Annotated in this window: 45 protein-coding genes and 2 pseudogenes (1 of these 47 running past the window's edge); 38 read left to right on the top strand and 9 right to left on the bottom strand. The window is 57.7% G+C overall.

The features are described from left to right. Positions 1 to 556 precede the first annotated feature (556 nt). The 4 genes and pseudogenes from WM94_RS29085 to WM94_RS12550 form a co-directional block, all read left to right on the top strand. Positions 557 to 768 (top strand): annotated as a pseudogene (locus WM94_RS29085) (IS3 family transposase); the annotation flags it as partial. Positions 769 to 791: 23 nt separating this feature from the next. Further along, positions 792 to 1,193: a sensor histidine kinase gene (locus WM94_RS29080; RefSeq protein ID WP_256207015.1), complete on the top strand. Its 402-nt coding sequence runs from the start codon at positions 792 to 794 to the stop codon at positions 1,191 to 1,193. A gap of 245 nt (positions 1,194 to 1,438) precedes the next feature. After that, complete coding sequence (locus WM94_RS12555) at positions 1,439 to 1,669, top strand: hypothetical protein (RefSeq protein WP_061551332.1); 231 nt, start codon at positions 1,439 to 1,441, stop codon at positions 1,667 to 1,669. Positions 1,670 to 1,731: 62 nt separating this feature from the next. Continuing rightward, positions 1,732 to 1,941: a hypothetical protein gene (locus WM94_RS12550; protein ID WP_082810567.1), complete on the top strand. Its 210-nt coding sequence runs from the start codon at positions 1,732 to 1,734 to the stop codon at positions 1,939 to 1,941. A 26-nt stretch (positions 1,942 to 1,967) separates the two neighbouring features. On the opposite strand, the gene WM94_RS12545 is transcribed toward WM94_RS12550, so the two are convergent. Next, entirely contained in the window at positions 1,968 to 2,273 is a 306-nt protein-coding gene (locus WM94_RS12545; protein ID WP_156485966.1) for a GNAT family N-acetyltransferase, read from the bottom strand. A gap of 458 nt (positions 2,274 to 2,731) precedes the next feature. Here WM94_RS12545 and WM94_RS12540 point away from each other — a divergent pair, with 458 nt between their 5' ends. The 6 genes from WM94_RS12540 to WM94_RS30115 all read left to right on the top strand — a co-directional run bounded on the left by WM94_RS12540 (position 2,732) and on the right by WM94_RS30115 (position 8,440). Further along, entirely contained in the window at positions 2,732 to 2,986 is a 255-nt protein-coding gene (locus tag WM94_RS12540) for a hypothetical protein (protein ID WP_023128610.1), read from the top strand. Between the two features lie 180 nt (positions 2,987 to 3,166). Beyond that, a complete protein-coding gene (locus tag WM94_RS29065) occupies positions 3,167 to 3,940 on the top strand; it encodes a hypothetical protein (RefSeq protein ID WP_256207014.1) in 774 nt (257 codons plus the stop codon). Continuing rightward, the gene (locus tag WM94_RS12535; protein ID WP_061551326.1) at positions 3,924 to 5,051 is read left to right on the top strand and encodes a hypothetical protein; all 1,128 of its coding nucleotides are present in this window, start codon (positions 3,924 to 3,926) and stop codon (positions 5,049 to 5,051) included. Before WM94_RS29065 ends, WM94_RS12535 begins: the two co-directional genes overlap by 17 nt. 271 nt (positions 5,052 to 5,322) lie before the next feature. Continuing rightward, positions 5,323 to 5,691: a histone-like nucleoid-structuring protein, MvaT/MvaU family gene (locus WM94_RS12530; protein ID WP_061551325.1), complete on the top strand. Its 369-nt coding sequence runs from the start codon at positions 5,323 to 5,325 to the stop codon at positions 5,689 to 5,691. Positions 5,692 to 6,126: 435 nt separating this feature from the next. Continuing rightward, positions 6,127 to 7,773, top strand: coding sequence for a Na+/H+ antiporter (locus WM94_RS12525; RefSeq protein WP_061551324.1), 1,647 nt, complete (start codon positions 6,127 to 6,129; stop codon positions 7,771 to 7,773). A 196-nt stretch (positions 7,774 to 7,969) separates the two neighbouring features. Beyond that, positions 7,970 to 8,440, top strand: a complete 471-nt coding sequence (locus WM94_RS30115) for a hypothetical protein (RefSeq protein WP_156485965.1) — start codon at positions 7,970 to 7,972, stop codon at positions 8,438 to 8,440. Between the two features lie 119 nt (positions 8,441 to 8,559). Here WM94_RS30115 and WM94_RS12520 read toward each other — a convergent pair whose 3' ends face one another. After that, the gene (locus tag WM94_RS12520; protein WP_061551323.1) at positions 8,560 to 9,567 is read right to left on the bottom strand and encodes a metallophosphoesterase; all 1,008 of its coding nucleotides are present in this window, start codon (positions 9,565 to 9,567) and stop codon (positions 8,560 to 8,562) included. 442 nt (positions 9,568 to 10,009) lie between these two features. Here WM94_RS12520 and WM94_RS12515 point away from each other — a divergent pair, with 442 nt between their 5' ends. Next, on the top strand, positions 10,010 to 11,074 hold the full coding sequence (locus WM94_RS12515; RefSeq protein WP_256207013.1) for a hypothetical protein: 1,065 nt from the start codon (positions 10,010 to 10,012) through the stop codon (positions 11,072 to 11,074). A 236-nt stretch (positions 11,075 to 11,310) separates the two neighbouring features. Here WM94_RS12515 and WM94_RS12510 read toward each other — a convergent pair whose 3' ends face one another. From WM94_RS12510 to WM94_RS12495, 4 genes are all read right to left on the bottom strand, one after another. Further along, positions 11,311 to 12,003 (bottom strand): hypothetical protein, encoded by a 693-nt coding sequence (locus tag WM94_RS12510; protein ID WP_061551322.1) that lies wholly within the window; start codon positions 12,001 to 12,003, stop codon positions 11,311 to 11,313. Positions 12,004 to 12,155: 152 nt separating this feature from the next. Next, complete coding sequence (locus WM94_RS12505) at positions 12,156 to 12,479, bottom strand: hypothetical protein (RefSeq protein WP_061551321.1); 324 nt, start codon at positions 12,477 to 12,479, stop codon at positions 12,156 to 12,158. Positions 12,480 to 12,494: 15 nt separating this feature from the next. Then, a complete protein-coding gene (locus WM94_RS12500; protein ID WP_061551320.1) occupies positions 12,495 to 12,722 on the bottom strand; it encodes a type II toxin-antitoxin system Phd/YefM family antitoxin in 228 nt (75 codons plus the stop codon). Beyond that, positions 12,723 to 13,109: a hypothetical protein gene (locus WM94_RS12495; RefSeq protein WP_061551319.1), complete on the bottom strand. Its 387-nt coding sequence runs from the start codon at positions 13,107 to 13,109 to the stop codon at positions 12,723 to 12,725. 314 nt (positions 13,110 to 13,423) lie between these two features. Here WM94_RS12495 and WM94_RS12490 point away from each other — a divergent pair, with 314 nt between their 5' ends. From WM94_RS12490 to WM94_RS12440, 9 genes and pseudogenes are all read left to right on the top strand, one after another. Beyond that, positions 13,424 to 14,038 (top strand): hypothetical protein, encoded by a 615-nt coding sequence (locus WM94_RS12490; RefSeq protein ID WP_061551318.1) that lies wholly within the window; start codon positions 13,424 to 13,426, stop codon positions 14,036 to 14,038. Between the two features lie 1,445 nt (positions 14,039 to 15,483). Beyond that, the gene (locus WM94_RS12475) at positions 15,484 to 16,902 is read left to right on the top strand and encodes a site-specific integrase (protein ID WP_061551316.1); all 1,419 of its coding nucleotides are present in this window, start codon (positions 15,484 to 15,486) and stop codon (positions 16,900 to 16,902) included. Then, entirely contained in the window at positions 16,899 to 18,494 is a 1,596-nt protein-coding gene (locus WM94_RS30110) for a hypothetical protein (protein ID WP_156485964.1), read from the top strand. The genes WM94_RS12475 and WM94_RS30110 overlap by 4 nt, the downstream gene beginning before the upstream one ends. A gap of 63 nt (positions 18,495 to 18,557) precedes the next feature. Then, positions 18,558 to 18,824 carry a hypothetical protein gene (locus WM94_RS12465; RefSeq protein ID WP_156485963.1) on the top strand — a complete coding sequence of 89 codons (267 nt, stop codon included), beginning with the start codon at positions 18,558 to 18,560 and terminating at the stop codon, positions 18,822 to 18,824. Then, positions 18,825 to 20,789: a tyrosine-type recombinase/integrase gene (locus WM94_RS12460; protein WP_061551313.1), complete on the top strand. Its 1,965-nt coding sequence runs from the start codon at positions 18,825 to 18,827 to the stop codon at positions 20,787 to 20,789. Further along, complete coding sequence (locus WM94_RS12455; protein ID WP_061551312.1) at positions 20,789 to 21,193, top strand: hypothetical protein; 405 nt, start codon at positions 20,789 to 20,791, stop codon at positions 21,191 to 21,193. Before WM94_RS12460 ends, WM94_RS12455 begins: the two co-directional genes overlap by 1 nt. A 97-nt stretch (positions 21,194 to 21,290) precedes the next feature. Continuing rightward, positions 21,291 to 21,851 carry an SLATT domain-containing protein gene (locus WM94_RS12450; RefSeq protein ID WP_061551311.1) on the top strand — a complete coding sequence of 187 codons (561 nt, stop codon included), beginning with the start codon at positions 21,291 to 21,293 and terminating at the stop codon, positions 21,849 to 21,851. Next, on the top strand, positions 21,848 to 23,377 hold the full coding sequence (locus WM94_RS12445; protein WP_061551310.1) for a nucleotidyltransferase: 1,530 nt from the start codon (positions 21,848 to 21,850) through the stop codon (positions 23,375 to 23,377). The genes WM94_RS12450 and WM94_RS12445 overlap by 4 nt, the downstream gene beginning before the upstream one ends. A 199-nt stretch (positions 23,378 to 23,576) precedes the next feature. Continuing rightward, positions 23,577 to 24,779: pseudogene (locus WM94_RS12440) on the top strand (cation:proton antiporter); the annotation flags it as partial. Positions 24,780 to 24,894: 115 nt separating this feature from the next. On the opposite strand, the gene dapC reads toward WM94_RS12440, so the two are convergent. The 3 genes from dapC to map are packed head-to-tail and all read right to left on the bottom strand — an operon-like array spanning position 24,895 to position 29,649. Further along, complete coding sequence (gene dapC / locus WM94_RS12435; RefSeq protein WP_013971248.1) at positions 24,895 to 26,091, bottom strand: succinyldiaminopimelate transaminase; 1,197 nt, start codon at positions 26,089 to 26,091, stop codon at positions 24,895 to 24,897. 30 nt (positions 26,092 to 26,121) lie between these two features. Continuing rightward, the gene (locus WM94_RS12430; RefSeq protein ID WP_061551309.1) at positions 26,122 to 28,824 is read right to left on the bottom strand and encodes a [protein-PII] uridylyltransferase; all 2,703 of its coding nucleotides are present in this window, start codon (positions 28,822 to 28,824) and stop codon (positions 26,122 to 26,124) included. Between the two features lie 42 nt (positions 28,825 to 28,866). Further along, complete coding sequence (gene map, locus WM94_RS12425) at positions 28,867 to 29,649, bottom strand: type I methionyl aminopeptidase (protein WP_004375406.1); 783 nt, start codon at positions 29,647 to 29,649, stop codon at positions 28,867 to 28,869. A gap of 346 nt (positions 29,650 to 29,995) precedes the next feature. On the opposite strand from map, the gene rpsB reads away from it, so the two are divergent. The 18 genes from rpsB to tilS form a co-directional block, all read left to right on the top strand. Continuing rightward, positions 29,996 to 30,733, top strand: a complete 738-nt coding sequence (rpsB, locus tag WM94_RS12420; protein ID WP_003252287.1) for a 30S ribosomal protein S2 — start codon at positions 29,996 to 29,998, stop codon at positions 30,731 to 30,733. A gap of 186 nt (positions 30,734 to 30,919) precedes the next feature. Continuing rightward, positions 30,920 to 31,783, top strand: coding sequence for a translation elongation factor Ts (gene tsf, locus WM94_RS12415; RefSeq protein ID WP_039614797.1), 864 nt, complete (start codon positions 30,920 to 30,922; stop codon positions 31,781 to 31,783). 180 nt (positions 31,784 to 31,963) lie between these two features. Continuing rightward, the gene (gene pyrH / locus WM94_RS12410) at positions 31,964 to 32,707 is read left to right on the top strand and encodes a UMP kinase (protein ID WP_003252294.1); all 744 of its coding nucleotides are present in this window, start codon (positions 31,964 to 31,966) and stop codon (positions 32,705 to 32,707) included. Next, a complete protein-coding gene (gene frr, locus WM94_RS12405; RefSeq protein ID WP_004375414.1) occupies positions 32,704 to 33,261 on the top strand; it encodes a ribosome recycling factor in 558 nt (185 codons plus the stop codon). The genes pyrH and frr overlap by 4 nt, the downstream gene beginning before the upstream one ends. 15 nt (positions 33,262 to 33,276) lie before the next feature. Beyond that, positions 33,277 to 34,032 carry a polyprenyl diphosphate synthase gene (uppS, locus tag WM94_RS12400; protein ID WP_039614796.1) on the top strand — a complete coding sequence of 252 codons (756 nt, stop codon included), beginning with the start codon at positions 33,277 to 33,279 and terminating at the stop codon, positions 34,030 to 34,032. Next, complete coding sequence (locus WM94_RS12395) at positions 34,032 to 34,847, top strand: phosphatidate cytidylyltransferase (RefSeq protein WP_013971253.1); 816 nt, start codon at positions 34,032 to 34,034, stop codon at positions 34,845 to 34,847. The genes uppS and WM94_RS12395 overlap by 1 nt, the downstream gene beginning before the upstream one ends. Continuing rightward, complete coding sequence (gene ispC, locus WM94_RS12390) at positions 34,844 to 36,034, top strand: 1-deoxy-D-xylulose-5-phosphate reductoisomerase (RefSeq protein WP_061551308.1); 1,191 nt, start codon at positions 34,844 to 34,846, stop codon at positions 36,032 to 36,034. Before WM94_RS12395 ends, ispC begins: the two co-directional genes overlap by 4 nt. A 71-nt stretch (positions 36,035 to 36,105) precedes the next feature. Next, positions 36,106 to 37,458: an RIP metalloprotease RseP gene (gene rseP, locus WM94_RS12385; protein WP_061551330.1), complete on the top strand. Its 1,353-nt coding sequence runs from the start codon at positions 36,106 to 36,108 to the stop codon at positions 37,456 to 37,458. Between the two features lie 74 nt (positions 37,459 to 37,532). Continuing rightward, positions 37,533 to 39,893 (top strand): outer membrane protein assembly factor BamA, encoded by a 2,361-nt coding sequence (gene bamA / locus WM94_RS12380; protein ID WP_013971256.1) that lies wholly within the window; start codon positions 37,533 to 37,535, stop codon positions 39,891 to 39,893. 44 nt (positions 39,894 to 39,937) lie between these two features. Then, on the top strand, positions 39,938 to 40,441 hold the full coding sequence (locus WM94_RS12375) for an OmpH family outer membrane protein (RefSeq protein WP_015269197.1): 504 nt from the start codon (positions 39,938 to 39,940) through the stop codon (positions 40,439 to 40,441). 1 nt (position 40,442) lies between these two features. Beyond that, on the top strand, positions 40,443 to 41,498 hold the full coding sequence (gene lpxD, locus WM94_RS12370) for a UDP-3-O-(3-hydroxymyristoyl)glucosamine N-acyltransferase (protein ID WP_013971258.1): 1,056 nt from the start codon (positions 40,443 to 40,445) through the stop codon (positions 41,496 to 41,498). Between the two features lie 114 nt (positions 41,499 to 41,612). Continuing rightward, positions 41,613 to 42,053: a 3-hydroxyacyl-ACP dehydratase FabZ gene (gene fabZ / locus WM94_RS12365; RefSeq protein WP_004375427.1), complete on the top strand. Its 441-nt coding sequence runs from the start codon at positions 41,613 to 41,615 to the stop codon at positions 42,051 to 42,053. Then, entirely contained in the window at positions 42,050 to 42,826 is a 777-nt protein-coding gene (gene lpxA / locus WM94_RS12360; RefSeq protein ID WP_023661474.1) for an acyl-ACP--UDP-N-acetylglucosamine O-acyltransferase, read from the top strand. The genes fabZ and lpxA overlap by 4 nt, the downstream gene beginning before the upstream one ends. Position 42,827: 1 nt before the next feature. Further along, positions 42,828 to 43,955 (top strand): lipid-A-disaccharide synthase, encoded by a 1,128-nt coding sequence (gene lpxB, locus WM94_RS12355; protein ID WP_061551307.1) that lies wholly within the window; start codon positions 42,828 to 42,830, stop codon positions 43,953 to 43,955. A gap of 1 nt (position 43,956) precedes the next feature. Beyond that, positions 43,957 to 44,580 (top strand): ribonuclease HII, encoded by a 624-nt coding sequence (rnhB, locus tag WM94_RS12350; RefSeq protein WP_061551306.1) that lies wholly within the window; start codon positions 43,957 to 43,959, stop codon positions 44,578 to 44,580. Positions 44,581 to 44,768: 188 nt separating this feature from the next. Continuing rightward, positions 44,769 to 48,293 (top strand): DNA polymerase III subunit alpha, encoded by a 3,525-nt coding sequence (gene dnaE, locus WM94_RS12345; RefSeq protein WP_061551305.1) that lies wholly within the window; start codon positions 44,769 to 44,771, stop codon positions 48,291 to 48,293. A gap of 106 nt (positions 48,294 to 48,399) precedes the next feature. Further along, on the top strand, positions 48,400 to 49,347 hold the full coding sequence (gene accA / locus WM94_RS12340) for an acetyl-CoA carboxylase carboxyl transferase subunit alpha (protein WP_013971263.1): 948 nt from the start codon (positions 48,400 to 48,402) through the stop codon (positions 49,345 to 49,347). A gap of 141 nt (positions 49,348 to 49,488) precedes the next feature. After that, on the top strand, positions 49,489 to 50,576 hold the 5' portion of the coding sequence (gene tilS, locus WM94_RS12335; RefSeq protein ID WP_061551304.1) for a tRNA lysidine(34) synthetase TilS. The gene runs 196 nt beyond the window's last position; only the first 1,088 of its 1,284 coding nucleotides appear in the window; it begins with the start codon at positions 49,489 to 49,491; its stop codon lies off the right edge, out of view.

Below are 50,576 nucleotides of genomic sequence, written 5' to 3'. Positions count from 1 at the left end.
TTACCGGCGTACTCGAAATCGGAAAAGCTCATCTGGCTCATGGGATGGCGGGCTTGTAGAGGGCAGTTGGACGGAGGGCTATTTCAGCACAGGTCAGATGGCCTGTGCTGACTTGATCGGAGAATCCCTAGCGATGCTGCGCACATGATTTTGTGGCTAAATTTGATACCTGATTTCATTTTTTGTAGTTCGCAAGCCAGGTGAAGGGGGGCGGAAATGCAACGCTCAGCTGCTTCTACTGCACCTGTCGGTGTTCAGAGGAGAATGGCACCATTACCTCATAGAACTCAGTCGCTCTAAGGAATGGCCTAGCTAAGTGGTAAGTTTATTTACCACTTGCAGAGGCGGTACGCAATGGGTGACGAAAATGACTCTGCTTAGGGCGTGAACCACGGTGCGCCCGCCATTCCACCCGGGATTTTTCACTTGAGGATGATGACCGGAAGCGCTATGAACCTGGCCTAAATGGCCTTGGGTCAAACCGATGCCGTCGATGTTGCCCGGTATTCGAACATCGGTAACCACTGACCTGATGCAGTGGTCGGTGAACCTTCTTTACCTAGTGCAGCGCTTTTGCCACGCCCTCAAGATGCATCCCAGCGGCTACTACGCTTGGCTTGCAAAGCTCCAGTCTGCGCGAGCCTAAGAAGATCAACTTCAAGTCGGGCTGATTGAGCATGCTTGGCTGGAAAGCGGAGCTGTGTACGGCTATAGAAAATTCACGACGACCTACGTGAACTGGAAGAGGCACGCGGGAGAAATCGGGTCTGACGCTTGACCGTATCTCCCAAGTGCTCTCCAACCTGATAGGCAACGCTCTGCGACATGGTGATACAACGGCTCCCATCAAGGTCACAGTAGCCAGTGCGCATGGTGCTCCTCGGGTTAGCGTCCAGAATTCAGGTGAGCCTATTACTGTCGAGGTGATGCCGTATCTGTTCAAGCCGGAGGGGAGATATTCAAGCTGTTCAGCCGGGGGAATGCGGGTCTGCGACAGGGCTTGGCGTGCAAGACAACTCGCGACCGATCAGCGGCCTGGCAGCAGGTGGCATAGACGTCAAAATCAGCACTCTGGTGGTCGCTGGGCACAGATGCCGGCGATCACGCGTTCTTGGGCCGCCCTTCGATCAGGGTATTTGCGGGCAAAAGAAAGCCCCCTGGTAGGCGGGCAAGGGAGCTTCTATCACACGTAGGGATAGCTAACGTTCCCACATTGCATGTGAAAAGGACGTGAATAGTATCGGGTGAGGGCTGTCGCATACCGCTTGCGTGAACCCAAGCTGTGTAATCCGAAACCAGGCTTTGTGGGATGCTCGGCAAGCCCTGCTCAATTTCGGCCAACCTTAACTCTCATCGCAGGCGCGTTTCGTCCGCACTACCTATGCAGCCGTGGATTTTTCGAATACTGTATACCCATACAGCTACAGAGAATGCCGCCATGACAGGCACCAATCTGCCCGTAATGTCGATCCAAGAGTGGCGGCAGCTGCTCAACGATACCGAGGCCCTGCTCCTCGCACCCAAGAAACATCACAGGGAGCTTCTGCACCAAGCATATGCATTACGTGATACGCACGCCGTAGACTCAGGAACCTTGGCCGATATGTTGGAGCTCGCTGACGAAGCATTGATGTACGCCCACTCCGTCCAGGCTGATCAGCAGTGGTAGGCTAAACACACGCCTTGATGGCATCGCGTCGTGTGGGATCGCAATGGCGCAAGGGAGAGATCGTGAAAAGAGATCTGAGCAAAGTGCTCATGCCCGACCACCGCCTGTACACCGAGGCTGTGGAGGCGCTGAAGGTCTACCATAAGGCCGAAGCTGATGGGGTCGTGGGGATGGAGCTGGAGCGTCTGAGGTTGATGGCGGAGCATCGTTTTCAAACCGTCACTGATCATCAGCTTCGAGCCCTTGGCGGGCCGGCAGAGAAAGGCCATTGAGTCTCTGGCCGACCACGTCATACCTATCAGCTATTCAAGGCCTTCTGCACGTCGTCGACCGCACCGATCCAGTGACGGCCATTGTCGCGTGGGCTGAATCCCAGCCTTTCGGCGAACTCTGATGCGTTGGCATTGGCAGACTCGATGGCTAAGTACCGATAGCCGAATTGGGGAGCCAGCTCCATCAAGCGCTGCACCAGCGCTCGCGCATGCCCAACACGTTCCTTCGTGAAGCCGATCCGAGCCAGGACGAGGCACTCTCTTGGCCAGTAGTCATTTGGCTTCACAAACATGCGGATGTAGATGTCGAACTGCAGGCTCAGGGCCGACACGGTCGCGAAAGTTCGCCATATCGCGGGGCTCTGGTAGGGGACAAAACGGGAAAGTATTGCCAAATGTTACGGCTCGACGAGGCTGAAACCCGCATGTTTGAAGGGCTGTGCATCCATACAGCACGATTTTGGGATCCAACTAACAATTTGCGCACAAGTTATCCACAAGGGAGATACCTTGCATTGCCAAAATGACCCCATTATCTTGTATCTCGTTCCGCCAGAAACCCCACATCTTGTGTTTTTGGCGGGCACGCTGCGGATTCAGAAAGGCAGCGGGTATGCGTGCAAAGTTTGGTCGCCGAGCACGCATAACCGCCTTCCCTGAGCCAATGCGGACATTGGTGGGACGCCCATTAGAGAAAAACCGAGTCTGGCTGTCAACCATCCAGCCCGGTTTTCCGCTCAAGGGTTGCTCCTGCCTATTTGATCCAATATCGATACAGGAGCACTTCATCGTGCCGAAAAATACGAAGCAAACCTCCTCCACTGTAGCCACCCTGGCTTCCGAAGTCCTTCGCAGCGGCAGTTCGTCTGCGATCCAGAAAGAGCTGGCGGGCTCGGCTATGTCGCAGGCATCCACTGGTAAGCAAACCAGTGCCGAAATGGAGACCAAAGCCAGCCGAGTTCTGGAAAGCGACAAATACAACGCCACGACTAAAGCCCTCGCAGGATCGGTGCTTTCTCAATCGAACAAAGAGCGAGGCAACTGACATGGCTCAGTATTTCGTGAACCGGAACAAGCAGGCCAACGGTGACCATGAGGTGCACACCAGTTCGTGCATCTACCTACCAGCCCCTCACAACCGCCTCGATCTCGGTTACCACACAACGTGTGTGACCGCTGTGCGCCAGGCTCGTAATACCTACCCGCAGTCGAATGGCTGCCGGACATGCTCCTCAATCTGCCATACGCAGTAGTTGTTGAATGCCTTTTTAATGCCGGGGGCCGCCGTAAGGTAGCCCCTCATTTAGAAGTTAGTGAAACCCCACACGCAAAGCTGATTGGACGGTTGCTTCGAATGATTCACGATCATGAATACAGTCTGCTCGGCGGTGTCAATCGAGCATTAATTGGCCGGTATCTGACGATATTGGCCAGTTCCATTTCAGGTGTTGCAGTGTTTTTGTTGCTGTCTGCCGGAGATTTGGCGAAGAAATATAATCTTCCCGTAAATCTACCGCCTACTGCGCTCTCTTTATTGGGGGCAGGAATGGTTTTTGCGCTTCTTTATGCGGTTTTCAATAAGACCGTGTGGAAATGGCGCTGGGCTGTTAAATATTTGAAGGTTCCGGATCTCTCAGGTGAGTGGCAGTGCACTGGGACGACGCTGGATGCGGAGGGAAAGCCCACGTACAATTGGGATGCACATGTCTACATTTGTCAAACTTGGGACAAGATCCGAGTGCGATTAAAAACAAGCCAGTCTGGCTCTAATAGTATCACCGCAGCTTTGGTATATGACGAGGCCGATGGGTATCGGTTGCTTTATAACTATAGGAATGACCCTGATCCTGGTGAGCCCGAACTCAAAGGGCATGTGGGTAGCGCAAATCTTTTATTCTCTAAATCATTGGATAAAGCTACAGGCGACTATTTCAATGGTCACGGGCGACCCACTTATGGGCGTATGGAACTGAGGAGGAAAAATGAGCAACTCAATTAATGACCGTATTGATCGCCTCCGTTCCCGGCGCTCAGGGATGGATAGAACCTCAGTAATCGCCATGGATGCTAAGGATTTTATCGTTAACCGTAGTCTTGCTCAGGAGACGTGGGAGCGCCGGGCAAAAGACAAACCCAACACCACGTTTGCTTTAGGCGCAATGCAAGAGGTCGACCCTACCTACACACGTATCAGCTTGGAAACCGCAGAAAGAGTGAGCAATCAGCTTGCCAGGCGTTTAACGGGCAACATGGAGTTTGAGCTCCAGGGCTCGGTACCTCTGAACGTCCATATTCGTGGGGTGAGCGACGTCGACCTACTAGCGTTGGAGGGGGATTTTCACACCTACGACAGTCGTGGAGCTATGAGCAGGACAGGGCAATATATTTCGCCTACCAGTCGGACGTCTGTTGGGGTTCTGACCGCCAGAAGGGCGGAAATAATCCGCTCTCTACGTGAGGCGTTTCCCGCTGCTCATGTAGATACTTCAGGCGCTAAAGCAGTGAAGCTGTCAGGAGGATCTTTAGCACGGCCAGTTGATGTAGTACCCTCCCACTGGCATGACACTATAGACTATCAGGCATCGCGGCAGAAACATGATCGTGCGGTTACAATTCTGGATGCGCAAAAAAATTCTACTCTCGAGAACTGGCCTTTCCTACATATTAAAAAGGTACGGGAGCGTTGTGAAAGTACCGCTGGAGGTCTTCGTAAGTCTATTAGGTTGTGTAAAAACCTAAAGGCTGAGCTCGAGGCGGAAGGTCAGAGCGTAAGTATCTCCAGTTTCGATATCGCTTCGATTATGTATCATGCCAATATGGCTAACCTTACGGTCGGCTCATTCTATGAGCTTGCCATTTTGGCTGAGACGCAGAGGTATTTAGATTATCTGTGGGCTAATAAGGATCAAGCAAGGCGGTTGATTGTCCCAGATGGTTCTCGGTTCATCTTTGATGCTGAAGAAAAATTCACTGGGCTGCTGCATCTTTCCGTAGCCATGGATAAGCTCCTTCAAGCGGTAGCTAAAGAGCAAAGCTATTTCCTCCGTCAGTACGAAAGCCCGATGCTGGATGCTAGTAGGGAGGCTGTCATCAAAGCAGCAATTTTTTAAAGGTGCTCTGTGGAGTGAAGTCTGTATGAGAGCCAGGGCGTCGGTCTCTGGCCTTCGTTGAGCTGAGACCGCTTTTACCCTGATGCGCTGTTCTAGCCACTTGAACGTTGTGTTAGGAAAACTCGCTTGCTGCTGGGCTAATTGACATCAGAGGTGCACGCTGACAGTTTGCAGGACAGCTGTTTAGGGGCTATCTACGATGTAACGTACAAATAGCCCTCAATGGTTTAGGATGTCAGCCTATTTCCGATACCCCTAAGAAGGAGCGCCTATGTCACGTCTGGCAGAATTCCGTCAACTTGAGCAGCTGCTCGCGGCTCAACTCGCAGAGCTTGAAGCCCTAAAAGGCAGCTCTGAGCTGCAGAAAGAAATTGAATTTGAGACCAAACTACGTGACTTGCTGGCTGAGTACGGCTACAGCCTGCGCGACATCATCAACATTCTGGATCCGCAGGCGAGCCGCCGTGCAGCTGCTCCAGTTGTAGCTGAGAAGGCCCCGCGCCGTGCTCGCCAAGTCAAACAGTATAAGAACCCGCACAACGGCGAAATCATCGAGACCAAGGGCGGCAATCACAAGCTGCTCAAGGAGTGGAAAGCCCAGTATGGTGGCGACGTGGTGGAAGGCTGGCTCGCCCAGTAACACGCTCCACTGATGGTTTGCTAAAGCCCCCAATTGGGGGCTTTTTCAATTGTGATCCTTCCCTGGTGCTTAGCTGAAGAGTCACCTGCAGGTCACACTCCGTTTTCACTGCGATGACGAGAACATGCTGCCGATGATGCGTGCACCCAATAGGGAATGCTGTGTCGGCGGGGCGCCTTCGTTTAGTGCTTCCAGGGTAATTGCATCTATAGGCGTGAGGCAGGGCAATAGCGTCCGACTACGGGTGATACGGAATGAACGAACTCCGTATCGGATGTACATTCCCAGCAACATCATGATACAGATCCTCTTGCCCGATCCGACTTTGGTGCAGCGGCCAGCCCTCCACTTTCCTACTAACATATTGTTTCAAATGGCAAAGTCCAGGTCGTCGACACTGGTACATCGCTCTCGATTGACGAGGAACTCCGTAGCATGCAGTCAGCCTACACCGTCCTAATCCTGCTGATGCTAGTAAGCGTCTCCAAGCTAATCGGGAGGGTGCTCCCCATACCTTTGCCGCTCGTGCAGATTGGCGCTGGGGCGCTTTTGGCATGGCCGACGTTGGGTTTTCACGTTGCGTTAAATCCCGAGCTGTTCCTCTTCCTGTTCCTCCCGCCACTGTTGTTCGCCGATGGCTGGCGTATCCCTAAACGTGAGTTATGGCGTATTCGTGGCCCGGTGGTGGCCTTGGCCGTGGGCCTAGTGTTATTCACCGTAGTCGTAGCTGGATACTTTATTCATTGGATCCTGCCGAGCATTCCGCTTCCGGTTGCATTCGCCTTAGCGGCTGTACTCTCACCAACGGATGCGGTGGCAGTTTCGGCGATCACCCAAGGCAGGCTGCCAACGCCTCTCATGCGTATGCTGCAAGGGGAGGCCCTTCTCAACGATGCGTCTGGCCTGGTGACGTTCAAATTCGCTTTAGCAGCGGCGATCACAGGTGTGTTCTCTCTTTCCGACGCAAGCGTGTCGTTCGTGATGGTGGCGTTGGGCGGCTTGGCTGTGGGTGTAGCTTTGAGCTGGCTGCTTGGGCGGCTCCGGATGTGGATGATCACCCGAGGTTGGGATGACCCAGCGACTCATGTCGTATTCATGTTGCTGTTGCCGTTTGCAGCCTACGTTCTGGCAGAGCGGCTGGGCGTTTCAGGTATCTTGTCGGCTGTTGCTGCTGGCATGATGCAGAGCTGGCTCGATCTGCTGCCTCGCCAAACCAGCACGCGCTTACTCAACCGCAGTGTTTGGTCGTTGCTGGAGTTTGCCTTCAACGGACTGATCTTCCTGCTGCTGGGCCTGCAGCTGCCCGATATTATCAAGGCTGCGGTAAGTCACGAGGCAACCTTGTGGCCGACGTTGGCGTTCCGCTGTTTGGACGTGCTGGCGATATTCGGTGTGTTGATCCTACTGCGCTTCGTCTGGGTGCAAAGCATCTGGCGAGGCATAGGGGTAGTCCGCCGTTGGAGGGGTAAGGCCGAACTGGTACTTATGCCAACCACGCGCTCCTGCTGGCTTCTGACCTTGGGCGGTGTGCGTGGAGCGGTGACTTTGGCTGGTGTCATGTCCGTGCCTCTGCTCCTCGCTCCTGGCACCGTATTTCCAGAACGCGACCTACTCATCTTCATCGCTGCCGGAGTGATACTGCTTTCGCTGATATCAGCTTGCATCGCACTGCCTTTGCTGCTGCGCGGGGTGAGCATGAGCCCGGATGAAAAATTGCACCAGGAAGTGCAGGAGGTCTGGAAGCGTACCGCTGAAGCAGCCATCCACGCGCTCGAGGCAGAAGACGTGGCCGAGGTAGGTTCAGCCCAGGATGCCGCTCAAGCAGCGATGTCCACTGAGCTAAAGGCGCGGTTGATGGCGGAGTACCGCGAGGAGTTGGAGAGCTACAACGACAGCGATGAAGCGAGAGCCTTGGCGCAGCAGATGGATCAGCTTGAGCGCCGCTTGCGGCTGAAGGCCTTACGTGCTCAGCGCTTAGAATTGTATAACCTGCACCGCCAACACTTGGTTGGCGATGAGGTGGTAAGCATGGTTCTGGGTGAACTCGACATGAGCGAGGCGAATCTAGGGCATGGAAGGTAGGTGCTGTACCTTGAAAGAGTCGATGCTCCAGTTTTGCCCGCTTGCCCTGGATATCCATCTTCTAGCAGAGGATGGTTAAGAGTTGTCGGTAGATGGTAGCATTTGGCCGCTTCATGGGCAGCGCTCGAGTATTTCATGTCAGAGAGCTGGGCTTTGGGCTGTTAATCAACATTGTTGAATTTAAAGGGAGAGTTACGTGTCGGAAACTGGCCAAGACGCATCAAGTAAGGGACTATACTCAGTAATTCATAGCCTTTTGAATATTGTGTGGTTGATAATTTTTGTCCCTGTCATCTCTATGATTAGTTTGGTTGGGTTTTATATCTGGTCGATTTTTGAGCGCTCTGATAAGTCGCTTGAAGCTTCGAGAGATATAAGGTCTATGCTGGCTGGTTTTTGGGAAAATGTTAATCCCGTTGCGGGGAGTGTGTTAAAGGCTATTGTGCCGATTGTAATTTTGTTGGTTGTGGTTGGGTTGTTGAAATGGTTTACACCCGAAAAGCTATTTAATTCAGAGGGGCTTAAGGATAACTTGCCTTCTTTGATAGCATTGGTCGTTATTGTGACGATATGTATAGTGGCAATTTCTGGTAATGTGATACCTCATGAGTTAAGTAGTATCGGGCTCGTGGTTATTGGTTACTATTTTGGTAAAGTAAAAGTTTAGGTGACTTTTAATTGGTTTGGAGTGAGTGGGTCGTAGAATTCGGCGCGGGCGGGCTTCCGAATGAAACACGTCCGATTTTTTCGGATTTCTTTGCGGGTTTAACCCCGCAAAGAAATCAGTTAGTTCTCGGTGCCAAATAGCCGACGGAGCAGTTCGCCTGTGGGTGTGCCAACGTACCGCGCCTGCAGCTCTTCTAGCTTGGCAGACCGACGCACTTCAGGCAGCAGACTCAGCCCGTGTAGGCCGTTGAACAGCTGTTGCATACCAGCGATATCGTCAGCCAGATTGAGCCAGGTAGATGTGATTTGCTGAGCACGGGCCTCAGCCTCCCGGCTCGCGATCTGAGTTTCAATGAGCTTGTTTGCGTGTGCTAGGGTCTTCAGTGAGATGAGCGACTGCTCAAGTTCAGTCAGCTGCTCACCAAGGCGCTCTACCTGATCGATCCCCGAAGCCTCGCCATTCACGTAAACGACGTCGTCCTGTAGTGAGTAGATCGCCAGAGGCCCATCTCCGCCGCCTGTGACATCTAGAGCAAGGACATTGCCGAGACGTAGAGCATGCGGAATCCAAGTGTGGCCGACACAGACACGCCATGCGCCAGGCACACCACCTCGATGATGCTTCTTGATCCGCTCGCGACCCCACAAAGCAACATCCTGGATCTGAGGGTTTTCGAGACTCTGGGTGAAATCATTCCAGGCCAATCCCACAGGCACATCAGCGTGAACCACTCCGACCACGCCCCGAACTGTCTCCACCTCGATAGCCATGGGCAAGCTATCCAGTTTGTCGATAACCATGGGCTTGGACTCGTCATCAATCGTGAGCCACCACCTCGCTCCATGAGCGGAGTAGGGGAGGTGAGGGCTAGCTCGATAGGCGTCGATGAGCATCTGCTCGTGATTGCCCTTCACTGTGAAGAACCACGGTTCGCCTAATAGCTTCAGTCCGTCGAGCATGCCTGGCCCACGGTCGATGAGATCTCCAACTGCTATCAGCCGGTCGACGGATTGGTCGAAGCTGAGCGCCTTGAGGCCTCTATGGAGCTCTCGTGTTTTGAAGTGAATGTCACCGACAATGAAGTCGCGGCCAGCCCGATTTTGAGGGAGTTTTAGCAGATGAGGCATACGCTACAGACGCTCCTGAGCCGGGCTGAAAGACTCGGATATTTTACCTTTTTGTGCCTATCTCGCGGTCTCGAAAGCAGGGCTTTGTGACAGGGCAATACCGCGCATTGTTATCCATCGGCGACTCGCGCCGCAATCTCCAGTTTCGCGGATTTGTCGAATCCCTAGATACCTTGTTGTACCTGGCCTGCGGGCCGGTACATGCCGAAATATTTCGGATTTTATTTCCTATTTGAAGATGGTGAGTTTCTGCCTAGCCAGAGGGCAGAGCTGACCGCACGATGCAGGTGTCAGCGTGCTTCAAGATGTTTCCCAAGCAAAGAGTGTCCTACACGGCTGTCCATAAGATCGGCATATGTCGAAGTGCTATCATTGCGAGCTTTGCCCTCACTGAATTTTGCAAAGATCTTGATGGCCTATTAGGGAAATATGGAGGTACAAGGTGGTGCAGGTAATCACTGCGAATGCCCGACTGCGCAGAGGCATTCGCTCATTCCAACAGGCCCTCATCGACCAAGCAGAATTACTTGGGAAAAGAGAGTGGGCATTTCCGAGCGGAGATCGAACACCTTGCCGCACCTATGCTTTGGAGACCAACCTGGGTGAGATGCTATTTGCTGTTCCACCGCCTTGGGATGGACGGCAAGCGCACCTGTTCAAGCTGCGCTACGAGGGGGGAACCCTCTCTCCGGATGCTGAGATCAACATTCCGGACGGACTAAACCGCAAGGTCTCAGGAGCATTGGTTTCTGCCTCTGAAGGCGAAACCTTAATCTGCCATCGCGGCACCTTCACTGCATTCCGTGGCCGGGTGCCCCGTGCAGACGCGTTTGAGCACTTTCAGGATTGGCTGATGGAGGTTGACGACGACGGGCGATCATCAGATGTGATTGCTGTATCTTCAACAAACTCCCCCAGCATTGCGAATGACATCGCAGAGTTCCTTTTCAAGGTGAAAGAGCTCAAGGATCAGAGAAAGGCGGAACTGGAGGATGAGGCCGAAGACTCAGATGTAGCTCTCGATGGCGATGATGAGTCGGGTGCCAATTGGCGGGGGCAGGAAGAGTTTGAGGGCAGCAAGTCCTATACCCCAAGCGGCGCCCCCTGCGAGTACCAGTATCTCCATGGCCCACTCTGCAATGCCCTCCATCGCAAGTTGGATGAGCTTATTGATGGACATCCTGAGCTACGGGTCGGTAAGCATCGTGTCGACTTGGCGCTAGTAGATAGGGCTACAGACAAGGCCAGGGTGATCTTTGAGGTCAAAACCAGCGCCTCAATGTCGACACAGCTTTACACCGCTGTTGGCCAGCTTGCGTATTACCGGCATTGCTTCGGGAATGCTGATACCAAGCTCATCCTGGTGCTCCCTGCGAGCACTGCATCCGACTTCGCGGCAGCCGAGTTCTTCGACGACGCCAACATCCAGGTACTATTCGGTGAAGCCGGTGTTTTTGAGAACAGCAAGGGCGAGAGCCTGGAGAAGGTTCTGAGCAGTATCCTATAGAAGCTGACGAAGCCGCTGGTCAGTCTACGAATGCCAACTCGGTTTGCAACGAGGTTGGCATTACAGCTCTCCTGGCGGCTCGGGATCTTCGTTGAGCCGCTGGAGCACGGGTGTGCTCTGCGACGCTCACCGAAATTTTCAGGCCTGTTAGACCTCCATCCCGCTGCAGGTCTGCAAGCTCTGCGCTCAGCTTCGAGATCAAGTCTTTGCGGTCTGTCCGGTATCCTCACTCAGCATCACCAGCCTGCGTAATGAGTTACGAGCAGTCCCCACTCCTTTATCGCATTTCCATCAGCTCGCAAAACTCCAAGTGCTTCAGCTGCAGAAATCTTGGTCGGGCAGCCACCTATCAGGTAGAAGTCATCCTTTCCTGGAGAATATAGGTGAAGCAGCGTAAGTACCATCACTCGCTGTAAAACGGTCATTTTTCTGTACGCTTGGCGCATCGCCTTTAACCCCTCAGGATCAGGCTCTGACCGATCATGATCGAAGCCGCAAGGACGCATGCTGTAATGACTACCTTCTTGGATCCCCCACGGCTTACTTTGAGTGAAGCAGGCATTCAACTCGTATTTCCTAACGATGTGCCAAGCGACCTCTCCGAACTTTTTCCCTCGTTCCTCGGGTGACCAGTCTATCGGTGGAGGCACCTGGCAAACCTTCGCTAAGGCGGCATATTCAGTGCCGTCCATGCAGCGCAATTTTTCAACCAGGTCAATTAGCGTGTATCCGGGAAAGCGACCGGCTGCAAACGTTGGGTTGATGGCGGCGTATGCAGCAAGAGCAACCGGCTGCTGAGAGTGGTGCACATGGCCGTGGCTCGCGACGTCCATGCCTGTGAACGCCCAGATCCCCGAAGACACTTCATGGACACCCAGTCGGTGTAGCAACGCCGTCGCTTTTTCCGATGGGTCGTCGAAGATTTCCATCTTGGGAGTGCTCCTGATAAGGGTATGAGATGCTGATTTGCCTTTCCCACGCAGAGAGCTCATTGCTCACCGCGAAGAAGATTGGATATAGATCTGTCAGGGAGGCCGTAGGTGCGGCTATCACCTATTGCCAGAGCAAGGTGTGGCCACTCTCAAAGCGATCTCAGCAGGCTCTGAAGCGTTCCGTGCTCCCAAGTGCTGAGCAGGGCAATCGGATCCGTCCCGTATCGATCACCAGGGTCGAAACACCAAACCCGCCCATCCGGGCTTTCGCAGCGCTCGCAGTAGTCCAGCTCATCACAGTCATTGAAAACGGTGATGCGCCAACCTTCGATGTCGATCACGAAAAGGCCGACGAACATCTCGTCCCATCTCTGGTGCCCGGTCTTTCGCATCTGGCTTCGACCGAACACCGCCTCTCGCAGAACCTGAGAAACCTCACGTGCCGTGAGTGAGTTCACACTGCCCTCGCTCATGTCTCTCGTCCTCGATCACAGCTCTGGGCCGTGGTGCGCCTGGTAAAGTTGTTTTACAGAGGAGTACAAATGTTCTCCTTCCCTGAAATTTTCAGGGTTAGGGTTGTTCCATTGCTCAGGTGCGTCCATCAGCAGGTAGGGTTTTCCATGCCTGGTGATGATGAATGAGTGCCCTTCGATTGCGAGCGCGGCGAGCCGTCGAAAGCGTCTCCGCGCTTGGCTGAGACTGATGATGGTGGGCACTTAGCTTTCTCCTGTGTGGATGCTGCCATTGTGCATGGGGCAGAGCGTACTCACCCACCCGCCGCCGATTTGTTTGCCAGGCGCGCCACACTGCTCGCAGGTCTTCAACGATATCTGTTCGGCAAGGGCAACAGCACCCATGCAGTAGCTATCGCCACCGTCATAGAAGAAATGCAGCTCGCCAAACTTCGACTTCACCTGTGCCACCACCACCTGTGGCACCTCTGGATGCCGATCCAAGTGCTCCTGAAGCGTGTCGCACAGGGAAACCAGAAGGCCATGCCATCCACGGCTGCAGTAGATGTCATCCACAGATGGATCAGCGAACAGCAGGGGATAGCGTTCTCTGAACTCTGCGATGCTGATCTCGGGTGTTTTCGTATTCATAGGGTGCTGGCACTTGGAGGAAAGCGAATGATTTAAGCGGTGGGCAGGTGTAGTTTGAGGTTATCAAGCTGTGGTGAAACTGTCGAGGCAACTAAAGGGTATGTACTTGGCATACCCTTAGTCCGATGAGTCAATCTTGACCTCAGCTCGAAAGCTCTAATCAGGGCTGGAGCCGGCCAAATTATAGGTTGGTGTGTCAATATATAATAAAATATTAAAGTATATATTGACGAGTCTGCAAAAAAGTGCTTGAAGATTTGCCCGTATTGACTAATCATGAGGGGCAAACAGTTTTTCGAAGATGGTTGGTTGGAATGAACATCGTCCTGTATGCACCTCAAGAAATTCCAAAGACTCTTACTGCTCGAGTTGCGATCTCGCGCTTGGGGGAGCACCTGCAAGCGTTCCTTAACGCCAATAATATTTCGAACTGGACTCCGGATGAAGACTATGTCTTGAGGGATGACAAGTTAGCCGACGTGTTGGTCACCCTCGGCACCGCAAAAGGAATGAACATCGCGCAGATTAAATATCAGGCTAGGAGGGTGCGGAAATTGGCGAAAACGGGCGGAGCTATCATGAAGTTGAATCATGCGTACAGCATGGTGGCTAACTGCCTGGGTTATCGAGATTTTAAAACCTCGTTCAAATGCCGTTCCGTTGATCACTATGTAGATAATCTGTGGTTGACGGGTATGCTTCTTCGGGATGGTTTACTTGCTTCTGAGCGCCCCGAAAGCTGGCCATCTTCACGCATTACGGACGAGCTGCGAGCGCGGATGAGGTTTAACAAGATCCGAAGCAACATTATCAATCCGATAAAGAAGCGCGGGCGGAAGGCACGAACCCAGAAGGAACAGGAGTTTCTGGAGGCTAAGCGTCACGAGATATCAAGAGGGGGGAGAGCCCCGTTTGAAACTCGGGAATAGCCTCCCTGGAGGATGTTGGCCCGACACAGATTTCACTAGGAGACACTGTCATGGCCAGTGATGACGATTTGCGCTTACGCGAGACTGCACGGCGGCAAGCGCTTTGGGCGCTCGCGGGTCTCACTCCTGGTGATCCTCGAGCCGCTGACGCTTTGGTCATCCTTGACGTCATCGAACGACAAGAACAACGCAGCCCATTCCCATCGGTACCGGCCACTGAGATACCGGGCGGTATCGTGATTGTGCGTGATGGGGACATCCCCGAGCCTTGGAAGCAGCGCTTTCACTGCGCGAGCCGAGGTTCGACTCGTCTGCTTGAGGGGGCCTATTGGTACGACTGGGAGAAATTCCTTTCAGAGTGGCAAAAGGAAATGGCTCATCTTGAGCAGCATAGATGTGCCCGGCCAAAGTAGCCTGAGTAGCAATCAAGCCCAGTAAAGATCTGAATCTTGATTGAAAACTTCCAGGTGTGTGCCAAGCCAAGCGGAGCGCGGGGGCCTAAGGCCGGTGGCGCGAGGATGGCAGCCCGAAGGGACGAGGCCGGGCTCCACCTGGGCTCGGTTTACGCCAGCCGGCCCAGCGGGTGCGCCCAACTCTAGGCTCAAATGGCCCTGTCATGAGCATCTAGCGCAGCCCCAAGCGTAGGGTGCCATTCCAGTACCAGTTCGCTGGTCACTCCCATCAACCTGCGAGAAACCCGGCGCTCTTCGTCCTGATATGGCGAAACCGGATCTTCAGCCGAGATGTAGCGGGCAGACGCTACGCTGAACCCTCTGCCATCAAGCGCCTGCAGACATACGTATCTGATAGCGGCCTTGTCACTCAAGCGTCGCCAAGAGATTACTTCAACGCACGCGTCGACTACGTAGCTATCAGTGTCGATGCCGCGTTTCTTCCTGTACCTAGGATCAACCAGGTGGCTGAGCTCCTGACGTCGAGCTATGACGTAATCCCTGATCTCATCGGGATCGATTGATAATCTGCCGCTAGGTGATACGGAGAAATTTCGGAGTTTATTAACTGCCTCTATAAACTCTCGTTCTTGTTTGGCCTCCCAATTATTTTGTGGTTTTGCGAACCAAGATATGAGTTTTCTTAATCGGCTAGGGTTCGAATTGCACATAAGATTCCAAGGGTTATACATGAGCTGGATGCTGGAGGCCACGGAATAGAGAGGCTGGTGGGCGAGCATTGCAACGGTGACACTATTTTTATGTGGTTGCAAGTGCGGAGCAGAAGAGGATGGATATATGAGCCTGCAAGCAATAAAACCATATGTCAATTTATAGATAATTATTTGGAAAGTGGCTTAGGGTATGTTTTTCGCATACCCTGAAGTTCTTGAAAAAGTTCTTGTGCAGGCTGTTTTTTGTGGCTAGGCTCTTCCGCCAGTTGAACCATGGTGCCGGCTCTCGTCGGGCAAATTCAGAAGGTGGGAGGTTGTCGTGATTAACTACGGAAGTCCAATCGGCGAACTGTCGATCAAGAAAATTCCTTTTCTCCCACTCCTGCAGCCATTCTCAAAGCTTGATAAGCTTGAGTACGGCGACCATGTGGTTGAATCTTATTTTACAGGTCGCCATTCGTTTGAGGATTTTCAAGAGACTCAAAAATTCGTGCCTATGGATGAGACTCACAATGATCATTGTGATCAGTTCCCGATCTTATTGAATGAGGATGGCTCACCGTGGGTGCTGGGCAACCTTTACCTTGTGAAATTGGCAACGGACTACCCTCAGCCACATCATAACACCCTCTATAAAACAGCCTTGGCGCTACAGGATCACTGGAAGGTTCTACGTGATGAGAGGGTTGGGATGTTTGAATTCCCCCTAAGGCTAAGGAGACGATCTACCTACTGTTATAGCTATCATTGGAAGCGAATTGTAGATGAGCGTCCAGAAGCAGAAGGCGGAGCTAACGAAAAGATTTATAAGGTGACCGAATTCTACAGGTGGGCGAAGTCAGAAAATTATTTCTCCCCAGCTCACACCATGTGGGAGGAGTCTGAGCGGCATATACAATTGAAGAATGAATATGGTAAGTCGTACACCAAGTTAGTCCGTGTAACAGATCTTACTGTGAAAAGCATAGCTCCTGCGCCGTCGCAGAAGCTTAGATCCTATGGCGAGAGCGATCAACTAGCCATAGAGCAGGCGCTTCGAGCTATTGATAATACAGAAATGAGTATTGCATTCGCACTTTCTTTGACAACGTCTGCCCGAAAGCAAACCGTCCTTACTTTAAAGCGTTCGGTTTTTGATGCATATGACGGACAAGAAGAGTTTATGGTGAAGGTGGGCAAAGGGCATAGTGCTGACACAAAGAAGCAGAAGCGTTTTAAAATCTACATCCCTGGTTGGCTGGTTAATCAAATTGTCACATATCTGAAGTCGGAGCGTTATCTCAAGCGCCTGGCGCTGATGCCGGCAGGTTGTGATAATGATTACCTATTCATCACGAAAACAGGCTTGCCATACTACGCTCGAAGAAATGACCCCGGAAATCGTGTCTTTCAAGCGATACCGGTTGGGAAAGCGCTTGATGCTTTTATTCGCCAGCAACTTACCCCTCGTCTCCGTGACATGGGTTACAGCACTTATGTACGCTTCCATAATTTGCGTGCGACGTATGCAACAAACTTTGTTATGGGTAATCTCGAGCTTGTCGATAAAGGGATAATGAAAATGACTAAGCTTATCGATCTGGTTATGGATAAGCTGGGGCAGTCTTCCCGAGAGGTCGCCGAACGATATATCGATGAAATCCAGGCCCAGCAGCTTTCATACATTGCTCAAGATTTTATGGAGATGAAACTCCAGTCGATGCTTGAAGATGGCAAGTTAGAGGTTGATCATCCATGATTAATAACATGGCGTTGTTTGAACCAGTAATCATCGATCTTGATGTGCCTGAAAGTGCTGACGTAGATCTTGATCAAGATTCATCCTGCTTGCTCGAGCTAGAGCTGAGGGTGCGTGACTATACAAGGGTCAGAAGAATGCCTGTGGGCTACTTGGCATATACCCGCAGATATGCCACACGGCCTTTTAGGAAGCGCTGGGTTAATCCTAGCTCTATCCGTACATCTCGAATCAAGCCGTTGAGTCGCTTTGCATCTTCGCTCATAGATAAGAAGATGAAACTGTCACCATCTGCAGTATATGAAAGATTCTCGAGGTTTTCTGGGTTTTTAGAGTTTTGCGACTCAAATGATCTTCAAGATGTGCTTGATGGGCCTAGCAACTACCACTCAGCGCTAATTAAATATTCTTTCAAGCTTGACAAGGGCGTGTCCGAAACTGGAAAAGGGAATGGTGCTAATCGAATCTTGACTGTTGTCGGGTCAATCGCAAGTGATATTTTCCCCGGCGCCGATTATAATTTTGCTGTAGGGGTAAAGTTTCCTGGCTACAGCAAAGATGAACAGAACCATACCCGTGTGCCTGATGAAGAAAAGCTATTCCCTATCTATAGGGTGGCGGATGCAGTGTTCAAAGAGGTTTTGGGTTTCTTGTGCGGTAATGATAAACAGCCAAAGGTTGTTGAGAGGTACGGTGAGAGTTACTGGTTTTTACCAACATACTACCCTTTGATAACTGAAACAGCTATTTTCGAAAACCAGAGAAAGAAATCGCGTGGCGTGATTCTTACAGTCATCAGGGCTCATGCTTTGAAACTGAGTCAAGAGTCTGCAGGAACTATCTCTCCATCTGAGGCTATCAAGATAGTTATGCGGCGCCTGCTGAGTGGTGGGGCTTTGATCAATGAAGGGGTTTCCAGTCGAACAAAGTTTGAGAGGCTTTCTGTGAAGTTTAGGCAGGAGCACATTCATCGTTTGGCTATGTTAGCGCATGATTGCTTTTTGTTTATATTTATATTGAACACTAGCGCTAACGTTTCGGTGGCTGCAAATATTCGATGGAGCGAGGCGCTGGAGATCGAGGCCGAGGTTCAGCGACTACGCTCTATCAAGCGGCGTGCACAAAACAAGTCAGTAGATGTGATTTTCGGTGTCCGTTTTCTCAATCGGCTTCGGGATTATTTTAAATTAAGAGCTTACCTTCCGGGGGTGAATGGTTTTAAATATCTTTTCGGTACTTTCGATTTGAAGAAAGAGCCGCTTCAGGTCGGTGATAACCCGTCAGCAGCTTTGGTTCAAAAGTTAAGAAGGCTAGTAAATCCTCGCTTAGATGCCATTGGTTACAAGGAGCTTCGGGTTTATCACCATAATTCGAAAACTAATCATGATGGGTTGGCTGTTGCCGCTCATTCAGCACAGCATACTGAAACTACGGCTATCAATAGTTATACCTCTGGTAATGAGGATGTGGTCATATCTGAAGGGGTTATGTATTTTTCGGGGCTTGGTCATGCGGTCAGTGAACATCATTCTACACAAGCCGGTGGTTGCGTCGGTAATTTGATCGAGGCTGTTCAAATAGATTTGGATTAAGGTTTTACTGCAGATTGCAAAAACTTAATCGGATGCTTGTTTTGTAAGCACTACATTCTGCACATGAATCTGGAAGATGCTGAAAAGCTGATCAGCATGGAGTATTTGATTACTCAGCTGGAATCTATCCAGAGTGATCCTTCTGAATTTCATCAGACTTATGGTCCGACGCTAGCCAGGATAAGTTGGCTGCTAAAAACTATTGGTTCGTTTAGTGAGGTTTTGCGAGTGCAGGTTCCGCTTATGCGTCAGAAAATATTTCAGAATGAATCGTTGACGGCTTATTGGCAAGCAAAGCTAAATATATTGGACGAGCTTGGAGTTATCTAATTGGCAAAGGTGAGCTTGGTCGAGTATTTCGATGAGTCTTCGTCACCCTGGTTAGCCGATGGTGACGGTTGGTTCATGCCTCATGATGACTATATCATCGGCATTGGGCCAGATGGTGCTGTAGTGCGCTTCAAAGACAATACATGGTTTCTTTATAATCGAGGGGTAGCTGTAAACAAGAAGAACCAGATTACCGTTGTGTACAAAGGAGAGCGCCTGTCGGCGCAAGCATCGATTAACTTGAAGCAATCTAAAAGTATATTGATGGTTTTAGATCGGCATGCCTATCAGTCTCCTGGGAAGCCTCTCGGCGTCGCTTCAATGAACCGTTACAACTTAGCGCTTCAGCACGTAAGGCGATACTCTCTAAAGTCCGGCCTGAATGTGTTTGAAGTTCTGTCGAGCGCTAGGCACCTCGGTGAAGCATATGAGCTGTATAAGAAAAGTGCATCGAGCAGCTGTGATGCTTTGCATGACTTGGTAGTTAAGCTTAGTTTTCTGCCGCTCCGGTATGTAGGCTTTAAACCCGCCTCAATTCCCTTTGCAATGCGGCCATCTCCAGAACGTGATGCCCTTCGTGAATACCACCAGACAGAAATTATCCCTACTGAGATTTATCTCAATATGCTGGTGGACTATAAGGCTGTTGTTGCGGATTTTTTGGCTGTCAAGGATAGGCTTCGTGATTTTGCGTTGTGTATTTCAGCTGATGAGCACTATGCCCGCAATGGAAATTCTCATCGCGGCAAATCTACTAGCTACGAGGGCGCACTTGAAGAAGCGGGGCTTGTTGAGTACGCAAATAAATACAATGTCACTTCTGTGGTAGAGCTGCTTCGTCAATTTGGTGCGATTTATTACGCTTGCATTATGCTTATTTATGCCTTCACTGGTATGCGTAAGTCTGAGGCATATAGTCTTAAGCTCAGTTCGCTTCAGGTGCTTTCAAAAAAAGGCGTAGTTCAAGCTCGCAAGCTTAATGGGTTTACGACCAAATTTCGAGGAGTCAGGAAGCGTGTTGCCTGGTACACATCTGTTGATGTGGAAGCGCCATTTGAGGCTGCATCGTATATTTGTAATCTCATCTTGGAATGTAATGATGTTAAATTGAGTGACCAGTATTTATTCATCTCTGTAGGCTATTTTCCATTCTCTAGTTCTGGCGCAAAACTATCGCCGCTCGACTCTGACTCGCCCACTTGTGGGAATTATGAGCCTTCTAGATATCAAATGCATTTTTCTGCTGCGATTGCTATCTGGGCGCACCATGTCGCGGAGCTCAAAAACCTTAATCCTTTCCGCGTCTGGGAGGCAGAGGAAAAATTTGCAGTTGGAAGTCAATGGCCACTCAAGATTCATCAGTTGCGACGGTCTACGGCTGTCTATGCTATGGCAAGTGGTCTTGTAAGTCTGGCTGCTCTTAAAAATATGTTAAAGCACCTGACGGTGACTATGTCTCGCTATTATGCTAAAGGCTCTGTGTATGCCCATAATATTCTTAAGAGAAGCGAGGGCGACAAGGATGCATGGGTTGTCCGGTATCAAGAGTCTGAGCTATTTGTCCGTTCTTTCCAGTATGTAAAGGAGTTGATAATTCCTGACGAAGTTTTAAAAGGGCCGGCAGGTACTTGGATTGAGCGTAATTCAAAGCCGGCACTTAAATCTCTTGCTTATGCAGATAGCTTGGAAAAAACTCTTGGAAAAATGAAAAAGGGACAAATTTTCTACCGCCCAACGCCCGTCGGCGGATGTACATTGAATGGGCCGTGTGAAAAGCGTATTGCGGTCAGCTTTGTAGGTTGTGACGGCTGTTCGAATGCAGCGATTGTTCAGACCAAACTGATAAAGCTTATCGCAATTCAGGAGAAGTCAGTACGCAGGCTGGAAGGGACGTCAGAATTTCAATTTGAAAACAATACTTTGTTAGAGCTAAATGATCTGGCTCATAAACTTGGAGTCGCGTAATGAGTGTAAAAGGGTTGGTGTTGCTTTGGGCGGCATTGAGGCGAATATTGGATGGCAAGCCGTTAATTGTTGGCGTTAACGATCCTTTATCCTATGATCTTGTGTGTTTGGAGGCAGGATTCAAGCGTGGCTATCTCAAAGCCAATAGAAAGCAGCACGATGAAATTCGCGCCCGCATAGCTGAAGAAATGGCGAAGCAGAATGCTAAGCCAAAAAAGTTCACGAAGACTGCCGCTCGGGAGTCGAATCAGAAGAAAATTGAGGAGATTAAGGCTTGGAAAGCAAAGTACGAACTGGTACTCGCAAGAGAGGTTTTGCTCATAAACTACATCAGTAGGCTTGAAAAGAAATTAGAGATTAGGAACAAACCACGTCTCGCCCATTCCAATCCTAATCCAGTCTGAATACTGTCTGCATTTACCTCATGCCACCGAGACTTGATTGATAGGTGGCACCGTGCTAGTAACCGTCTTCCCGAAATCTGGCTGGAGCCGGTTGTTCATGAATGATCTGAGTCGCCTTGAGGCCCAAGTAAGGGATTGCTTTGGCCGTGCCGTCTACACCCACAAGACCCATGAAAAAATGGCGGATGCCTGCTCAGCAAGGCTCAATGGGTGGAAAATGGCCCAGCTCATTGCCTCGGCTGCGACGGCTACGGTCGCCGTTGCAGCAGGCTTCTGTGACCCGGAGTGGATCAAAATTGCTACCGGGGTATGTTCCGTCATAACCCTGCTTATCACCAGCTACATGAAGGGTTTTGATCCAGGAGGGGTTGCTCAAAAGCATCGAGATGCTGCTGCGAGTATTTGGACTATCCGTGAGTCCTACCTATCGCTGCTCACGGATATCAACGCCGGCCAGATTACCTACGACCAGGCTGCGATACGTCGCGAAGCTTTGCAGGCCCAGCTGGCTGCAGTCTATAAGAGCGCCCCACAGACCAATGGGAAAGCCTACAAAAAGGCTCAGGATGCCCTGAAGCTCAATGAGGAATACACCCTCTCGAACAATGAAGTTGACTGCTTCCTTCCTGAGGCATTCCGAAAGGAGGGCCAGCGATGAATCGCGCAACAGCTGGCGAACACTTCATTGGCGATCTCGCGACTGCATTGGATATTCCGCCTGAACGATACGAAGCTGCGGATCGGAGCTACCGGTCGGTGTGCACCTGGCTGGAGAGAGCCGATTCGCAGTTCAATGGTGTTGATATACAGGCTTATGCCCAAGGCTCATTTCGACTGGGCACCGTCATCCGTCCGTTAAGCGGGGAGGAGGACTACGACCTAGATGTCGTGTTCGAGTTTGACCTGAGTAAGGGGCGCAATACCCAGGAAGACGTTTACGAGGCTCTGGGGGCCGAGCTGATGGCCTATGCAAGACGCTACGGTATGGAGCCGCCGCAGGGTTGGGATCGCTGCTGGACGCTGAATTATTCGGACTCTGCCCAGTTTCACATGGATCTGCTGCCTTCAGTTCCTGATGGACACCGACAGCGGGTTCTTCGTGAACAACGAATGTTGAGCTTGGCACACGTCCAGACCTCAATCTCCATCACTGATCGCACCCACGTAAACTACAGGCTTCGATCAGATGACTGGCCTTCGAGCAATCCCAAGGGGTATGCGGATTGGTTCTACGCCAGGATGAAGCCTGCGTTCGATCAGAGGCGTCGAGCGATGATGCTGGCTGAAGCGAAAGCAGATGTTGAAGACATCCCATCGTTCCGGGTGAAGACACCTCTGCAGGCGGCCATCCAACTGCTGAAGCGCCATCGAGACATGCGGTTTTCTGAGGTGGAAGACGGAAGACCCTCATCGATAATCATCAGTACCTTGGCTGCTCATGCTTACAACCAAGAGGGGGCTGTAACGGGGGCGCTCCTATCTATCCTTGCCTCCATGGATCGATTCATTCATGAGCGGAACGGGGTGACATGGATTGAGAACCCTTCTAACCCTCGTGAGAATTTCGCGGACGGATGGGAGCATGAGCCTGTCCTGAAAGAGGGATTCTATGAGTGGTTGGAAGTGGCTAGGTCAGACTTTGCCCTCGCCGCTCAGCAGGACGACATGGAGTCGGTCATAGACATACTTGCGCCACGCATGGGCCGTCCTCTTGTCGAGAGCGCAGTTCTGCCGACTAGCTTCCAGGCCCTCGCAAGATCGAGGGAGAAGCGCAGGAGCCCGAACCAGCGCCTAGCTGATGCACCGCACCGGAAACCAATGACCTGGCCTAAAGTCCCCGGAGGGAACGTGCACCTTTTAGCTCGCTCGTCACAGAACGGCTTCCGCACCGGTTATGTCAGCAGCGGAGTGCCTGTAAGGAAAGGCTGCTCTCTCAATTTTATGGCAACCACCGACGTAGCACCACCTTTCAAGGTTTATTGGCAGATCGTGAACACAGGAAAGGAGGCTGCCAAGGACAAGGGCCTTCGAGGCGGATTCGAAATGTCGACCTCTGAGCTGGGCAGTCTCTGGAAGGATGAAACGGCCTTGTACATCGGCACCCACACCATTGAGTGCTTCATCATGAAAGACAACTATTGTGCTGCTCGAAGTGGCCAGTTCGTCGTGGACATCAAGGCTTGAGGTGAGTTGAAACTCAGCCTCTACGCCTAACCCTCTCCTGCGACGCACCTAAGCTAAAGCCTGTTCTATTGCCTGCCTTCTCCTCGTGTTAGTAACGGGGAGGGGCGGCTGCACTCCCTTTTGGTCGCATGCCTGCAAGATCTGTCTGTCCATCTGTGTGTATGGCGAGATGTGGATTTGTGTCCACATATGGTGAGTAGCCCTGATGAACGATGCCTCGGGCCTGGTGACCTTCAAGTTCGCCCTGGCGGCGGCGATCACCGGGGTGTTCTCGCTGACGGACGCAAGCTTCAGCTTCGTACTGGTCGCCCTGGGCGGCTTGGCGGTGGGCGTGGCCCTGAGCTGGCTGAACGGCCGCCTGCGTGCCTGGATGATCGCTCGCGGCTGGGACGACCCGGCCACCCATGTGGTGTTCATGTTGCTGCTGCCCTTCGCTGCCTACGTGCTGGCCGAGCGCCTGGGCGTGTCCGGCATCCTTTCGGCGGTGGCCGCCGGCATGATGCAGAGCTGGCTCGACCTGCTGCCACGGCAGACCAGCACGCGCCTGCTCAACCGCAGTGTGTGGTCGCTGCTGGAGTTCGCTTTCAACGGCCTGATCTTCCTGCTGCTGGGCCTGCAGTTGCCGGACATCATCAAGGCCGTGGTCAGCCATGAACCCACCGTCTGGCCGACCCTGGCCTGGCGCTGCCTGGATGTGGTGGCGATCTTTGTGGCGCTGATCTTGCTGCGGTTCATCTGGGTCCAGAGCATCTGGCGCTCGATCGGTGTGGTACGCCGCTGGCGCGGCAAGCCGGCGCTGGTGCTGATGCCCACGGCGCGCTCCTGCTGGTTGCTGACCCTGGGTGGTGTGCGCGGTGCGGTCACCCTGGCCGGTGTAATGTCGATCCCGTTGCTGATGGGAGCAGGCAAGGCCTTCCCGGAGCGTGACTTGCTGATCTTCATTGCGGCCGGTGTGATCCTGTTGTCATTGATCAGCGCCTGTATCGCGCTGCCGCTGTTGCTGCGCGGGGTGACCAAGAGCCCGGACGAGCGCTTGCACCAGGAGGTGCAGGAGGCCTGGCGACGCACGGCCGAGGCGGCGATCCATGCACTGGAGGCAGAGGAAGTGATCGACAGCAATGCGCCGCAGGATGCCGCGCAGGCGACCCTGGCGACCGAGTTGAAGGCGCGCTTGATGGCGGAATACCGCGATGAGCTGGACAGCTACAACGACAGTGCCGAAGCCAAGGCTCTGGCCGAGCAGATGGACCTGCTGGAGCGGCGTTTGCGCCTGCGGGCGCTGCGGGCCCAGCGGCTGGAGCTGTATGAACTGCATCGCCAGCATCTGGTGGGGGATGAAGTGGTGCGGCAGGTGCTGGGTGAGCTGGATATGAGTGAAGCAAACCTGGGGTCAGTCAGGTAGACCGCAGGGGGCCGCTTTGCGGCCCTTCGCGGGCTTGCCCGCTCCCACAGGTACTGCACCGCTTTCTCGGCTTGTGCTGTATGTGTGGGAGCGGGCATGCCCGCGAATTGGGCGGTCAGCGGTTCTGCAGGAATTCGCGAATCCGCTCCGCCGCTTCGATGCACTCGGCCAGCGGTGCAACCAGTGCCATGCGCACACGCCCGGCGCCCGGGTTCACGCCATCCACTTCGCGCGACAGGTACGACCCCGGTACCACCGTCACATGCTGGGCCTCGAACAGGTCGCGGGTGAACTCGGCATCGCTGCCGGGCACCTTGGCCCACAGGTAGAAGCTGCCATCCGGGCGTTGCACATCCAGCACCGGCTGCAGGATATCCAGCACGGCATCGTACTTGGCGCGGTACTGGTCGCGGTTCTCGCGCACATGCGCCTCGTCCTGCCAGGCAGCAATGCTGGCCAGTTGGGTTTGTACCGGCATGGCGCAGCCGTGGTAGGTGCGGTACAGCAGGAACGGCTTGATGATCTCGGCGTCACCGGCGACGAAGCCCGAGCGCAGGCCCGGCAGGTTGGAGCGCTTGGACAGGCTGTGGAATACCACGCAGCGCTTGAAGTCGCTGCGGCCCAGTTCCGCGCAGGCAGTCAGCAGGCCTGGTGGTGGGGCATCCTCGTCGAAGTACAGCTCGCTGTAGCACTCGTCGGCGGCAATCACGAAGTCATGTTCGTCGGCCAGGGCAATCAGCTTCTTCAGGGTGTCCATCGGCACCAGTGCGCCGGTGGGGTTGCCCGGCGAGCACAGGAACAGGATCTGGCAACGCTTCCACACTTCAGCCGGTACGGCGTCGAAGTCGGGGTTGAAACCGTTGCTTTCCAGGCACGGCAGGTAGTGCGGGGTGGCACCGGCCAGCAGCGCTGCGCCTTCGTAGATCTGGTAGAACGGGTTGGGGCTGACCACCAGGCCGTCATCGGCGCGGTTGACCACGGCCTGGGTGAAGGCGAACAGCGCTTCACGGGTGCCGTTGACCGGCAGGATGTGGCGGTCGGCATCCAGCCAGCCGGCCGGTACGCCGAAGCGCCGCTCGCACCACTGGCCAATGGCCTGGCGCAGGGCGGGCAGGCCGATGGTGCTCGGGTACACCGCTAGCTTGTCGAGGTTGTCGGCCATGGCCTGGGCGACGAACGCCGGCGATTCGTGCTTCGGCTCACCGATCGACAGGGCGATGGCGCGCTTGTCCGCCGCAGGTGCAACGCTGCCCAGCAGGGCGCGGAGTTTTTCGAACGGGTAGGGCTGAAGCTGGGTCAAGGCATGGTTCATCGGCGCAAGGTCTCGTCAATCGTCTAATCGTTAAAAGGTCACGCGGGTAGGGCTGGCATCGCTGGCCTGGCCGGCCTGCAGCTGCTGGACGATGGCTTCCTGCAGTCGGCTGCACAGTTGCGGGTCGGACAGCGGCTGGTTGTCGGCATCGGTGATGAAGAACACGTCTTCCACCCGCTCGCCGAGGGTGGCGATCTTGGCGTTCTGCAGCGACAGGTCGAACTCCAGGAAGATCCGCCCCAGCCGGGCCAGCAGGCCAGGGCGGTCAGGTGCGGTGATTTCGAGGATGGTCACCGGCCGCTGGGCATCGTTGAGGATGGTCACCTGTGGCGGGAAGTCAAAATGCTTGAGCTGGCGCGGTACCCGGCGCTGGATGATGGTCGGGTAGTCCTCGGGGTTGCGCAGCGCTTCGGTCAGGCCGTCGCGAATCTGCTTGACCCGCTGCGGGTTGTCGCCGATCGAGCCGCCGTCGTTGTCCAGCACGATGTAGGTATCGAGGGTGAACTGGCTGCTCGAGGTGATGATCCGCGCGTCATGAATGTTCAGGTTCAACTGCGACATCGCCGCCACGGTCACGGCGAAGAAGTCGTGCTGGTCGGGGGCATAGATGAAGATCTGCGTGCCACCTTCGAATTCGCGCTGGGTGGTTTCCTTGATCAGCACCAGCGGCCCGCCATCGGCTGGCTGCTGGAGGATCGCGTCACTGTGCCAGGCCACGTCGGCAGCGGTGTGCTTGAGGAAGTAGTCATCCCCCAGCTGCGACCACAGCTGCTCGACGTCGTCCGGGTCGGTGCCTTCGCGCACCAGGATATCCAGCGCTGCCGATTGGGTCTGGCGAATCTGCTCTTCGCGGTCCAGCGGGTTTTCCAGGCCTCGGCGCAGGGCGCGTTTGGTCTCGGTGTACAGCTGGCGCAGCAGGCTGGCCCGCCACGAGTTCCACAGGCTGGGGTTGGTGGCGTTGATATCGGCCACGGTCAGCACGTACAGGTAGTCCAGGCGTGTCTCGTCGCCCACGTGCAGGGCAAAATCGTTGATTACCTGAGGGTCGGACAGGTCCTTGCGCTGGGCGGTGGTCGACATCACCAGGTGGTTCAGCACCAGCCAGACGATCAGCCGGCTGTCCCAGGCCGGCAACTGGTGGCGCTCGCAGAACTTCTGCGCATCCACCGCGCCCAGCTCGGAATGGTCGCCCTGGCGGCCCTTGCCGATGTCGTGGTACAGGCCGGCCAGGTAGATCAGCTCGGGCTTGGGCAGGCGGCCCATGAGCTTGCTGGCCAGCGGGAATTTCTCGGACACCGGGGTGTATTGCAGCTTGCGCAGGTGCTTGATGAGGTTGAGGGTGTGCGCATCGACCGTATAGATGTGGAACAGGTCGTGCTGCATCTGCCCGACGATCAGGCCGAACTCCGGCAGATAGCGGCCAAGTATGCCGTAGCGGTTCATCCGCCGCAGGTTGCGGTGGATACCGATTTCACACTTGAACAGCTCGATGAACAGGCTGGTGTTGCGGATATCGGTGCGGAAAGTGTCGTCGATCAGGTGCCGGTGTTCGCGCAGCAGCCGCACCGTATCGGCGCGTACGCCCTTGATCTCGGGGTGCTGAGCCATCAGCACGAAGATTTCCAGCATGGCGAACGGTGTGCGCCTGAACACGTTCGGCCTGACTGCCTCTATATAGCCATCATGCAGGCGGAAGCGCGCATTCAGCGGCTGGGTGGTGCCGCTGTCGTCATCGGCAAGGATGACCTCCTCGAAGTGCTGGATGATCAGGTCGCACAGCTGGCTGATGCTCATCACCACCCGATAGTACTGCTGCATGAACTGCTCGATCGCCCGCTTGGGGTTGTCGTCGCTGTAGCCCAGCAGCGCGGCGATGCTGCGCTGGTGGTCGAACAGCAGGCGGTCCTCGGCGCGCCCGGCCAGCATATGCAAGGCGTAGCGCACCTTCCACAGGAAGTCCTGGGACGAGGCCAGCAGCTCGTTCTCGCTTTCCAGCAGGAAACCTTCGCCGGCCAAGGCGTGCAGGTTGAGTGTGCCGTACTGGCGGCGGGCCACCCACAGCACCGTCTGGATGTCGCGCAGCCCACCGGGTGAACCTTTCACATTGGGTTCGAGGTTGTACTCGGTATCGTTGTACTTGTGGTGGCGGGCCTTGAGTTCGGCGCGCTTGGCCAGGAAGAAGTCCTTGCTCGGCCACATGTGCGCAGTGCTGGTGACCTCCAGCATGCGTTGGCGCAGAGCCTCGGGGCCGGCAATGGTGCGGCTTTCCATCAGGTTGGTGATGACCGTCAGGTCGGCGCGGGCCTGCTCGGCGCATTCGTCGACGGTGCGCACGCTCTGGCCCACTTCCAGGCCGATGTCCCACAGCAGGGTGAGAAACCGCTCGATGGCGTCGCGGTACTGCTCGTGTTCGGCTGCACCCAGCAGGATCAGCAGGTCGATGTCCGAATGCGGGTGCAGCTCACCGCGCCCGTAGCCACCCACCGCGACCAGGGCGATGCCGCTCTGGTCACCCCAGTCGAACTGGTTCCAGGCCTGTTGCAAGATGTTGTCGACGAGCCAGGCGCGGGCCTCGATCAGTGGGCGGATTTCGCTGCCACTGCGGAAACGCTTGTCGAGCACCTCGTCGGCCTGGCGGATGGCTTTCTTGAAGGCGGCGATGGGGCTCGCCTTGAGGGCCAGTTCCGCCTGGAACTGGCCGCGGTCGAACAGCTCGGGGTCCACCTGGGGCATCGCGTCACGTTCCTGTCGTGGGGGTGGCCTGTGGGAGTGCGGTCAGGCCGAGGTGCGCGGGATGGTGTCGTCCTTGCGCAGGGTGAAGATCTCGTAGCCGGTCGCGGTCACCACCAGGGTGTGCTCCCACTGGGCCGAGAGCTTGCGGTCCTTGGTGATGGCGGTCCAGCCGTCGCCCAGCACCTTGGTGTCGGCCTTGCCCTGGTTGATCATCGGCTCGATGGTGAAGGTCATGCCTTCCTTCAGCTCCATGCCGGTGCCGGCGCGGCCGTAGTGCAGGATCTGCGGCTCTTCGTGGAACACCTTGCCGATGCCGTGGCCACAGAACTCGCGTACCACCGAGAAGCCGTTCTTTTCAGCGTGCTTCTGGATCACTTCGCCGATGTCGCCCAGTCGGCAGCCCGGCTTGACCAGTTCGATGGCCTTGTACATGCACTCCTGGGTGACCTTGGACAGGCGCTCGGCCCATACCGGCACGGTGCCGACGTGGAACATGCGGCTGGTATCGCCGTGGTAGCCGTCCTTGATCACGGTGACGTCGATGTTCAGCGTGTCACCGTCCTTGAGCGGCTTGTCGTTGGGGATGCCGTGGCAGACCACATGGTTGATCGAGGTGCAGATCGACTTCGGGTAGCCCTTGTAGTTGAGCGGTGCCGGGATGGCCTGCTGGACGTTGACGATGTAGTCGTGACACAGGCGGTCCAGCTCTTCGGTGGTGACACCGGGCTTGACGTGTTCCTCGATCATTTCCAGCACCTCGGCGGCCAGGCGGCCAGCGATGCGCATCTTCTCGATGTCTTCTGCGGTCTTGATGGTGACGGTCATTACAGGCTCTCTACAGCGCCGTGCACGGCGCGAACAAACGGGAAAGGCCGGATTCTAGCAGAGCAGGGCGCCGATCGGTCGGGATAAAGGCGGCAATGCTGCTGTCTACAGCTGGCATTCTGGCGCGAAAGCCGGGGTGCTGCAAAAACCGCTGACGGACGCAACAGTATCCGGGTTCCGTTCGGTCGCGGTCTGTGGTATAAAATGCGCCGCTTTCGGGGACGACCCCGTCAGCACTTAACCCACACACGTGTCGACACGATGACCTGGGTGCCCCGAGTTGCAGAATTCGCGGGTTGGTCATTGGGATACGTGGAGGCCCAACCCGACTTATCAAGGAACTATCATGTCCCAAGTCAACATGCGCGATATGCTGAAGGCCGGTGTGCACTTCGGCCACCAGACCCGTTACTGGAACCCGAAAATGGGCAAGTACATTTTCGGCGCGCGTAACAAGATCCACATCGTCAACCTGGAAAAAACCCTGCCAATGTTCAACGACGCTCTGTCGTTCGTAGAGCGCCTGGCCCAGGGCAAGAACAAGATCCTGTTCGTCGGCACCAAGCGTTCCGCCGGCAAGATCGTCGCCGAGCAAGCTGCTCGTTGCGGTTCGCCGTACGTTGACCACCGTTGGTTGGGTGGCATGCTGACCAACTACAAGACCATCCGCGCTTCGATCAAGCGTCTGCGCGACCTGGAAACCCAGGCCGAAGACGGCACTTTCGCCAAGCTGACCAAGAAAGAAGCCCTGATGCGCTCCCGCGACCTGGAAAAACTGGATCGCAGCCTGGGCGGCATCAAGGACATGGGTGGTCTGCCAGACGCTCTGTTCGTTATCGACGTTGATCACGAGCGCATCGCGATCACCGAAGCCAACAAGCTGGGCATCCCGGTAATCGGCGTTGTCGATACCAACAGCAGCCCGGAAGGTGTTGACTACATCATCCCAGGTAACGATGACGCCATCCGCGCTATCGAGCTGTACATGACTTCGATGGCTGACGCAGTCATCCGCGGCCGCAACAACGTTGCCGGCGGCACCGAAGTTTACGCTGAAGAAGCGGCTGCACCTGCTGCCGAGTAATTAGACGCTAGCGTCGACTTGGCACGCAAAAAGGGGGCTCTGCCCCCTTTTTGCCACCTTGAAATCCTGCTGTCAGCATCGGCCCCGCATCATGGGCCCGCTGAGATAAACACAGTGGATTTGCAGAATTGAACGCCCGTGACGAACGGGTGGAATGGTTGAAAAACTTTCCAAGAGGATTTTGAAATGGCAGCAATTACTGCAGCGCTGGTCAAAGAACTGCGCGAGCGTACCGGCGAAGGCATGATGGATTGCAAGAAGGCCCTGGAAAAGGCCGGCGGCGACATCGAAAAAGCCATTGACGACATGCGTGCCTCGGGCGCCATCAAGGCCGCCAAAAAGGCTGGCAACGTCGCTGCTGAAGGCGCTATCGCCGTCAAGACCGACGGTAAATCCGCCGTCCTGCTGGAAGTGAACTCGCAGACCGACTTCCTGGCCCTGCAAGACGACTTCAAGGCTTTCGTAGCCGACAGCATCGAAGAAGCCTTCGCCCAGAAGCTGACCGACGCTGCTCCGCTGATCGCCTCGCGTGAAGCTGCTCGTGAAGCCCTGGTTGCCAAGTGCGGCGAGAACGTCAACATCCGTCGCCTGGTGCGCGTTGAAGGTGACGTTGTCGGTGCCTACCTGCACGGCAACAAGATCGGCGCTGCCGTTGTCCTGAAAGGCGGCGACGTCGATCTGGCCAAGAACATCGCCATGCACGTTGCAGCTTCGAACCCTGAGTTCCTGCTGCCGTCGGAAGTATCGGCCGAAGCCATCGAGCGCGAGAAGGGCGTCTTCCTGCAGCTGAACGCTGACAAGATCGCCGGCAAGCCGGAAAACATCGTCGAGAACATGATCAAAGGTCGTATCTCGAAGTTCCTGGCCGAAGCCTCGCTGGTCGAGCAAGCCTTCGTCATGAACCCGGAAGTCAAGGTTGGCGAGCTGGCCAAGAAAGCCGGTGCTGAAATCGTTTCCTTCACCTACTTCAAGGTAGGCGAAGGCATCGAGAAGCCAGTCGACGACTTCGCTGCTGAAGTTGCCGCTCAGGTCGCTGCTGCCAAGCAGTAAGACAGCCCCGTCTGTCGCCCCAAAGAGGCTGCCCGCTCACGCGCGCAGCCTCTTTGTCAAAACGGCGAAGGGTTTATAAGGCCCGTCGTCGCTGGCACCGAAGCGGTGCCACGCTACAGTTAGCAGGCTGCAAACAGCCCGCACGAATTTTCTAAAAGTACGCCGCAGGAGAGACTCGCAATGGCTCAGCAGGTGAGTGGTCGCCAACCTCGCTATAAACGCATTTTGCTCAAACTTAGCGGCGAGGCCCTGATGGGCTCGGAAGACTTCGGGATCGACCCGAAAGTGCTGGATCGCATGGCCCTCGAAGTTGGCCAGCTGGTAGGGATCGGTGTCCAGGTCGGCCTGGTGATCGGTGGTGGCAACCTGTTCCGCGGCGCCGCACTCAGCGCAGCCGGCATGGACCGCGTCACCGGTGACCACATGGGCATGCTGGCCACCGTGATGAACGGCCTGGCCATGCGCGACGCGCTGGAGCGCTCGAACATCCCGGCCCTGGTCATGTCGGCCATTTCCATGGTCGGTGTCACCGATCATTACGATCGTCGCAAAGCTATTCGCCACCTCAACTCCGGGGATGTGGTAATTTTCTCCGCCGGTACCGGCAACCCGTTCTTCACCACCGACTCCGCGGCCTGCCTGCGCGCCATCGAAATCGATGCCGACGTGGTGCTGAAGGCGACCAAGGTCGATGGTGTGTACACTGCCGATCCATTCAAGGACCCGCATGCCGAGAAGTTCGATCACCTGACCTACGACGAGGTCCTGGATCGCAAGCTGGGTGTGATGGACCTGACCGCAATCTGCCTGTGCCGTGACCACAAGATGCCATTGCGGGTATTCAACATGAACAAGCCTGGCGCCCTGCTGAACATCGTGGTGGGTGGCGCTGAAGGTACTCTGATCGAGGAAGGCCAAGCATGATCAACGACATCAAGAAAGACGCGCAGGAGCGCATGGGCAAGTCTATCGAAGCCCTGGCTCGCAACCTCGCGGCAATCCGCACCGGTCGCGCCCACCCAAGCATCCTGGACAGCGTCAAGGTCACTGCCTGGGGTAGCGAGATGCCACTGAACCAGGTGGCCGCGATCACCGTCGAAGATGCCCGCACCCTGAAGATCGTCGCCCACGACAAGAACCTCAGTGCTGCCATCGAAAAGGCCATCCTCACCTCCGACCTGGGCCTGAACCCGTCCAGCGCCGGCACCACCATTCGTGTGCCGATGCCGGCCCTGACCGAGGAAACCCGCAAGGGCTACACCAAGCAGGCCAGCGGCGTTGCCGAGGATGCCAAGGTAGCCGTGCGCAACGTGCGCCGTGACGCTCTGGCCGACCTGAAGAAGCTGACCAAGGACAAGGAAATCAGCGAAGACGAAGAACGTCGCGCCGCTGACGAGATCCAGAAGCTGACCGACAAGTACGTTGCTGAAGTCGATGCCGCCTTCAAAGCCAAGGAAAAGGACCTGATGGCCGTCTAAGGCCGGGGTTTTTTAATGGAAAAGACCAAGCCAGCGGCACCGTCCTCGGTGCCGCGTCATGTCGCGATCATCATGGATGGCAACAACCGCTGGGCGAAAAAACGCTTGTTGCCCGGTGTTGCCGGGCACAAGGCGGGTGTCGACGCCGTTCGCGCGGTCATCGAAGTCTGTGCCGAATCCGGGGTCGAGGTGCTGACCCTGTTCGCCTTCTCCAGCGAGAACTGGCAGCGTCCCGCCGAAGAGGTTGGTGCGCTGATGGAGCTGTTCTTCTCGGCCCTGCGCCGCGAGGCCAGGCGCCTCAACGAGAACAACATCAGCCTGCGTATCATCGGTGACCGTTCGCGTTTCCATCCCGAGCTGCAGGCCGCCATGCGCGAGGCCGAGGCGCTGACCGCCGGCAACAACCGCTTCATCCTGCAGATCGCGGCCAACTACGGTGGCCAGTGGGACATCGCCCAGGCCGCCCAGCGGCTGGCGCGGGAAGTGCAAGCCGGGCACCTGCGCCCGGAAGACATCACCCCGGGCCTGCTGCAGACCTGCCTGGCAACCGGCGAGCTGCCGCTGCCGGACCTGTGCATCCGCACCGGTGGCGAGCACCGCATCAGCAACTTCCTGTTGTGGCAGCTGGCCTACGCCGAGCTGTACTTCTCCGACCTGTACTGGCCGGACTTCAAACACGAGGCCATGCGCACCGCCCTGGCCGATTTCGCTTCGCGCCAGCGCCGCTTCGGTAAGACCAGCGAGCAGGTCGAGGCTGGAGCTCGTGCTTAATGCTTAAACAACGCATCATTACCGCGCTGATCCTGCTGCCGATCGCGCTGGGTGGCTTCTTCCTGCTCAACGGTGGGGACTTCGCCCTGTTCATCGGCTTCGTGGTGACCCTCGGCGCCTGGGAGTGGGCGCGCCTGGCCGGGCTCATGGCCCAGCCGCTGCGCATCGCCTATGCCGTGGTCGTCGCCGGAGCGCTGATGCTGCTGTACATCCTTCCGGAGCTGGCGCCCTGGGTGCTGGGCGCTGCGGTGATCTGGTGGGGGTTGGCCACCTGGCTGGTGCTTACCTATCCACGTAGTAGCGAGCTGTGGGCCAGTGCAGCCTGCCGGTTGCTGATCGGCCTGCTGGTTTTGCTGCCGGCCTGGCAGGGTCTGGTGCTGCTCAAGCACTGGCCGCTGGGTAACTGGCTGATCCTGTCGGTCATGGTGCTGGTGTGGGCTGCCGATATTGGCGCGTACTTCTCTGGCCGTGCCTTCGGCAAGCGCAAGCTGGCGCCTCAGGTCAGCCCTGGCAAGAGCTGGGAGGGCGTGTATGGCGGCCTGGCGGTCAGCCTGGTGATTACCCTGGTGGTCGGAATCAGTCGCGACTGGGGCTTCGGCCAGATTCTGCTGGGCCTGCTGAGTGCAGCCCTGGTGGTCATGTCTTCGGTGGTCGGTGATCTGACCGAAAGCATGTTCAAGCGCCGTTCCGGTATCAAGGACAGCAGCAACCTGTTGCCTGGCCATGGTGGGGTGCTCGACCGCATCGACAGCCTGACTGCGGCGATCCCGATTTTCGCCGTGCTGCTGTGGGCTGCCGAATGGGGTGTGATGTGAGCCGTCCGCAGCGTATTACCGTGCTCGGGGCAACCGGCTCCATCGGCCTGAGCACGCTGGATGTCATCGCGCGCCATCCCGACCGCTACCAGGTGTTCGCCCTGAGTGGCTATTCGCGTATCGACGAATTGCTTGCGCTGTGCGTGCGCCATCGGCCGACATTCGCCGTGGTACCGAATGCCGAAGCGGCCGCGCGACTGCGCGAAAGCCTGGTTGCGGCAGGTTGCGCCACCGAGGTGCTGGAAGGCGAGGCCGGGTTGTGCCAGGTGGCTTCTGCGTCGGATGTGGACGCGGTGATGGCCGCCATCGTCGGTGCCGCCGGCCTGCGTCCCACCCTGGCGGCGGTCGAGGCGGGCAAGAAGGTGTTGCTGGCCAACAAGGAGGCGCTGGTGATGTCCGGCGCGCTGTTCATGGAGGCGGTGCGGCGCAGTGGCGCCGTGCTGCTGCCGATCGACAGCGAGCACAATGCGATCTTCCAGTGCATGCCCGGCGACTACGCGCGCGGCCTGAGTGCCGTCGGCGTGCGCCGGATCCTGCTCACTGCCTCCGGTGGCCCGTTCCGTGAGACACCCGTCGAGGCGCTGCTGGACGTCACCCCGGAACAGGCCTGCGCGCACCCCAACTGGTCCATGGGGCGCAAGATTTCCGTGGATTCGGCCAGCATGATGAACAAGGGCCTGGAGCTGATCGAGGCCTGCTGGTTGTTCGATGCCGCACCGGCCAAGGTCGAGGTGGTGGTGCACCCGCAGAGCGTGATCCACTCCCTGGTGGATTATGTCGACGGTTCGGTGCTGGCGCAGCTGGGTAACCCGGACATGCGCACACCCATCGCCAACGCCCTGGCCTGGCCCGAGCGGATCGATTCCGGGGTGGCGCCGCTGGACCTGTTCGCCATCGCCCGTCTGGACTTCCAGGCGCCCGACGAACAGCGCTTCCCTTGCCTGCGCCTGGCGCGGCAGGCTGCCGAGGCCGGCAACAGCGCACCGGCCGTGCTCAATGCGGCAAACGAGGTCGCAGTCGAGGCATTTCTCCAGCGGCGTATCCGCTTCCCGGAGATCGCGGGTATGATCGAACAGGTGCTCGATCAGGAGCCCGTCGTACCGCTGCCGTCGCTGGACGCGGTGTTCGCTGCCGACCAGCGTGCCCGGGAGCTTTCCCGTGAATGGCTGAGGCGTCACGGTCGCTGATGCAGGCCCGCCACGGTTCACGAGGGGGCTGGGCATGATGCCAGCCCGCTGAACATCATTCGGAGATGGATATGACAGCGCTCTACATGATTATCGGCACCCTCGTAGCCTTGGGTGTACTGGTCACTTTCCATGAATTCGGCCACTTCTGGGTGGCACGCCGCTGCGGTGTCAAGGTGCTGCGCTTCTCGGTGGGCTTCGGCACGCCGCTGCTGCGCTGGCATGACCGCCATGGCACCGAGTTCGTGGTCGCTGCGATCCCGCTGGGTGGCTACGTCAAGATGCTCGACGAGCGCGAGGGGGACGTGCCGCCGGCGCTGATCGAGCAGTCGTTCAACCGCAAGTCCGTGCGCCAGCGCATCGCGATCGTCGCGGCGGGCCCGGTTGCCAACTTCCTGCTGGCCATCCTGTTCTTCTGGGTGCTGGCGATGCTGGGTACCCAGCAGATCCGCCCGGTTATCGGTGCGGTCGATGCGGGCAGCCTGGCAGCATCGGCAGGCCTGACCGCAGGTCAGGAAATCGTCTCCATCGACGGCAAGCCGACCAATGGTTGGTCTGCGGTCAACCTGCAACTGGTTCGCCGCCTGGGCGAGAGCGGCACCTTGCAGGTTGGCGTGCGTGAAGAGGGCGCCAGCGCCGAGCGCCAGCTGCAGGTGAAGCTGGACAGCTGGCTCAAGGGCGCCGACGAACCGGACCCGATCCAGTCCCTTGGGCTGCACCCTTGGCGCCCGGCGATCTTGCCGGTGTTGGCCGAGATCGATCCGAAGGGGCCGGCTGCCGCTGCGGGCCTGAAAACCGGTGACAAGCTGCTGGCGCTCGATGGCGTGGCAGTGAGCGAATGGCAGCAGGTGGTCGATGCCGTGCGGGCCCGCCCGCAAACCAAGGTTGTGGTGCGCGTCGAGCGCGATGGTGCTGTGCTGGACATCCCGGTCACCCTGGCGCGCAGGGGCGAGGGCAAGGCGGCCGGCGGCTATCTGGGCGCCGGGGTAAAAGGTGGCGAATGGCCTGCCAACATGCTCCGCGAAGTCAGCTACGGCCCGCTGGATGCGGTGAGTGAGGGCTTGTCACGCACCTGGAACATGAGCGTCCTGACCCTTGAATCGCTGAAGAAAATGCTGTTCGGGGAGCTCTCGGTAAAAAACTTGAGCGGACCGATAACCATTGCTAAAGTGGCGGGCGCTTCAGCCCAGTCCGGCGTGGGGGATTTCCTGAATTTCCTGGCCTACCTGAGCATAAGCCTGGGGGTTCTTAACCTGCTGCCCATCCCGGTTCTGGATGGGGGGCATTTGCTGTTTTACCTGGTCGAGTGGGTGCGCGGTCGTCCGCTGTCGGATCGGGTGCAAGGTTGGGGGGTCCAGATCGGTATCAGTTTGGTCATAGGGGTGATGTTGCTCGCCCTGATCAACGATCTGGGTCGACTATAAAGCTTCGCTCAATTGCGAAACCTGCCGTCTTGTCGCGGCGGGCTGTTTATTGCCAGTTGGAATAAAAGGACTTCATGAAACGTCTGCTGCTAACTGCGGTCATGTCCGCACTGATGATCGCTGAAGTTCACGCCGAGTCCTTCACCATCTCCGATATCCGCGTCAACGGCCTGCAGCGGGTTTCCGCCGGCAGTGTCTTCGGTGCCTTGCCGCTGAACGTCGGCGACCAGGCCGATGACCGCCGACTGGTGGAGTCGACCCGTTCCCTGTTCAAGACCGGCTTCTTCCAGGACATTCAGCTGAACCGCGATGGCAATGTCCTGATCATCAACGTGGTCGAACGCCCGTCGGTGTCGAGCATCGAGATCGAAGGCAACAAGGCCATCAGCACCGAAGACCTGATGAAAGGCCTGAAGCAATCCGGCCTGGCCGAAGGCGAGATCTTCCAGCGTGCCACCCTCGAAGGTGTGCGTAACGAACTGCAGCGCCAATACGTGGCCCAGGGCCGCTATTCGGCCGAGGTCGACGCCGAGGTGGTGCCGCAGCCGCGCAACCGCGTGGCGCTGAAGATCAAGATCAACGAAGGCACCGTCGCCGCCATTCAGCACATCAACATCGTCGGCAACAACGTGTTCGACGACGAGACCCTGGCGCAGCTGTTCGAGCTGAAGACCACCAACTGGCTGTCGTTCTTCAAGAACGACGACAAGTACGCCCGCGAAAAGCTCTCCGGTGACCTGGAGCGCCTGCGTTCCTACTACCTGGACCGCGGCTACATCAACATGGACATCGCCTCCACCCAGGTGTCCATCACGCCGGACAAGAAACACGTCTACATCACCGTCAATATCAACGAAGGCGAGAAGTACACCGTCCGTGACGTGAAGCTGTCCGGTGACCTGAAGGTGCCGGAAGATCAGGTCAAGTCGCTGCTGCTGGTGCAGCCTGGCCAGGTGTTCTCGCGCAAGGTGATGACCAGCACCTCCGAGCTGATCACCCGCCGCCTGGGTAACGAAGGCTACACCTTCGCCAACGTCAACGGTGTGCCGCAGCCGAACGATGAAGACCACACCGTCGACATCATGTTCGTGGTCGACCCGGGCAAGCGTGCCTACGTCAACCGCATCAACTACCGCGGCAACACCAAGACCGAAGACGAAGTGCTGCGTCGCGAAATGCGCCAGATGGAAGGCGGCTGGGCCTCGACCTACCTGATCGACCAGTCCAAGACCCGCCTGGAACGCCTGGGCTTCTTCAAGGAAGTGAACGTCGAGACCCCGCCGGTGCCGGGCACCGACGACCAGGTCGACGTCAACTACAGCGTCGAGGAACAGGCCTCCGGCTCGATCACCGCCAGCGTCGGTTTCGCCCAGAGCGCCGGCCTGATCCTCGGTGGTTCGATCAGCCAGAGCAACTTCCTCGGTACCGGTAACAAGGTATCCATCGGCCTGACCCGTTCGGAATACCAGACCCGCTACAACTTCGGCTTCGTTGACCCCTACTTCACTGCCGATGGCGTGAGCCTGGGCTACAACGCCTTCTACCGCAGCACCGACTACGACGACCTCGACGTCGACGTGGCCAGCTACGCGGTGGACAGCTACGGTGCAGGCGTCAGCCTCGGCTACCCGATCAGCGAGACCTCGCGCCTGACCTATGGCCTGAGCGTGCAGCAGGACAAGATCAAGACCGGCAAGTACACCGTTGACGAGATCTTCGATTTCCTCGAAGAGGAAGGCGACAGCTTCCTGAACTTCAAGGCCTCGATCGGCTGGTCGGAGTCGACCCTGAACAAAGGCGTGCTGGCGACCCGTGGTCACTCGCAAAGCCTGACCCTGGAATCCACCATTCCGGGCAGCGACCTGTCGTTCTTCAAGCTCGACTACCGCGGCCAGCTGTTCAAGCCGATTACCAACGACTACACCCTGCGCCTGCACACCGAGCTGGGCTATGGTGATGGTTACGGCAGCACCTCCGGCCTGCCGTTCTACGAGAACTACTTCGCGGGTGGCTTCAACTCCGTCCGTGGCTTCAAGGACAGCAGCCTGGGCCCACGCAGTACCCCAAGCCGCGGCGAGGCCAACGGTGGCAAGCCAGGCACCATCGCCGACCCGGACCAGGATCCGTTGCCGTTTGGTGGCAACGTGCTGGTACAAGGTGGTGTGGAGCTGCTGTTCCCGCTGCCATTCGTCAAGGATCAGCGTTCGCTGCGCACGTCCGTGTTCTGGGATGTGGGTAACGTGTTCGACACCAATTGCGGCAACCAGCCTGATTGCGAGAAGGTCGGTTTCTCGGGTATGGCCAGCTCGGTCGGCCTGGGCGTGACCTGGATCACCGCACTGGGCCCGCTGAGCTTCAGCCTGGCAATGCCGGTCAAGAAGCCGGACGATGCCGACACCCAGGTGTTCCAATTCTCTCTGGGCCAGACCTTCTGAGGTCGGCCCTCGCTTAATGACAACGGTTTATCCAGGAGTGCATCGTGCGTAAGTTGACCCAACTGGCCGTAGTGGCCGCGGCGCTTGTCGCCACCCCGGCTTTCGCCGAAATGAAGGTTGCCGTCCTGAACTATCAGATGGCCCTGCTGGAGTCGGACGCCGCCAAGAAATACGCGGTGGATGCCGAGAAGAAGTTCGGCCCGCAACTGACCAAGCTGAAAAGCCTGGAAAGCAGCGCCAAGGGCATCCAGGACCGTCTGATCAAGGGCGGCGACAAGATGCAGCAGCAGGAGCGCGAGCGCCTGGAACTCGAGTTCAAGCAGAAGGCCCGTGACTTCCAGTTCCAGTCCAAGGAACTGAACGAAGCCAAGGCCGTTGCTGACCGCGACATGCTCAAGCAACTGAAGCCGAAGCTGGATGGCGCTGTCGAGGAAGTGATCAAGAAAGGTGGTTACGACCTGGTCCTCGAGCGTGGCGCGGTCATCGATGTCAAGCCTCAGTACGACATCACCCGCCAGGTCATCGAGCGCATGAACCAAGCCCGTTGATATGACCGTGACCATGACGCTAGGCCAGTTGGCCGAGGCCCTCGGCGCCACTCTCAAGGGGCCCGAGGCGCTGCAGATTACCGGGCTGGCCACCTTGCAGGAGGCTGGCCCAGGTCAGTTGAGCTTCCTCGCCAACCCGCAGTACCGCAAGTTCCTGGATAGCAGCCAGGCGGCTGCGGTGCTGCTGAAGGCAGCGGACGCCGAAGGCTTTGCCGGCAATGCGCTGATCGTAGCCGACCCGTATCTGGCCTATGCGCGCATCTCCCACCTGTTCGACCCCAAACCCAAGGCTGTGGCGGGTATTCATCCCAGCGCCGTGGTGGCCGAGGACGCGCAGGTGGACGCCAGTGCTAGCATCGGGCCGTTCGCGGTCATCGAAAGCGGTGCGCGCATCGCGGCCAATGTCAGTGTGGGTGCACACTGTGTGGTCGGTGCCCGTTGCGTGATCGGTGAGGGCGGCTGGCTGGCCCCGAGGGTCACCCTGTACCATGATGTGACCATCGGCAAGCGTGTGGTCATCCAGTCAGGTGCCGTGATTGGCGGTGAAGGCTTCGGTTTTGCCAACGAGAAGGGCGTGTGGCGCAAAATTGCCCAGATCGGTGGTGTTACCATCGGCGACGATGTGGAAATCGGTGTCAACACTGCGGTCGATCGCGGGGCACTGTCGGATACGCGCATCGCTGATGGGGTCAAGCTCGACAACCAGATCCAGATCGCCCACAACGTGCAGATCGGTGAGCATACGGCCATGGCTGCATGCGTCGGGATTTCCGGCAGCACGCGCATCGGCAAGCATTGCACCATTGCCGGAGGTGTCGGCATGGTGGGTCATATCGATGTCTGTGATAACGTTTTCGTGTCTGGGATGACCATGGTGACCCGTTCGATCACCGAACCGGGTGCCTATTCTTCCGGCACTGCCATGCAGCCACTGGCTGAATGGCGCAAGAGCGCCGCGCGTATCCGCCACCTGGATGACATGGCCAAGCGTCTCCAGCAGCTGGAAAAACGCGTCGATACCGTGACCTCAGGTGGCCAGCCGACATCAGAAGGCTGATACCATTCCCTGAGCAAGAGTGAACAGTCGCTAGCTGGCTCCTCTTTGGACTGCAAAAGGAGCGTGTGGTCAGCACCTGCGCTCCCTATTCTTATTACAGGCTTCCCCCCCGAAATGATGGACATCAACGAGATTCGCGAATACCTGCCTCACCGTTACCCGTTCCTGTTGGTGGACCGCGTGACGGAGCTGGACTACGAGGCCCAGAGCATTCGTGCCTACAAGAATGTCAGCATCAACGAGCCGTTCTTCAACGGCCATTTCCCGGCGCACCCGATCATGCCGGGCGTCCTGATCATCGAAGCCATGGCACAGGCCGCGGGTATCCTCGGTTTCAAGATGCTCGACGCCAAACCGGCCGATGGCACCCTGTACTACTTCGTCGGCTCCGACAAGCTGCGTTTCCGTCAGCCGGTATTGCCGGGTGACCAGTTGGTGCTGGAAGCCAAGTTCCTCAGCCGCAAGAGCATGATCTGGAAATTCGAGTGCCGCGCCCTGGTCGACGGCAAGCCCGTTTGCTCGGCAGAAATCACCTGTGCGGAACGCTCCCTATGAATTCGATTGATCCTCGGGCCATTATCGACCCGTCGGCCAGGCTGGCCGATGGTGTCGAGGTCGGCCCCTGGTCGATCGTTGGCCCTGATGTGGAGATCGGGGAGGGCACCGTTATCGGCCCGCATGTTGTGCTCAAAGGGCCGACCCGCATCGGCAAGCACAACCGTATCTTTCAGTTTTCCTCGATCGGCGAAGACACCCCGGACCTCAAGTACAAGGGTGAGCCGACGCGCCTGGTGATCGGTGACCACAATGTGATCCGCGAAGGGGTGACCATCCACCGCGGTACCGTCCAGGACCGTTCGGAAACCACCGTCGGTGACCATAACCTGATCATGGCCTATGCCCACATCGGCCACGACAGCGTCATCGGCAACCACTGCATCCTGGTCAACAACACGGCCTTGGCCGGCCATGTGCACGTGGGGGACTGGGCGATCCTGTCCGGTTACACCCTGGTGCACCAGTACTGCCATATCGGTGCCCACGCGTTTTCCGGCATGGGCACGGCGATCGGCAAGGATGTCCCGGCCTTCGTCACCGTGTTCGGCAGCCCGGCCGAAGCCCGCAGCATGAACTTCGAAGGCATGCGCCGCCGGGGTTTCAGCGACGAGGTGATCCATGTGCTGCGCCGTTGCTACAAGATTGTCTATCGCCAGGGCCTGACCGTCGAAGACGCGCTCAAGGAGCTGGACGAACTGGCTGCGAAGCACCCTGAGGTCGATCTGTTCCGCCAGTCGATCGTGAACTCCGCCCGCGGCATCACCCGCTGACATGGCCCAGCTTTGCGTAGCCTTGGTCGCAGGTGAGGCCAGCGGCGATATTCTCGGTTCAGGCTTGATGCGTGCCATCAAGGCACGCCACCCCGATGTACGGTTCATCGGCGTTGGTGGTCCCTTGATGGAAGCCGAAGGCCTGCAATCCTATTTCCCCATGGAGCGCCTGGCCGTGATGGGCCTGGTCGAAGTGCTGGGGCGCCTGCGCGAGCTGCTCAAGCGGCGCAAGCTGCTGATCGAGACCCTGATCGGCGAAAAGCCCGATGTGTTCATCGGCATCGATGCCCCCGACTTCACCCTCAACATCGAACTGAAACTGCGTCAGGCCGGGATCAAGACCGTGCACTACGTCAGCCCGTCGGTATGGGCCTGGCGGCAGAAGCGTGTGCTGAAGATTCGCGAAGGCTGCGACCTGATGCTGACGCTGTTGCCATTCGAGGCGCGGTTCTATGAAGAGCAGGGCGTGCCAGTGCGCTTCGTTGGCCACCCGTTGGCCGATACCATCCCGCTAGAAGCCGACCGTCCTGCGGCGCGTGCCGCGCTTGGCCTGGGCGAAGGGCCGGTAGTGGCGTTGATGCCGGGCAGTCGGGGCGGCGAAGTAGGGCGCCTGGGGGCACTGTTCCTGGATGCTGCCCAAAGGCTGCGCCAGCAGGTACCGGGCGTGCGTTTCGTACTGCCCTGTGCCAATGCCGCGCGGCGTGCCCAGATCGAGCAGATGCTCGAAGGGCGTAAGCTGCCGCTGACCCTGCTCGATGGCCAGTCGCACCAGGCTTTGGCGGCCTGTGACGCGGTGCTAATCGCCTCGGGTACTGCCACCCTCGAAGCGCTGCTGTACAAGCGGCCGATGGTTGTGGCCTATCGCCTGGCGCCCCTGACCTACTGGATCCTCAAACGCCTGGTAAAGAGCCCCTACGTTTCGTTGCCGAACCTGCTGGCCCAGCGTGCGCTGGTGCCCGAGCTGCTGCAGGATGACGCCACCAGCGAAGCACTGGCCAATACCCTGGCTCCGCTGGTAGCCGATGGCAGCCGGCAGACCGAAAGTTTCGACGAAATTCACCGCACCCTTCGCCGTGACGCCTCCAACCAGGCGGCTGAGGCGGTACTGGCCTTGCTCAAGGACCGCTGACATGCAAATTGGACTGGACTTCAACCTGGTCGAGGACCTGGTCGCGGGCGTCGACGAAGTGGGCCGTGGCCCGCTGTGCGGTGCGGTCGTGACCGCGGCGGTGATCCTCGACCCGGCGCGCCCGATCCTCGGCCTGAACGATTCGAAGAAACTCACCGAAGCCAAGCGCGAAGCGCTGTTCGACGAGATCTGCGAAAAGGCCTTGAGCTTCTGCATTGCGCGTGCCGAGGTCGAGGAAATCGACCGCCTGAATATCCTGCATGCGACCATGCTGGCCATGCAGCGCGCGGTGGAAGGCCTGCACATTACACCGAAGCTGGCCCTGATCGACGGTAACCGTTGCCCGAAACTGGCCGTACCGGCGTCGCCGGTAGTCAAGGGCGATAGCCAAGTGCCGGCCATCGCGGCGGCGTCGATCCTGGCCAAGGTGACCCGTGACCGGGAGATGAGCGCATTCGAGCTGATCTACCCGGGCTATGGCATTGGCGGGCACAAGGGCTACCCGACCCCGGTGCACCTCGAGGCGCTGGCACGCTTGGGGCCTACACCTATTCATCGGCGCTCCTTTGCCCCGGTGCGGGCCGCGTGGGACGCGCGTGCCGGTGTTCTCGATTCCCTGATCTGAACCCCCGGGGCCGCTTTGCGGCCCATCGCCGGCAAGCCAGCTCCCACACGGATCGTACAATCCCTGACAGCTACGCGGTCCCTGTGGGAGCTGGCTTGCCGGCGATGGGCTGCGAAGCAGCCCCAAAAAACATCCCCATTTAAGCTACAATCCCGCCCTTGTCGTTCAGCACTGCTACAGGATCTTCCATGTCGGTTCCCTTCGTTCACCTGCGCGTCCACTCCGAATTCTCGCTGGTCGACGGCCTGGTGCGGATCAAGCCGCTGGCCAAGGCGCTGGCCGGGATGAACATGCCGGCGGTGGCGATCACCGACCAGAGCAACATGTGCTCGCTGGTAAAGTTCTACAAGACTGCCATGGGCGCGGGCATCAAGCCGATCTGCGGCGCCGACCTGTGGCTGGCCGCTGCCGACCCGGAAGCACCGCTGTCGCGTATCTGCTTCCTGGCCATGAACCCCAAGGGGTACCGCAACCTCACCGAGCTGATCTCGCGCGGCTGGACCGAGGGCCAGCGCAACGGCCTGGTGATCCTTCAGCGTGAATGGATCGCCCCGGCCAGCGAGGGCCTGATCGCCCTGTCCGCAGGCAAGGAAGGTGACATTGGCATGGCCTTGCTGGCGGGGCGGCAAGATGAGGCCGAGGCCCTTCTGCAGGACTGGATGGCGATGTTCCCCGAGCGCTTCTATGTCGAGGTGCAGCGCACCAACCGCGCCCGCGACGAGGAATATGTGCACGCCGCCGTGGCCTTGGCCGACAGGTTCGGCGCTCCGCTGGTGGCAACCAACGATGTGCGTTTCATCAAGCAATCGGACTTCGATGCTCACGAAACCCGCGTATGCATCGGTGAGGGCTGGACCCTTGACGACCCGCGCCGTCCAAGGATGTACAGCGACCAGCAGTACCTGAAGTCGGCCGAAGAAATGACCGAACTGTTCAGCGACCTGCCCGACGCCATTGCCAACACCGTCGAGATTGCCAAGCGTTGCAACATTCAGGTGCAGCTGGGCAAGTACTTCCTGCCCGACTTCCCCACGCCCAATGGCATGGGCATCGATGACTACCTGCGGCATGTGTCCCACGAAGGCCTGGAAGAGCGCCTGGCAGTGCTGTGGCCGAAAGAGACCACGCCCAACTACGCAGAGAAGCGCCAGGTTTACCTGGACCGCCTGAAGTTCGAACTGGACATCATCATCCAGATGGGCTTCCCCGGTTACTTCCTGATCGTGATGGACTTCATCAAGTGGGCCAAGAACAACGGTGTTCCGGTCGGCCCGGGCCGGGGGTCGGGTGCTGGCTCGCTGGTGGCCTATGTCCTGAAGATCACCGACCTCGACCCGCTGGCCTACGACCTGCTGTTCGAGCGCTTCCTCAACCCTGAACGTATTTCCATGCCCGACTTCGACGTCGACTTCTGCATGGATGGCCGTGACCGGGTGATCGACTATGTGGCCGAAGCCTATGGCCGCAACGCGGTCAGCCAGATCATCACCTTCGGTACCATGGCGGCGAAGGCGGTGGTGCGAGACGTGGCGCGGGTACAGGGCAAGTCCTACGGCCTGGCCGACCGCCTGTCGAAGATGATCCCGTTCGAAGTGGGCATGACCCTGGAAAAGGCCTACGAGCAGGAAGAGATCCTGCGCGACTTCCTCAAGGGTGACGAAGACGCCCGCGAAATCTGGGACATGGCCCTGAAGCTCGAGGGCGTGACACGCGGTACCGGCAAGCACGCCGGTGGTGTGGTCATTGCCCCGACCAAGCTTACCGACTTCTCGCCGATCGCCTGTGATGAAGAGGGCGGCGGCCTGGTAACCCAGTTCGACAAGGATGACGTCGAGGCCGCCGGCCTGGTGAAGTTCGACTTCCTCGGCCTGCGGACCCTGACCATCATCAAGTGGGCGATGGAGATCATCAACCGCGAGCAGGCCAAGAAGAACCTGCCCGATGTAAACATCGACTTCATCCCGCTGGACGACCGCAAGACCTACGAGCTGTTGCAGAAGGCCGAAACCACGGCGGTGTTCCAGCTTGAATCGCGGGGCATGAAAGAGCTGATCAAGAAGCTCAAGCCCGACTGCCTGGAAGACCTTATCGCACTGGTGGCGTTGTTCCGCCCAGGCCCGCTGCAGTCGGGCATGGTGGACGACTTCATCAACCGCAAGCACGGCCGCGCCGAGCTCGCTTACCCCCATCCGGACTACCAGTACGAAGGCCTGAAGCCGGTGCTGGCACCGACCTACGGCATCATCCTGTACCAGGAACAGGTGATGCAGATCGCCCAGGTGATGGCTGGCTATACCCTCGGCGGCGCCGACATGCTGCGCCGTGCGATGGGTAAGAAGAAGCCCGAGGAAATGGCCAAACAGCGCGGTGGTTTCATCGAAGGTTGTGCCAACAACAATATCGATGCAGACCTGGCTGGTAACATCTTCGACCTGGTGGAAAAGTTCGCCGGTTACGGCTTCAACAAGTCCCACTCCGCCGCCTATGGCCTGGTTTCGTACCAGACCGCATGGCTGAAAACCCACCACCCGGCGCCGTTCATGGCTGCGGTGTTGTCGGCGGATATGCACAACACCGACAAGGTGGTGGTGCTGGTCGAGGAAGTGCGCAGCATGAAGCTGCGCCTCGACGCGCCCGACGTGAACTTCTCCGACTTCAAGTTCACCGTCAACAATGACGGGCGCATCGTCTACGGCCTGGGCGCCATCAAGGGCGTCGGCGAGGGCCCGGTGGAGGCGATCGTCGAGGCTCGCGCCCAGGGTGGCCCATTCAAGGACCTGTTCGACTTCTGTGAGCGCATCGACCTCAAACGGGTCAACAAGCGTACCCTCGACGCGCTGATCCGCAGTGGTGCGCTGGACCGCCTGGGCCCGCACTTCCATGACGAGATCAAGGCCTACCACGCCAACATCGATATCAACCGTGCAACCCTGCTCTCGGCGCTGGGCGAGGCCATCAAGGCTGCCGAGCAGGCCGCCCACACCGCTGACAGTGGCCACGTCGACCTGTTCGGCGGCATGTTCGAAGAGGCGGATGCCGACGTCTACGCCAACCACCGCAAGGTGCGCGAACTGACCCTCAAGGAACGCCTGAAGGGCGAAAAGGACACCCTTGGCCTGTACCTCACCGGCCACCCGATCGACGAGTACGAGACCGAGATCCGCCGCTTCGCCCGCCAGCGCATCATCGACCTCAAGCCGTCACGCGATACCCAGACCATCGCCGGCATGATCATTGCCCTGCGGGTGATGAAGAACAAGAAGGGCGACAAGATGGGCTTCGTCACCCTGGATGACCGCTCCGGGCGCATCGAGGCGTCGCTGTTTGCCGATGCCTTCATGGCGGCACAGTCCTTGCTGCAGACCGATGCCATGGTGGTTGTCGAAGGCGAGGTCAGCAACGACGATTTCTCCGGTGGCCTGCGCCTGCGGGTGAAGCAGGTGATGACCATGGAGGATGCGCGCACCAAGCTGGCCGAGAGCCTGCGCCTGAAGGTGGCACACGAAGCGCTCAAGGGCGACCGGCTGAAGTGGCTGGGCGAGTTGATTACCCGCCATCGCGGCGCTTGCCCGATCACTCTCGAATACACCGGCAGCGACGCCAAGGCCATGCTGCAGTTCGGCGAGCAGTGGGCTATCGACCCGGCCGATGGGCTGATTCAGGCGCTGCGTGACCAGTTCGGGCGTGAGAACGTCTTCCTGCAATATCGTTGAACCGACAAAAATTTAATCTCGACCTGAATGCGCCTGATCCCTTAAGGTAGGGCGCCAAACGGATCAACCGGCCGGCCGCCTGGCCGTAGACCCAAGACGGATGACTATGAACCCGAATTTTCTCGATTTCGAACAGCCGATTGCCGACCTGCAAGCCAAGATCGAAGGCCTGCGCCTGGTAGGCAACGACAACTCGCTGAACATCAGCGATGAAATTGCCCGTCTGCAAGACAAGAGCAACACCCTGACCGAAAGCATCTTCGGCAACCTGACCAGCTGGCAGATCGCCCGCCTGGCTCGTCATCCGCGTCGTCCTTACACCCTGGACTACCTGGAGCACATCTTCACCGAGTTCGAAGAGCTGCACGGCGACCGCCATTTCTCCGACGACGCTGCCATCGTCGGCGGTACTGCGCGCCTGGACGGCAAGCCGGTCATGGTCATCGGTCACCAGAAGGGCCGCGAAGTGCGCGAGAAGGTACGCCGCAACTTCGGCATGCCGCGCCCTGAAGGCTACCGCAAGGCCTGCCGCCTGATGGAAATGGCCGAGCGCTTCAAGATGCCGATCCTGACCTTCATCGACACCCCGGGCGCCTATCCGGGCATCGACGCCGAAGAGCGCAACCAGAGCGAGGCCATCGCCTGGAACCTGCGCGTGATGGCGCGCCTGAAAACCCCGATCATCGCCACCGTGATCGGTGAGGGTGGTTCCGGCGGTGCGCTGGCCATCGGTGTGTGCGACCAGTTGAACATGCTTCAGTACTCCACCTACTCGGTGATCTCGCCGGAAGGCTGCGCCTCGATCCTGTGGAAGACAGCCGACAAGGCAGCTGACGCGGCCGAGGCAATGGGCATCACTGCCGAGCGCCTGAAGAGCCTGAACATCGTCGACAAGGTCATCCAGGAGCCGCTGGGCGGCGCCCACCGTGACCCGGCGAAGATGTCGGAAAGCATCCGTGCCGACCTGGTACAGCAGCTGGACATGCTCGGCAAGCTCGACCATGACGCGCTGCTGGCCCGCCGTTACGATCGCCTGATGAGCTACGGTATCTGATAGCGAGATGAATGGCACCGGCTTCGCCGGTGTTCGCGGGTGAACCCGCTCCCACAGGTACTGCGCAGCCCTCTGAAACGGCGCGATCCCTGTGGGAGCGGGTTCACCCGCGAATGCATTCTCGAATTGAGTGCGGGTTCGATGATCAACCTCACCCCTTGGCTCAACGCCCCAGCCTGGTACATCGCCTTCTCCGGCGGCCTCGATTCCACCGTCCTCCTGCACCTGCTGGCCGACTACGCCCGCAATCACGCATCCCCTCCATTGCGCGCCATCCACGTCCACCACGGCCTGCAACCCGCCGCCGATGCCTGGCCCGCCCACTGCCAAACCGTCTGCGACAATCTCGGCATCGAACTCCAGGTCATCCATGTCCAGGTCACCCCCGGCGCCAGCCTCGAACAGGCTGCCCGCGACGCCCGCTATGCTGCCTTCAGGCAAGCCGTCGGCCCAGGCGACATCCTGTTCACCGGCCAGCACCGCGACGACCAGGCCGAAACCCTGCTGTTCCGCCTGCTGCGCGGCGCAGGCCTGCGTGGCATGGCTGCAATGCCGGGGCAGCGGGCGCTAGGGCAGGGCAGCCTGGTCAGGCCGTTGCTGGGCTGTTCCCGCCAGCAACTGCAGGACCACGCCCAGGTCAATGGGCTGGCCTGGATCGAAGATCCGACGAACGCTGACACACAATTTGCCCGCAACTACCTGCGCAGCGAAGTCTTTCCGCTGCTTCGGCAACGTTGGCCGCAGGCCAGCCAGAACCTGGCCCGCGCCGCCGAGCACCTGAGCGAAGCCCAAGGCCTGCTGGACGAGCTTGCCCAGGACGACCTGGCGCTCGCCAGGGAGGGCGCGCCGGTGGCTTGGCCGGGGCTGGACTCCCTCGACCTGGCTACCCTGGTGGCACTGTCGCCGGCCCGTCAGCGCAATGCCCTGCAGTACTGGCTGAGCCGCCGTACCCGCCTGCCCGACACCCGACACTGGGCCGGCTGGGCGGACCTGCGCGATGCCGCCGCCGATGCCCGGCCCGCCTGGCAGCTTGCCGATGGGCAGTTGCTGCGCAGTCATGGCCGCATCTGGTGGTTGAGTGGTGACTGGCTGCAGCTGCCCGTCGGCGAACTGCCCTGGGCCGATCCCGCCAAGCCTTTGCTGTTGCCGGGTAACGGCAGGGTGCGTCTTGTTGGCGCAGCGCCGCTGGACGGCTTGCGCATTGCCTACCGCCAGGGCGGTGAAGTGCT

The sequence above is a fragment of the Pseudomonas sp. ABFPK genome, assembly GCF_001586765.1.
In the GTDB taxonomy this organism is placed as follows: domain Bacteria; phylum Pseudomonadota; class Gammaproteobacteria; order Pseudomonadales; family Pseudomonadaceae; genus Aquipseudomonas; species Aquipseudomonas asiatica.
Note: the sequence above shows the minus strand (reverse complement) of the source record. Positions and strands in the feature narration are given on the sequence as shown.

Coding starts and splice junctions, on each gene's coding strand:
- WM94_RS12555 (WP_061551332.1), top strand. CDS start 1,439: ATGACAGGCACCAATCTGCCCGTAATGTCGATCCAAGAGTGGCGGCAG.
- WM94_RS29065 (WP_256207014.1), top strand. CDS start 3,167: ATGCTCCTCAATCTGCCATACGCAGTAGTTGTTGAATGCCTTTTTAAT.
- WM94_RS12535 (WP_061551326.1), top strand. CDS start 3,924: ATGAGCAACTCAATTAATGACCGTATTGATCGCCTCCGTTCCCGGCGC.
- WM94_RS12530 (WP_061551325.1), top strand. CDS start 5,323: ATGTCACGTCTGGCAGAATTCCGTCAACTTGAGCAGCTGCTCGCGGCT.
- WM94_RS12525 (WP_061551324.1), top strand. CDS start 6,127: ATGCAGTCAGCCTACACCGTCCTAATCCTGCTGATGCTAGTAAGCGTC.
- WM94_RS12520 (WP_061551323.1), bottom strand. CDS start 9,567: ATGCCTCATCTGCTAAAACTCCCTCAAAATCGGGCTGGCCGCGACTTC.
- WM94_RS12510 (WP_061551322.1), bottom strand. CDS start 12,003: ATGGAAATCTTCGACGACCCATCGGAAAAAGCGACGGCGTTGCTACAC.
- WM94_RS12505 (WP_061551321.1), bottom strand. CDS start 12,479: ATGAGCGAGGGCAGTGTGAACTCACTCACGGCACGTGAGGTTTCTCAG.
- WM94_RS12495 (WP_061551319.1), bottom strand. CDS start 13,109: ATGAATACGAAAACACCCGAGATCAGCATCGCAGAGTTCAGAGAACGC.
- WM94_RS12490 (WP_061551318.1), top strand. CDS start 13,424: ATGAACATCGTCCTGTATGCACCTCAAGAAATTCCAAAGACTCTTACT.
- WM94_RS30110 (WP_156485964.1), top strand. CDS start 16,899: ATGATTAATAACATGGCGTTGTTTGAACCAGTAATCATCGATCTTGAT.
- WM94_RS12465 (WP_156485963.1), top strand. CDS start 18,558: ATGAATCTGGAAGATGCTGAAAAGCTGATCAGCATGGAGTATTTGATT.
- WM94_RS12455 (WP_061551312.1), top strand. CDS start 20,789: ATGAGTGTAAAAGGGTTGGTGTTGCTTTGGGCGGCATTGAGGCGAATA.
- WM94_RS12450 (WP_061551311.1), top strand. CDS start 21,291: ATGAATGATCTGAGTCGCCTTGAGGCCCAAGTAAGGGATTGCTTTGGC.
- WM94_RS12445 (WP_061551310.1), top strand. CDS start 21,848: ATGAATCGCGCAACAGCTGGCGAACACTTCATTGGCGATCTCGCGACT.
- dapC (WP_013971248.1), bottom strand. CDS start 26,091: ATGAACCATGCCTTGACCCAGCTTCAGCCCTACCCGTTCGAAAAACTC.
- WM94_RS12430 (WP_061551309.1), bottom strand. CDS start 28,824: ATGCCCCAGGTGGACCCCGAGCTGTTCGACCGCGGCCAGTTCCAGGCG.
- map (WP_004375406.1), bottom strand. CDS start 29,649: ATGACCGTCACCATCAAGACCGCAGAAGACATCGAGAAGATGCGCATC.
- rpsB (WP_003252287.1), top strand. CDS start 29,996: ATGTCCCAAGTCAACATGCGCGATATGCTGAAGGCCGGTGTGCACTTC.
- tsf (WP_039614797.1), top strand. CDS start 30,920: ATGGCAGCAATTACTGCAGCGCTGGTCAAAGAACTGCGCGAGCGTACC.
- pyrH (WP_003252294.1), top strand. CDS start 31,964: ATGGCTCAGCAGGTGAGTGGTCGCCAACCTCGCTATAAACGCATTTTG.
- frr (WP_004375414.1), top strand. CDS start 32,704: ATGATCAACGACATCAAGAAAGACGCGCAGGAGCGCATGGGCAAGTCT.
- uppS (WP_039614796.1), top strand. CDS start 33,277: ATGGAAAAGACCAAGCCAGCGGCACCGTCCTCGGTGCCGCGTCATGTC.
- WM94_RS12395 (WP_013971253.1), top strand. CDS start 34,032: ATGCTTAAACAACGCATCATTACCGCGCTGATCCTGCTGCCGATCGCG.
- rseP (WP_061551330.1), top strand. CDS start 36,106: ATGACAGCGCTCTACATGATTATCGGCACCCTCGTAGCCTTGGGTGTA.
- bamA (WP_013971256.1), top strand. CDS start 37,533: ATGAAACGTCTGCTGCTAACTGCGGTCATGTCCGCACTGATGATCGCT.
- lpxD (WP_013971258.1), top strand. CDS start 40,443: ATGACCGTGACCATGACGCTAGGCCAGTTGGCCGAGGCCCTCGGCGCC.
- fabZ (WP_004375427.1), top strand. CDS start 41,613: ATGATGGACATCAACGAGATTCGCGAATACCTGCCTCACCGTTACCCG.
- lpxA (WP_023661474.1), top strand. CDS start 42,050: ATGAATTCGATTGATCCTCGGGCCATTATCGACCCGTCGGCCAGGCTG.
- lpxB (WP_061551307.1), top strand. CDS start 42,828: ATGGCCCAGCTTTGCGTAGCCTTGGTCGCAGGTGAGGCCAGCGGCGAT.
- rnhB (WP_061551306.1), top strand. CDS start 43,957: ATGCAAATTGGACTGGACTTCAACCTGGTCGAGGACCTGGTCGCGGGC.
- dnaE (WP_061551305.1), top strand. CDS start 44,769: ATGTCGGTTCCCTTCGTTCACCTGCGCGTCCACTCCGAATTCTCGCTG.
- accA (WP_013971263.1), top strand. CDS start 48,400: ATGAACCCGAATTTTCTCGATTTCGAACAGCCGATTGCCGACCTGCAA.